Annotated in this window: 56 protein-coding genes and 2 tRNA genes (2 of these 58 running past the window's edge); 34 read left to right on the forward strand and 24 right to left on the reverse strand. The window is 57.0% G+C overall.

The features are described 5' to 3' along the window. Positions 1-199 carry the end of a 3-hydroxyacyl-CoA dehydrogenase gene (locus FIV46_RS14600; protein ID WP_139941669.1) on the forward strand. 569 nt of this gene lie to the left of the window's left edge, so the window shows 199 of its 768 coding nt (coding positions 570-768); its start codon lies beyond the left edge, outside the window; its stop codon occupies positions 197-199. 79 nt (positions 200-278) lie between these two features. On the opposite strand, the gene FIV46_RS14605 is transcribed toward FIV46_RS14600, so the two are convergent. The 3 genes from FIV46_RS14605 to FIV46_RS14615 form a co-directional block, all read right to left on the reverse strand. Continuing rightward, positions 279-1,115, reverse strand: a complete 837-nt coding sequence (locus tag FIV46_RS14605) for a universal stress protein (protein WP_139941670.1) — start codon at positions 1,113-1,115, stop codon at positions 279-281. A 121-nt stretch (positions 1,116-1,236) separates the two neighbouring features. Next, entirely contained in the window at positions 1,237-1,524 is a 288-nt protein-coding gene (locus FIV46_RS14610; protein WP_181163300.1) for a 4a-hydroxytetrahydrobiopterin dehydratase, read from the reverse strand. Beyond that, the gene (locus FIV46_RS14615) at positions 1,508-2,230 is read right to left on the reverse strand and encodes an NAD-dependent deacylase (protein WP_139941672.1); all 723 of its coding nucleotides are present in this window, start codon (positions 2,228-2,230) and stop codon (positions 1,508-1,510) included. The genes FIV46_RS14610 and FIV46_RS14615 overlap by 17 nt, the downstream gene beginning before the upstream one ends. A gap of 86 nt (positions 2,231-2,316) precedes the next feature. On the opposite strand from FIV46_RS14615, the gene FIV46_RS14620 reads away from it, so the two are divergent. The 6 genes from FIV46_RS14620 to FIV46_RS14645 all read left to right on the forward strand — a co-directional run bounded on the left by FIV46_RS14620 (position 2,317) and on the right by FIV46_RS14645 (position 7,074). Further along, the gene (locus FIV46_RS14620; protein ID WP_139941673.1) at positions 2,317-2,811 is read left to right on the forward strand and encodes a low molecular weight protein-tyrosine-phosphatase; all 495 of its coding nucleotides are present in this window, start codon (positions 2,317-2,319) and stop codon (positions 2,809-2,811) included. A 142-nt stretch (positions 2,812-2,953) separates the two neighbouring features. Continuing rightward, positions 2,954-3,709: a Bax inhibitor-1/YccA family protein gene (locus FIV46_RS14625; RefSeq protein ID WP_139941674.1), complete on the forward strand. Its 756-nt coding sequence runs from the start codon at positions 2,954-2,956 to the stop codon at positions 3,707-3,709. A 150-nt stretch (positions 3,710-3,859) separates the two neighbouring features. Then, positions 3,860-3,936 (forward strand) — tRNA-Arg (locus FIV46_RS14630). Positions 3,937-4,084: 148 nt separating this feature from the next. Further along, the gene (locus FIV46_RS18225) at positions 4,085-5,389 is read left to right on the forward strand and encodes a DJ-1/PfpI family protein (RefSeq protein WP_219846143.1); all 1,305 of its coding nucleotides are present in this window, start codon (positions 4,085-4,087) and stop codon (positions 5,387-5,389) included. Between the two features lie 302 nt (positions 5,390-5,691). Continuing rightward, positions 5,692-6,450 (forward strand): substrate-binding periplasmic protein, encoded by a 759-nt coding sequence (locus FIV46_RS14640; RefSeq protein ID WP_181163254.1) that lies wholly within the window; start codon positions 5,692-5,694, stop codon positions 6,448-6,450. Between the two features lie 180 nt (positions 6,451-6,630). Beyond that, entirely contained in the window at positions 6,631-7,074 is a 444-nt protein-coding gene (locus FIV46_RS14645; protein WP_139941676.1) for a group II truncated hemoglobin, read from the forward strand. A gap of 11 nt (positions 7,075-7,085) precedes the next feature. Here the strand turns inward: FIV46_RS14645 and FIV46_RS14650 are convergent, their stop codons facing one another. Then, positions 7,086-7,514, reverse strand: coding sequence for a ferritin-like domain-containing protein (locus FIV46_RS14650; RefSeq protein ID WP_139941677.1), 429 nt, complete (start codon positions 7,512-7,514; stop codon positions 7,086-7,088). 171 nt (positions 7,515-7,685) lie between these two features. Here FIV46_RS14650 and FIV46_RS14655 point away from each other — a divergent pair, with 171 nt between their 5' ends. Continuing rightward, positions 7,686-11,690 (forward strand): beta strand repeat-containing protein, encoded by a 4,005-nt coding sequence (locus tag FIV46_RS14655; protein WP_139941678.1) that lies wholly within the window; start codon positions 7,686-7,688, stop codon positions 11,688-11,690. A gap of 9 nt (positions 11,691-11,699) precedes the next feature. Here FIV46_RS14655 and FIV46_RS14660 read toward each other — a convergent pair whose 3' ends face one another. Together FIV46_RS14660 and FIV46_RS14665 are read right to left on the reverse strand one after the other, a co-directional pair. Beyond that, positions 11,700-12,071 (reverse strand): nuclear transport factor 2 family protein, encoded by a 372-nt coding sequence (locus tag FIV46_RS14660; RefSeq protein ID WP_181163255.1) that lies wholly within the window; start codon positions 12,069-12,071, stop codon positions 11,700-11,702. Positions 12,072-12,083: 12 nt separating this feature from the next. Beyond that, positions 12,084-12,674 carry a uracil-DNA glycosylase family protein gene (locus FIV46_RS14665; protein ID WP_139941680.1) on the reverse strand — a complete coding sequence of 197 codons (591 nt, stop codon included), beginning with the start codon at positions 12,672-12,674 and terminating at the stop codon, positions 12,084-12,086. 209 nt (positions 12,675-12,883) lie between these two features. On the opposite strand from FIV46_RS14665, the gene FIV46_RS14670 reads away from it, so the two are divergent. Beyond that, a complete protein-coding gene (locus FIV46_RS14670; RefSeq protein ID WP_139941681.1) occupies positions 12,884-13,288 on the forward strand; it encodes a hypothetical protein in 405 nt (134 codons plus the stop codon). Positions 13,289-13,306: 18 nt separating this feature from the next. Here FIV46_RS14670 and FIV46_RS14675 read toward each other — a convergent pair whose 3' ends face one another. Continuing rightward, complete coding sequence (locus FIV46_RS14675) at positions 13,307-14,107, reverse strand: helix-turn-helix domain-containing protein (RefSeq protein WP_139941682.1); 801 nt, start codon at positions 14,105-14,107, stop codon at positions 13,307-13,309. Between the two features lie 145 nt (positions 14,108-14,252). Between FIV46_RS14675 and FIV46_RS14680 the strand changes: the two genes are divergently transcribed. From FIV46_RS14680 to FIV46_RS14725, 10 genes are read left to right on the forward strand one after another with little or no spacing between them, the layout of a single operon-like run. Next, a complete protein-coding gene (locus FIV46_RS14680) occupies positions 14,253-15,473 on the forward strand; it encodes a Tm-1-like ATP-binding domain-containing protein (protein WP_139941683.1) in 1,221 nt (406 codons plus the stop codon). Continuing rightward, positions 15,470-15,928 (forward strand): acetyl-CoA carboxylase biotin carboxyl carrier protein, encoded by a 459-nt coding sequence (locus tag FIV46_RS14685; RefSeq protein WP_139941684.1) that lies wholly within the window; start codon positions 15,470-15,472, stop codon positions 15,926-15,928. The genes FIV46_RS14680 and FIV46_RS14685 overlap by 4 nt, the downstream gene beginning before the upstream one ends. Beyond that, positions 15,925-17,265 (forward strand): acetyl-CoA carboxylase biotin carboxylase subunit, encoded by a 1,341-nt coding sequence (locus tag FIV46_RS14690; protein ID WP_139941685.1) that lies wholly within the window; start codon positions 15,925-15,927, stop codon positions 17,263-17,265. The genes FIV46_RS14685 and FIV46_RS14690 overlap by 4 nt, the downstream gene beginning before the upstream one ends. After that, on the forward strand, positions 17,258-18,736 hold the full coding sequence (locus FIV46_RS14695; RefSeq protein WP_139941686.1) for a biotin carboxyl carrier protein: 1,479 nt from the start codon (positions 17,258-17,260) through the stop codon (positions 18,734-18,736). Before FIV46_RS14690 ends, FIV46_RS14695 begins: the two co-directional genes overlap by 8 nt. After that, a complete protein-coding gene (locus tag FIV46_RS14700) occupies positions 18,729-19,565 on the forward strand; it encodes an HAD-IIA family hydrolase (RefSeq protein WP_181163256.1) in 837 nt (278 codons plus the stop codon). The genes FIV46_RS14695 and FIV46_RS14700 overlap by 8 nt, the downstream gene beginning before the upstream one ends. A 55-nt stretch (positions 19,566-19,620) precedes the next feature. Beyond that, positions 19,621-20,139, forward strand: a complete 519-nt coding sequence (locus tag FIV46_RS14705; protein WP_139941688.1) for a 2,4'-dihydroxyacetophenone dioxygenase family protein — start codon at positions 19,621-19,623, stop codon at positions 20,137-20,139. 14 nt (positions 20,140-20,153) lie between these two features. Beyond that, positions 20,154-20,984, forward strand: a complete 831-nt coding sequence (locus FIV46_RS14710) for an SDR family NAD(P)-dependent oxidoreductase (protein ID WP_139941689.1) — start codon at positions 20,154-20,156, stop codon at positions 20,982-20,984. A gap of 16 nt (positions 20,985-21,000) precedes the next feature. After that, positions 21,001-22,008, forward strand: coding sequence for an alcohol dehydrogenase catalytic domain-containing protein (locus FIV46_RS14715; protein WP_139941690.1), 1,008 nt, complete (start codon positions 21,001-21,003; stop codon positions 22,006-22,008). Positions 22,009-22,059: 51 nt separating this feature from the next. Beyond that, positions 22,060-23,298 (forward strand): MFS transporter, encoded by a 1,239-nt coding sequence (locus FIV46_RS14720; protein ID WP_139941691.1) that lies wholly within the window; start codon positions 22,060-22,062, stop codon positions 23,296-23,298. Positions 23,299-23,319: 21 nt separating this feature from the next. Next, positions 23,320-23,775, forward strand: a complete 456-nt coding sequence (locus FIV46_RS14725) for a protein tyrosine phosphatase family protein (RefSeq protein ID WP_139941692.1) — start codon at positions 23,320-23,322, stop codon at positions 23,773-23,775. Positions 23,776-23,853: 78 nt separating this feature from the next. On the opposite strand, the gene FIV46_RS14730 is transcribed toward FIV46_RS14725, so the two are convergent. The 7 genes from FIV46_RS14730 to FIV46_RS14760 form a co-directional block, all read right to left on the reverse strand. Continuing rightward, positions 23,854-26,448, reverse strand: coding sequence for a TonB-dependent receptor (locus FIV46_RS14730; RefSeq protein ID WP_139941693.1), 2,595 nt, complete (start codon positions 26,446-26,448; stop codon positions 23,854-23,856). Positions 26,449-26,705: 257 nt separating this feature from the next. After that, positions 26,706-27,083, reverse strand: coding sequence for a VOC family protein (locus FIV46_RS14735; protein ID WP_139941694.1), 378 nt, complete (start codon positions 27,081-27,083; stop codon positions 26,706-26,708). A 184-nt stretch (positions 27,084-27,267) separates the two neighbouring features. Beyond that, the gene (locus tag FIV46_RS14740; protein ID WP_139941695.1) at positions 27,268-28,485 is read right to left on the reverse strand and encodes an NAD(P)/FAD-dependent oxidoreductase; all 1,218 of its coding nucleotides are present in this window, start codon (positions 28,483-28,485) and stop codon (positions 27,268-27,270) included. A 75-nt stretch (positions 28,486-28,560) separates the two neighbouring features. Further along, complete coding sequence (locus FIV46_RS14745; RefSeq protein WP_139941696.1) at positions 28,561-29,556, reverse strand: threonine ammonia-lyase; 996 nt, start codon at positions 29,554-29,556, stop codon at positions 28,561-28,563. A 12-nt stretch (positions 29,557-29,568) separates the two neighbouring features. After that, positions 29,569-31,986, reverse strand: a complete 2,418-nt coding sequence (locus tag FIV46_RS14750; protein ID WP_139941697.1) for a zinc-dependent metalloprotease — start codon at positions 31,984-31,986, stop codon at positions 29,569-29,571. 85 nt (positions 31,987-32,071) lie between these two features. Beyond that, a complete protein-coding gene (locus tag FIV46_RS14755) occupies positions 32,072-33,328 on the reverse strand; it encodes an amidohydrolase family protein (RefSeq protein ID WP_139941698.1) in 1,257 nt (418 codons plus the stop codon). Next, complete coding sequence (locus FIV46_RS14760; RefSeq protein WP_219846144.1) at positions 33,325-34,752, reverse strand: amidohydrolase; 1,428 nt, start codon at positions 34,750-34,752, stop codon at positions 33,325-33,327. The genes FIV46_RS14755 and FIV46_RS14760 overlap by 4 nt, the downstream gene beginning before the upstream one ends. Positions 34,753-34,986: 234 nt before the next feature. Between FIV46_RS14760 and FIV46_RS14765 the strand changes: the two genes are divergently transcribed. After that, positions 34,987-35,793 carry a sce7726 family protein gene (locus FIV46_RS14765; RefSeq protein ID WP_139941699.1) on the forward strand — a complete coding sequence of 269 codons (807 nt, stop codon included), beginning with the start codon at positions 34,987-34,989 and terminating at the stop codon, positions 35,791-35,793. A gap of 10 nt (positions 35,794-35,803) precedes the next feature. Here FIV46_RS14765 and FIV46_RS14770 read toward each other — a convergent pair whose 3' ends face one another. Genes FIV46_RS14770 through FIV46_RS14780 form a run of 3 tightly spaced genes read right to left on the reverse strand, consistent with a single transcriptional unit; the run spans position 35,804 to position 37,819 of the window. Next, positions 35,804-36,901 (reverse strand): beta family protein, encoded by a 1,098-nt coding sequence (locus FIV46_RS14770; RefSeq protein ID WP_139941700.1) that lies wholly within the window; start codon positions 36,899-36,901, stop codon positions 35,804-35,806. Between the two features lie 18 nt (positions 36,902-36,919). Continuing rightward, positions 36,920-37,399, reverse strand: a complete 480-nt coding sequence (locus tag FIV46_RS14775; RefSeq protein ID WP_139941701.1) for an ImmA/IrrE family metallo-endopeptidase — start codon at positions 37,397-37,399, stop codon at positions 36,920-36,922. A gap of 30 nt (positions 37,400-37,429) precedes the next feature. Further along, a complete protein-coding gene (locus tag FIV46_RS14780) occupies positions 37,430-37,819 on the reverse strand; it encodes a hypothetical protein (protein ID WP_139941702.1) in 390 nt (129 codons plus the stop codon). A gap of 337 nt (positions 37,820-38,156) precedes the next feature. Between FIV46_RS14780 and FIV46_RS14785 the strand changes: the two genes are divergently transcribed. Then, positions 38,157-38,387: a type II toxin-antitoxin system ParD family antitoxin gene (locus FIV46_RS14785; protein ID WP_139941703.1), complete on the forward strand. Its 231-nt coding sequence runs from the start codon at positions 38,157-38,159 to the stop codon at positions 38,385-38,387. Between the two features lie 5 nt (positions 38,388-38,392). Then, entirely contained in the window at positions 38,393-38,683 is a 291-nt protein-coding gene (locus tag FIV46_RS14790; RefSeq protein WP_219846145.1) for a type II toxin-antitoxin system RelE/ParE family toxin, read from the forward strand. A gap of 55 nt (positions 38,684-38,738) precedes the next feature. Here the strand turns inward: FIV46_RS14790 and FIV46_RS14795 are convergent, their stop codons facing one another. After that, the gene (locus FIV46_RS14795) at positions 38,739-39,188 is read right to left on the reverse strand and encodes a GcrA family cell cycle regulator (RefSeq protein WP_139941705.1); all 450 of its coding nucleotides are present in this window, start codon (positions 39,186-39,188) and stop codon (positions 38,739-38,741) included. Positions 39,189-39,344: 156 nt separating this feature from the next. Here FIV46_RS14795 and FIV46_RS14800 point away from each other — a divergent pair, with 156 nt between their 5' ends. The 4 genes from FIV46_RS14800 to hslO all read left to right on the forward strand — a co-directional run bounded on the left by FIV46_RS14800 (position 39,345) and on the right by hslO (position 43,452). Further along, entirely contained in the window at positions 39,345-40,154 is an 810-nt protein-coding gene (locus FIV46_RS14800) for an ABC transporter permease (protein ID WP_139941706.1), read from the forward strand. A 173-nt stretch (positions 40,155-40,327) separates the two neighbouring features. Beyond that, positions 40,328-41,578, forward strand: a complete 1,251-nt coding sequence (locus FIV46_RS14805; protein ID WP_139941707.1) for an aspartate aminotransferase family protein — start codon at positions 40,328-40,330, stop codon at positions 41,576-41,578. Position 41,579: 1 nt separating this feature from the next. Continuing rightward, positions 41,580-42,527 carry an ornithine carbamoyltransferase gene (argF, locus tag FIV46_RS14810; protein ID WP_139941708.1) on the forward strand — a complete coding sequence of 316 codons (948 nt, stop codon included), beginning with the start codon at positions 41,580-41,582 and terminating at the stop codon, positions 42,525-42,527. A 1-nt stretch (position 42,528) separates the two neighbouring features. Continuing rightward, entirely contained in the window at positions 42,529-43,452 is a 924-nt protein-coding gene (gene hslO / locus FIV46_RS14815) for an Hsp33 family molecular chaperone HslO (protein ID WP_139941709.1), read from the forward strand. Between the two features lie 3 nt (positions 43,453-43,455). On the opposite strand, the gene FIV46_RS14820 is transcribed toward hslO, so the two are convergent. Both FIV46_RS14820 and argE read right to left on the reverse strand, forming a co-directional pair. Continuing rightward, a complete protein-coding gene (locus FIV46_RS14820; protein WP_139941710.1) occupies positions 43,456-44,028 on the reverse strand; it encodes a nitroreductase family protein in 573 nt (190 codons plus the stop codon). Between the two features lie 17 nt (positions 44,029-44,045). Then, complete coding sequence (gene argE / locus FIV46_RS14825; protein ID WP_139941711.1) at positions 44,046-45,221, reverse strand: acetylornithine deacetylase; 1,176 nt, start codon at positions 45,219-45,221, stop codon at positions 44,046-44,048. A gap of 100 nt (positions 45,222-45,321) precedes the next feature. On the opposite strand from argE, the gene FIV46_RS14830 reads away from it, so the two are divergent. Next, on the forward strand, positions 45,322-45,825 hold the full coding sequence (locus tag FIV46_RS14830; protein ID WP_139941712.1) for a hypothetical protein: 504 nt from the start codon (positions 45,322-45,324) through the stop codon (positions 45,823-45,825). Here the strand turns inward: FIV46_RS14830 and FIV46_RS14835 are convergent, their stop codons facing one another. The 4 genes from FIV46_RS14835 to metZ form a co-directional block, all read right to left on the reverse strand. Continuing rightward, on the reverse strand, positions 45,826-47,211 hold the full coding sequence (locus FIV46_RS14835; protein ID WP_139941713.1) for a TrkH family potassium uptake protein: 1,386 nt from the start codon (positions 47,209-47,211) through the stop codon (positions 45,826-45,828). Positions 47,212-47,297: 86 nt separating this feature from the next. Further along, positions 47,298-47,909, reverse strand: a complete 612-nt coding sequence (folE, locus tag FIV46_RS14840) for a GTP cyclohydrolase I FolE (RefSeq protein ID WP_139941714.1) — start codon at positions 47,907-47,909, stop codon at positions 47,298-47,300. Between the two features lie 67 nt (positions 47,910-47,976). Beyond that, positions 47,977-48,387: a Co2+/Mg2+ efflux protein ApaG gene (gene apaG, locus FIV46_RS14845; RefSeq protein WP_139941715.1), complete on the reverse strand. Its 411-nt coding sequence runs from the start codon at positions 48,385-48,387 to the stop codon at positions 47,977-47,979. 3 nt (positions 48,388-48,390) lie between these two features. Continuing rightward, positions 48,391-49,611 (reverse strand): O-succinylhomoserine sulfhydrylase, encoded by a 1,221-nt coding sequence (metZ, locus tag FIV46_RS14850; protein WP_139941716.1) that lies wholly within the window; start codon positions 49,609-49,611, stop codon positions 48,391-48,393. 172 nt (positions 49,612-49,783) lie between these two features. On the opposite strand from metZ, the gene FIV46_RS14855 reads away from it, so the two are divergent. The 7 genes from FIV46_RS14855 to FIV46_RS14885 all read left to right on the forward strand — a co-directional run. After that, a complete protein-coding gene (locus tag FIV46_RS14855) occupies positions 49,784-50,236 on the forward strand; it encodes a hypothetical protein (protein ID WP_139941717.1) in 453 nt (150 codons plus the stop codon). A 92-nt stretch (positions 50,237-50,328) separates the two neighbouring features. Continuing rightward, positions 50,329-52,461, forward strand: coding sequence for a TonB-dependent copper receptor (locus FIV46_RS14860; protein WP_139941718.1), 2,133 nt, complete (start codon positions 50,329-50,331; stop codon positions 52,459-52,461). Positions 52,462-52,617: 156 nt separating this feature from the next. Next, positions 52,618-52,691: transfer RNA gene (locus FIV46_RS14865), tRNA-Gly, on the forward strand. 209 nt (positions 52,692-52,900) lie between these two features. Further along, positions 52,901-54,316, forward strand: a complete 1,416-nt coding sequence (locus FIV46_RS14870; RefSeq protein ID WP_139941719.1) for a nucleotide sugar dehydrogenase — start codon at positions 52,901-52,903, stop codon at positions 54,314-54,316. Beyond that, complete coding sequence (locus FIV46_RS14875; RefSeq protein ID WP_139941720.1) at positions 54,313-55,305, forward strand: NAD-dependent epimerase/dehydratase family protein; 993 nt, start codon at positions 54,313-54,315, stop codon at positions 55,303-55,305. The genes FIV46_RS14870 and FIV46_RS14875 overlap by 4 nt, the downstream gene beginning before the upstream one ends. Positions 55,306-55,354: 49 nt before the next feature. After that, positions 55,355-56,584: a DegT/DnrJ/EryC1/StrS family aminotransferase gene (locus tag FIV46_RS14880; RefSeq protein ID WP_139941721.1), complete on the forward strand. Its 1,230-nt coding sequence runs from the start codon at positions 55,355-55,357 to the stop codon at positions 56,582-56,584. Between the two features lie 3 nt (positions 56,585-56,587). After that, positions 56,588-56,702, forward strand: the beginning of a protein-coding gene (locus FIV46_RS14885) for a sugar transferase (RefSeq protein ID WP_139941722.1). The gene runs 542 nt beyond the window's last position; the window shows 115 of its 657 coding nt (coding positions 1-115); the start codon lies at positions 56,588-56,590; its stop codon lies off the right edge, out of view.

Consider the following 56,702-nt stretch of genomic DNA (forward strand, 5'->3'; position numbering starts at 1 on the left):
CCCGGGCATTTTCGGCACGCCGATGCTGCTCGGCCTGCCCCAGGAAGTTCAGGACAGCCTGGGCGCCAGCGTGCCCTACCCCAGCCGCCTCGGGAAACCGGAGGAATATGCCGCCCTGGCCAAACATATTGTGGAAAACCAGATGCTGAACGGCGAAACCATCCGCCTGGACGGCGCCCTGCGCATGGCCCCGAAATAAACGGCGCGTTAACTTCTAAGAAAAGTAACGTAAAGAAAAGGAGCCCCACGGGGCTCCTTATTGTTTTGGTGACTGTTTATCAGGTCTGCGGAGCTTCAGCCGCGCAGTTGATGACCATCACATCCCGGTTCAGGCGCTTGATAATTTTTTCGCTGGTATTGCCACGCATCGCCGCGCGCAGGCCTTTGCGGGACAGCGTCCCGATCACCACAATATCGGCGTCGATATCATCGGCCACCGTGGAGATGATTGTTGCCGGATCGCCCACCTGGATATGCATATTTTCCTGCTTGGTGTCGGTTTCACGCAACATCGCGCCCCGGTCAGGATAGTCCATGGTGTCCTCAAAGGCATTTACGGTATGTTTTTCCGCGCCATAGGCCTGGGCCATGACCTTGCTCACCTTGAGGATATTCTCGTTCAGCTCCACATATTTGGGGTTGTCCGTCTGCATATTGACGGCGCCCAGAATGGTTTTGCGACGCAGTTGGGAGGTCGGGTGAACGATCATTACCGGACAGGGCGCCACCCTGAGCAACGCCCAGCGGGCGGCCGACATATCGTTTTGATGTTCTTCCGTCGTATAATCGGACATGACAATCGCATCGATCCCATGGCGCTCCACCGCTCCCAGAACGGATTTCTGCCAATCTTCGGTCCAGTAGACTTCGGCGGTATAATTTATGCCATGTTTGTGCAGTGGCTTCACAAGGTTGGCAAACCAGTCGTTGTCGCAGTGGAATTCATGTTCGTGGCGGCCCAGCTTGTCCATTTCAACGGAAATAAACAGGTGGATATCGACACCGCCTTCGACAATGTCGTTCATGAGCTCGACACGGCGCAGGGCATATTGCACCTCCTCGGCCGGGTCAATAACAACAAGAACTTTGTGCAGTGCTTTTGTGGTTTCCGTCATAATTCCTCTTCCTTCTTTATTTCAGGCTTTGTTATTTTCATCATGCGGCATTCACCGTCGTCCGTAATTGATCCAGGCCAATTTACGCACTTTTTGGAAAAACTTATGTTACGCAGAAAACTCAGGCGGCCGCGTGGTTGATAAAGCGGGCCAGTTGTACGTCCTTCAGGGTCACGCCGCCGGCATCATGGGTCGTCAGAATAATTTCAACCCGGTTATACACATTGGCCCACTCCGGATGATGATCCATTTTTTCTGCATGGATCGCCACCCTGCTCATAAAACCGAAGGCTTCGGCGAAATCCTCGAATTTAAAGATCCGGTAGATGGCTTCCCGATCTTCAACTTTGTCCCAGCCGGGAAGTTCCCCCAGGGCTGCGCTTATTTCATTGTCATCCAGTTTCATGATGCGCCTCCGACAGTAGTTTTTCCACATACTGTGGCACAACTTCCGTCGCAGGGCCATAGTGGGTTTCGTCAAACAGGCTGAAGCCGTCGGAGGGCTCCCGGTTCAATTCGACCGTATGGGCGCCGGCATCCATCGCCGCCTGGACGAACCCGGCCGCGGGATAAACCGTCCCCGAGGTGCCGATCGAGATAAAAAGATCTGCTGTTTCAATGAATTGACCGATTTTGTTAAGATCAAACGGCATTTCACCAAACCAGACGATATGGGGACGCAAGCGGCCGCTCTTGCCACAGAGCGGACAGATCGCTTCTGTGGTCAGATCGTCCCACCAGTCCATCACTTCGCGACAAGAGGTACAGCGGACCTTGCCCAGTTCGCCATGCATGTGACAAAGGTGGCGTGACCCCGCCTTTTCATGCAGGTCGTCCACATTCTGGGTCACCAGCAACACCTCCCCGGGATAGTCCCGTTCGAGCCGGGCCAGGGCCAGATGAGCCGCATTGGGATTAACGCTTTTCACTGCGGAGCGCCGGAGATTATAAAACTCATGCACCATATCCGGATCCCGGGCAAAGGCTTCGGGCGTGGCAACCTGGGTCAGGTCATATTTTTCCCAGATCCCGCCTTTGTCACGAAAAGTATCCAGGCCGGACTCCGCTGAAACTCCGGCCCCTGTCAGAATGATAATCCGTTCAAAATGGGTCATATCGCCTCGATTTCTTGCGTTGTGTGACTACCCATCATATATAACAATGTGAAACTAATTGTATCATTTGAGGAAATTTCTGCGACATGCTGAGAGTATTGTTTGTGTGCATGGGAAATATCTGTCGCTCGCCCATGGCCGAAGGCGTCTTCCGCCACCAGGCCAACGCCGCCGGAATCCGGGACGGGCTTCTGCATCACCTGTTTATCGATTCCGCCGGCACCACCGGCTATCACACCGGGGAAAGCCCCGATCCCCGGGCGCAGCAGACCGCACTGAAATATGGCATCGACATCAGCGAGCTTCGCGCCCGGCAGGTGACCCGGCAGGATTTCGCCGATTTTGACTATCTGCTGGCCATGGACCGGGAGAACCTCAAGAACCTGCAGCGTATGGGCGACCCGGCCCACCACCACAAGGTGCGGCTGTTTATGGATTTTGCCGAAAATTGTCCCGGCATCACCGAGGTGGACGACCCTTATTACGGCGGCGCGGAAGGGTTCGAGCGGGTTTTTGACATCATCAACCGCGGCGCGGAAGGTTTTCTGAAATATCTGCAGGAAAATCACGACTTTAAGTAATGGATCCTGCCCCGGAACAGTGGACTGGAAATCGGACAATCCAGCGCCGGTTTCCCTTGAATTTTGCGCCCGCTGTGACAATATATGGCCCGTATCGAGTATGAATCAGGGATATGACTTTTAACAAAGGGACAAAATATCAATGGTAGATCGCAATACCCAATATTCTCCGACAGGCGTCCGGACAGCGGCAGAGATCGACGCCGGCCTGCGCAGCTATATGCTGACTGTCTACAATTACATGACCATTGCCCTGGCACTGACCGGGTTTGTGGCCCTCGGCGTGTTCCAGGTACCGGCACTGCAGGATCTTTTCTACCAGACCGCCATGGCACCGGACGGCAGCCGCATGCTTGTCGGCGTCACCGGCCTCGGCTATATCGCCATGTTCTCGCCGCTGGCCTTTGTCCTGGTGCTGAGCTTCGGCATCAACCGCATGCAGTCCTCTACGGCACAGCTGGTCTTCTGGGCCTTTGCCGCCGTCTTCGGGCTGTCGCTGTCCAATATTTTCCTGGTCTATTCCGGCACCAGCATCGCCCGCACCTTCTTTGTCACTGCCGCGGCCTTTGGCGGTCTGAGCCTCTATGGCTATACCACCAAAAAGAGCCTCAGTGCCTTCGGGTCCTTCCTGGTCATGGGCCTGTTCGGCCTGATCATCGCCATGCTGGTCAATATGTTCCTGCAGTCCACCATGATGCAGTTCGTGATCTCGGTAGCCGGGGTACTGATCTTTGCCGGCCTGACCGCCTATGACACCCAGAAGATCAAGCTGATGTATCTGGAAGACGATCATCCGGAACTGGCCCGCAAAAAGGCCATCATGGGCGCCCTGACCCTCTATCTGGATTTCATCAACCTGTTCATGTTCCTGCTGCGCTTCATGGGCAACCGGGAATAGGACAGGCAGAACAGGCATTCGAAACGGCCCCTTTGACGGGGCCGTTTTTACGTTGAGCGAGATTATGCGCATTTAGGCGTTGCGCTCGGGGAAATTTTCAACTAGTCTCCGGCCCATTCCGGCGCTCCCCTGCCGGTCCGATATGGCGAAGCACCCGTAGCTCAGCTGGATAGAGCGCTGCCCTCCGAAGGCAGAGGTCACAGGTTCGAATCCTGTCGGGTGCGCCAATCTTTTCAATAAGTTGAATATCTTTTGAAATTTCCCGAAAAATCGGCCATCCCCCCCCCCGCCGGGTCGGAGAGTGTCACCTTGTAGCCAGTTTCCTTTGACACCATCTTCGCTGCAGTTGTATACCGGCAACAAGGAGGCACAGACATGAACCGTCTTTTTCAGATCACCCCAAAACGCCGGTCCGGACCAGCTTTGTCCGCCTGCTTCGGCCTCCTCGCCATGGCGATTATACTTCCAGCGTCTGCCGGCAGCACGGGCGAATTCAAGGCCATTGATTTTGATCCCGCGCTAGAGGCCGCTGGAATGAACCTTGCAACCACGGACGGCAATCTGGACGCCGGTTTGCAGAAAAACGGCCTGCTGGATTCTGCCGAGATGGCTTTGATCGCGACGGTTCTCAACGACAAAGGCTACGACAGGTCGGCAACGGGTGGCGCCGATCACAAGACTGTCCTCGATGCCTACAGGCAGGCGCTGTCGTCCGCCAGCCGGGATGTGCAGCTCTTGACCGCCAAATACCCGGCCGCGGCAGAAATGGTGGCTGGTTATGTCATGATCGGCAATGACGGTTCCTTTGCCGCGATCAACGCCATGATGAGCAGATTTGGATCCCCGCTGGCCGGCGACTATACCCTTGCCCGAAGGCTTGGTCCCTGGTTCGGGCCCGAGGGAGATGCCGACGGGGACGGCGTGACCAACCGCATGGAATATAGCGCCTTTATCACCTCCGGACGAGAGGCGTATGTCAGGGCGGCGCTTGACCCGGAAACAAAACCCTCCGCCGCACAGGTTGCCGAGCTGGCGGGCAAAACCACCGTTCCGCAGGACGGGCGCAAAACCGTCGGCATCATCCTCTACCCCGGTTTCGAGGTTCTGGATGTCTATGGCCCCCTCGAGATGTGGAGCTATGTGAAGGAATTCAACGTGGTCCTGATCGCCGAGCAAGCCGGGCCGGTGAAATCCGGCCAGGGTACCACGACAATCGCGGACTATTCCTTCACTACTGCGCCCGACCTCGACATCATCATGGTGCCGGGCGGCTTCGGCACATTCAGCCAGCTTGAAAATGCGGCGCTTATGGACTTCCTGCGGACCCGGAATGAACAGACAGAAATCACGTCATCCGTCTGTACCGGCGCCGCGCTCCTCGCCCGGGCAGGTATCCTGAAAGGCCACAGGGCAACCACCAATAAACGTTTTTTCTCACTGGCAACGGATCAGGACGTAAGCGTGGACTGGGTGGTTGAAGCCCGCTGGGTTGAAAGCGGCAAGATGATCACCTCCTCAGGTGTTTCGGCGGGGACGGACATGGCGCTGGCCCTGATTGCCCGGCTTTATGGCGTGGACCGCGCACGAGGGATTGCCAGCGGAGTGGAATATCAATGGCAGGAAGATCCCTCCCTCGATCCCTTCGCCAAATTTGTCACAAAGCAGGGGACTGCCCCCTGAACCTGATGACGGTTTCTGGCCCGAAGACAAACATCTCGTGGATAAATGGGGGAAATGAACCAGCGCATTTATGGCGTAAACACCCGTCCGAAGGCAGAGGCCAGAGGTTCGTATCCTCTCGGTTGCGCCATCTTTTGAATAAGCCAGATATCCGGTCACCTCTCTCCATTCTTGCATTTTCATATCCGGTATGGCACCACTTATAGGGAGACGGCTGGCTGCCTGACGGCCCGCAAGTCTCCTGAAAGTTCCGTTTTGTAGTGCAGGGGAACAGGTGAATGCGGTTGAGGATGCGATTTTGGATGATCGCCTTTATGCTGATGCCAGTCGGCGCATTGGCGCAGGCTGACGACAAGACCGTTTCCAGTCAAAAGCCGGCTGTGGTTCGTACCATCGTGCTGGGCGCAGAGGACAGCTGGCCTCCCTTTTCCAATGCGGACGGCACTGGCCTGTCCAACAGCATTGTCCGGGAGGCCTTCGGCCTGCGCGGCATCAAGGTGCTTTTCCAGGTGGCGCCATACGCCCGCCTCCTGCGCATGACAGAGCAGGGGGAAATCGTCGGCCTGTTCAACGTCACAAAAGAGCCCTCGACTGAAAAAGTCTACCATTTCGGAAAGCAGCGCCTTTTTCGCGCCACCACCGGCTACTACTATCATGTGGGCCAGCCACTCAAGGCCGGGAACTTCCGCGAACTGGTCAACAACGAGCGCATAGGCCTGATGCTGGGCTATGAATATGGCCCCTTTATTCTCCAGAATGACAAGGTCCGCACCGTTCGGGTCAACAGCCAGGAAAATCTTGTACACATGCTGCAACGGGGCCGGCTGGATGCCGTCATTATGTTTGACGCCATTGCTGAAGTCGTGCTGGCAAAAACCCAGGCACAACAGGAAATCAGGCGCGCCTTTGACGGGGAGCATAGCGACATCTATGTGGCCTTCAGTCGCAAGCATCCGGAAGCCGGGATGCTGGCTGAGGAACTGGACGCCGGGCTCATCGCCCTGCGGGAATCCGGGCGGCTGGCGGAGATCCTGCGCGGGCAGGCCGAGATCGGAGACTAACCCGCCGCCCTGACGGCCCGGCCCGGTTCGTTGCCGCACAGCATATCGGGGGCCCGGGCGGACCCTGATCATTTCCTGCTCCTCCCCATCGTCTGCCCCCTGCCCTGATCCAGATCAATGCAATATAGCTGCATAATCAACTAGGTTGGGAGCCATAACAGAAAAAGGCAGACTTACAGGATGACGAACCCCGCAACCAAAGACAACAACAGCAACGCGCGAACCCCCGCCAAACCCCCCGCCAAAACCCCCTATGACATGCTTGGCGGCGATGAGGGTGTGCGCCGGCTGTGCAAGGCCTTCTACCGGATCATGGACACCTCCGACCAGACCCGGGAGCTGCGCGCCCTGCATGGCGAGGACCTGTCAGACATCGAGGAACTGCTGGGCGACTACCTCACCACCTGGCTTGGCGGCCCCCGCATCTGGATTGAGAAGAAAGGCGGCATGTGCCTGACCGGGGCCCACGCCCCCTTCAAGATCGGCCCCAAGGCCCGCGACCAGTGGCTGTATTGCATGGACGAGGCGCTCAGGGACATCGAGGCACCGAAGGAACTCCAGGTCATCCTCAAGGCTCCCTTGATCGGCATCGCCAACATGATCATGAACAGCGACGAAGATTAGGGAAGAGCTTTCTATCCCTCCTGTGACGACGACAGTCGTGTCAGACAGCGCCGGAAGGCGGACAGATGGTTGTTTTGCGAGGCCTCCTGCAGGCGCAGCAATACATTCCTGACCATCGGGTCATTGACGGCAGCCAGAAGGCGGTCATACATTTCCGCATTCTCGATCTCCGCCTCGATGCCGCCCTTGCAGGCCTCGACCAGGGTCTCCGGCGCCTCGACATTTCCGGCCCACTGGTCTTCCGGCGGGATGAGGCCGAGGCGCTCAAACTGCCTGAGCAGGGCCCCGGCATGCCTGTTTTCCGCCTCGACGATATTGATGAAGGGCCGGACCGGTCCGAACTTCTCGATTACCTTGGCATAGGTGGCCCTGGCCTTATATTCGTCATCCAGCGCCTCCTCGAGAATTTTCCGGGTTTCCTCGCGATAGTCTTCAGCCATGCCGTCCTCTCATAGATCATGAATGGAAATCTTCGCCATTGTGCCACAACCGGCCGCCGATTTCCATGCGCCTGCATCAGACCCACGCCGGCTCCATCGGGGCTTGAGTAACAGGGGGTATGATGCTAAAATTAACACTTTATTAATGATAATAATCTCTTGGGGGATAGTATGACGTACCGGCCTTCCGGCGCTGTTCCAGCGTCTAAAAACGATAAAATTGATATCGAAAATATTTCCACACCCAGAACAACCCCGGAAAAATCCTCCGGCCGCAAAGGACTTCGCTTTGGCCTGATGAGCCTCAGCCTGCTGCCGCTGGCGGGCTGCGGTGGCGGCGGCGGCAGCACGGCCTCACCCACCTCGCCGACGACCCCGACGACCCCGGACCCGGACTTCACCGAAAACCCGACCAATGTCTTTACCGCCATTGACGATAATGACCGGACCCTGGATGAAAGCGGCTCGACCGCCGACCTCACCGTCATTGGCCGCGGCGGCGACGACAGCATCACCACCGGCAGCGGCGATGATATGATCCGCGGCGGTGACGGTGCGGACACCATCGTTGCCGGTGCAGGCGACGACGTGATTGTGGTGATCGGCACCACCGCGGCAGGGGAATATACCTCCGCCGATATCACCAACCCGGCCGGCTCCGGCGTCGACCTGTCCGGACTGATTACCCTGGCCGACCTGAACGACCGGACCACCAGCGAGGCACAGGCCGGGGAAAGCCTCGACGGCGGCGCCGGCAACAATACCCTCTATATCTATGGCACCGTCGACCTGACCGGGGTGACGCTGACCAACCTCACCCAGCTGATCGTCAATTCCGATGTGACCCTGACCCAGGAACAGATCGCCCGGTTCACCAGCATCGACGGCGACGGCAATTCGATCATCAACATTGTGGTGCCGGACGGTCAGAGCGCCAGCCTTGATCTCAGTACGATCAGCGTAAGCGACATCGGTGCCATCAATATTGATGGCAACCTGACGCTGGTGATTGATGATCTGAACGATCTTGCCGGCATCGCCTCTATTGTCTCCCAGGCCGGGGACAATTTGACACTCAGCATCAGTGGTGATGTTCCATTGAATATCAACCTGTCAGACCTTTTGGCGATATTCCCCAAAATCGACACTTTGGACCTGGATGATGTCGTGACCCTGAGCATTGACGATCCGGCCGCTGTGACGGCGTTAGGACTAACGGATATTTCAGGCGATGGCGTGATTGACGCCGGCGGCTCTGTCGAGGTCCTTAACGCGCTTGAAAATATCAATCTCTCAATCGGTGAAGTATTTGCAAGTGTTGACAGTTTCGCTGTCCAGGAAGACACGCTTCTGGTTCTGAATATCCAGGACGACTTGCTGTCAAACGATTTCACCTTGAATGGCGACGCCGTAAGCTTCGTTGATTTTTCCTTGAGCGAGGATTCTGCTGGACAAGCCGTTTTTATAATCGATGAAGAACTTGGTGTTGTTATCATCAAACCGGCACAGGATTACTCCGGGCTGCTTTCCTTCAACTATACAGTAGAGGATGAGAATGGAAACAGTGACAGCGGCACTGTGAAAGTCAATGTCAATCCTGTCGACGACGTTCCCACCGCCTATGGAGCAACAGTAAACGTTTCCGTCAACGAAAGTGGCACGTTATCAATTGATGGCATTGTCATGTCCAACGACGTTGTTCTTTCAACTGACGGAGACCAGCTCCATATAGAAGACCCGGACAGTTCACTTTCTCCCATTGTTATTCGGGTTGACGAGATTTCGCATGGCGAAATCCTGGTCAATGGTTCACCTGCCACAGAATTCACCTATAGTCAGGTATCTTCCGGTGTAGTGGAGTTCTCGCATTCCGGCGGGACATCTTTACCGACACTCTCCATTTCCCTTTCTAACGACGGAATAAATTTTGGAGAAACATTTGATGTTACCGTCAGATTGAGCGACCTCGACAATGCCTATATCATCACTGAAGCCGGAACATTCCAGCCTGGCTTTACAATTGCCGCCAATGAGTCCTATTACAGTGATGCTGAAGATCTCTATTTCTACAGTAATTCACCAAGTAGTGACTTTACCAATTATGGTCAGATTACAGGACTCGGCGATACAGGTTATATTAACCCCCTTTACTTTGATGATGTCGGAACGGTCACTAACTATGGCATAATCGAAATCGAGGGTGGAACCGATGATGCCGCCGCGATACACACTTTTGGTGAAGGAACACTGATCAACCATGGACTGATTCAGACTTCCGTGCCATTTGATTTTTATTCCTCTGGAGGAGACACCGAGACATATGCTTTTGGCGCCGTAATCGGATCTGCCACCAATAGCGGGACCATCCTTGCCGAAGGAAAAGGCGCTATCGGCCTCTTTTATACTTCCGGTCTTACCCTCAACAATTCAGGATATATTATCGCAAGGGGCAATGAGCTGGCAGAAGGAGTCGCTGTATCCGGCGGAGTAGCAAATATTGTAAACTCTGGACTGATCAGCGCCAGCGCTGAGGACGAACAGGGTATTTCATTTGGCCTGGATCTTTTCAACACTGTTGCAACAGTGGAAAATAGTGGCACCATCACTGCCGATATCGCTGTTTATGCCACCAATCTGACGGCCCTCAATAATAGCGGGGCAATATCTGGTGAAATCTACCTGCTATCTTCCCTGGACAACACGCTGATCAATACCGGTTCCATCAATGGAAATATTTATTTCGGTAGCGGTGACGATAGCCTGACAAACACCGACGGCAGTATTTCGGGACTGGTCTATCTTGGCGCCGGGAATGATACGGCGATTGGCAGCAGCGCAAGTGATTACCTGATCGGCGAAGCCGGAGACGACACGATTTCCAGCGGCGGCGGAGACGACCTTATATCAGGGGGCGCCGGGGCCGATACCATTGATGGCGGAGAAGGGTCGGATACCGTCAGCTACCGGTCCTCTACGGCAGCAGTTATTGCCAGCCTGGATGGCAGCCTGGGATTGCAGGGGGATGCAGAGGGAGACAGCCTGACCTCCATTGAGAACCTGATTGGCAGCGCCTATGGAGACGTACTCAAAGGCAATGATGGCGACAATATCCTTCAGGGCCTGGAGGGCGACGATTATTTCGACAGCGGCCTTGGTGCAGATACTCTAGACGGTGGACTTGGTGTAGATAATGCCCGTTATCAGTTTTCCGATGCTGCCGTATTTATTGACCTGGGCGCGGGAACCGCAAGTGGCGGCCATGCTGAGGGCGATATCCTGATTTCCATTGAAAATCTTTGGGGGAGCGAATTCGATGACACCCTGACGGGAGATTTGAAAGACAACCGCCTCTTCGGACACGACGGGGATGACACGTTGCTGGGAGCCGAAGGCGATGACTATCTCGAGGGCATGGCCGGAGCAGACCACCTGGATGGCGGTGACGGAACTGATACGGCCCTCTATGTAAATTACAACACCGAAGGCGTAACAGTAAATCTGGGGACAGGCGTCGGTTCAGGAGGAAATGCGGAAGGTGACACCTACACGGGGATCGAAAACGTATCCGGTACTCAATTTGACGATGTCATCTTTGGCAGTGCAGATGATAACTATCTAATAGGCTCCGAAGGTAATGATGTTCTCTATGGGCAACAGGGAGATGACCATTTGGAAGGCTCTCTTGGTAACGATACCCTCTATGGCGGAGACGGCAACGACAGATTGACGGACAGTTTCGGCAATAATGTGCTTTTCGGAGGCGAAGGCGCGGATAGTTTCGAAACAGGGGATGGCGACGACAGCATCAATGTAACCAACCTGGATTTCACTCTAATTTCCGCCGGCGGAGGCAATGACTTCCTTGCCTTGGTTGGAACCGGCCTGAATCTGGACCTTAGTTCAGAAACCGGCGACCTGATTTCAGGAATCGAAAATATCTCCCTTGGTATAGACGGCGCCAACAGCCTGACCCTAACGGCTCAGGATCTGCTGGATCTTTCGTCGACCTCTGATCAGTTGATCGTTACCGGCGGCGCAGATGATGTTGTCAATGCCACTGGCGAAGGCTGGGTCCAGGAAGCTGACCAGATCATCGACGGGGTGACCTATAATGTTTACACGTCGGATCTGGCTACTTTGCTTGTGGAAGAAGATATCATTCAGAATGTTGGCTAAAGGCCTTTTTTACGTAATTCCGGCCGGCGTGCCCTGGTGGAAGATCATCTGCCAGCGGCCGTCAGTCAGTTGCCATAGGGAACTCCTCCGCGCCTGGCTGGCGATATGACCGTCACGCCCTGTCACCGTGGTGGTGTACAGCAGCAGGGCCAGGGTGTCTGTGACCGGCCTGAGCTCCGGGTCGCTCAAGCTAACCGCTGGTGCCGGCCCTGAGAGCGCCTCCGGGAAATCACTTTTGACGAACCGCCGTCCCGATTTGCCGATTTCGACAAAGTCGTCATGCAGCAGCTCCGCGAAGGTGGCCGCACAGGCCGTCGCGCCCGCCTCAAGCAAGCGGTGCTCCAGCGCCACCAGGGTTTCCGTCAAATTTTTGTCGGTCATTATCGTCATTCCTTACCCCATTGCCTCATGCACTTTATCCTTCACCGCCGGTAGCACCTCCTCTTCGAACCAGGGGTTCTGCTTGAGCCAGCGGATATTGCGCGGGCTCGGGTGCGGCAGGGGAATAATCCCCTCGCCCATAAATTCCCGCCAGTTGCGCACGGTCTCGGTCAGGGTCTTGCCCTGCCGGCCCCTGAGGTGCCAGGCATGGGCATACTGGCCGATCACCAGGGTCAGGCGGATGTCGGGGAGCTGCGCCAGCAACCTCTCCCGCCAGGTCGCGGCGCATTCCGGGCGCGGCGGCAGGTCACCGCCGGTCCCGGTGCCGGGATAGCAGAAGCCCATGGGCAGGATCGCCATCAGCTCCGGATCGTAAAACTGCTCCCGGCTCACCCCCATCCAGTCGCGCAGCCGGTCGCCGCTCGGGTCATTGAAGGGAATCCCGGTCTCATGCACCTTTTTGCCCGGCGCCTGCCCGGCCACCAGGATCCGCGATCCCGGCGCCATCTGGAACACCGGCCGCGGCCCCAGCGGCAGCTTGTCAGCGCACAGGGTGCAGGCCCGCACCTCGGCCAGAAGTTTGTCAAAATCCCTGTTCTTCATTGTCCAGAGCCTAGCTTGTCCAGTCCCTGAGGGCCAGTGATTTTGCCCCGACACCGGCTGTCCTGGTCGGAAAATCCTGCCGGATATATATGCCGGCGGCAAAAGCTGCAGGCGCCAAATCAAGGAAAATCGAGGCTTTCCGGCACGATTTCTCTGGCACAATTCTTGCTTGCAAAACAATCACATATAACACAATAGAGGGATGTATAATGATAGATGCCACGTCATCAGCCTTGGGCGCAAGTCCTGCCGAAAGCACGGGCCGTAACGGCAACAGTTTTGTTGTAGAGACCAAAGAAAAGAAAGCTTCCTTTGAGCCCATGGTCGAGCAATTCCTGAAATGGGCCAGGATGACACCGGCGGAAAGGCTCCGGGCCCAGTATCTTAAGGACAACGGCCTGACCGAAGAGTCCCTGGCGGCCCTGCCGCCCGAAAAGCAAAAAGCAATCGAGCAGGAAATCAAAGACCTGATCGAGGACAAGCTCCAGGTTGGCGATGACACCAAAGAGGAACTGGAACGCATGGAACAGGCCCGCTTCGGCAAGCAGGCGCTGGACAATCTGCTGGCGATGCAGTCAATGCAGCTTGCAAACCAGGCAGCTGACAGCGACTAACCTCCCGCTATAGCAGCTCTAGGCATGAAGCCGCTCCAGCGCCCGGCCAATGCCGGCGGCGGTGCGGCGCAGGAGGTCAAGATGGCACAGCACCGCCTCATCACCCTCGCCGTCACGGGTCGGGCAGGTGATGTTGAGCGAAGCCACCGGCTTGCCGTGCAGGCGCACCGCCACCGCCATGGAGCGGCGGCCGTCGCGCAGCACCGTCTGCTTGTTACGGTCGAACCAGCTGTGGGCCGGATCGCGCAGGGAATAGCCGCGCGAGCTTACCTCATCAAGAATGTGCCGCAGCGCCTGTTCCTCTTCCCCGCCGGCGTTGGCCGGACGCAGCCTCTCAATCAGGGTATCCCGCTCATCCCCGTCGCAATGGGCGAGATAGGCGCGGCCGGTGGCGGTATGGATATAGCTGAGTTTGGTCCCAACCGGGCCGAGCATGGCGGCCTGCAGCTGGACCAGCGGGCTGTTGGTTTCGACAATGGTCATATGATCAAAGCGGGGCACGGCGATGGCCGACGGCAGGTGCACCTGATGCCCCAGCTCTTCCATAAAGGGCGAGGCAATCTCGGCAATCTCACTGGTCAGGTCGGCTTTGGGCCGGGCCAGGCTGACGGCGCTGGCATGATAGGTGCCATCGGCAATGCGCTGCCACACCAGGCCGCTTTTCGACAGGGTCACCAGCATGCGCAGCAGGGTCGGCTTGGGCAGGCCCAGCTTCTGGTGCAGTTCATTGAGGCTGGTGCCGCTGCTGCTCTGCACTTCCATCAGTACATCGAGGCCGCGCTCCAGCGCCCGTACGGTTTTGACTTTCTGTTTCAGCATATCCCACCCGAAAAATAGACCAGGTTAAAGTTTCACCTGGTGAAATATAGCAGCCTGAATCGTGCCGGGCAAGCTTGCAGGCGCCGGGCAAAATCAGTTAGCCTTACAAACATAAATAGGGAGACAATTTAATCGGGAGACCAACATGAGCAAGCCTCGTGTATTACTTATTATTCCCCAGGACACCAAGCAGCAGGAAGCCCGGTTTGCCCGGGAGATCCTGGAAGAGGCCGGCTGCGAGGTAGTGCATCTTGACCCCAGCGTGCGGAAAACCCTCGGCGGGGCGGAAATCTCGCCGGAGCAGATTGCCGCAGCGGCGGGCACCACCATAGAACAGGTACGGGCCATCGGCCATGAGGGCAAGATCCAGGACGTGATGATCGAGGGATCGCTGAAAATGGCCCATGCGGCGGACGAACAGGCGCCCCTGTCCGGCATCTTGTCGATCGGCGGCTCCATGGGCACCAGCCTGTCCACCAAAATCATGCGCAGCTTCCCCTACGGCCTGCCGAAAGTGATGGTGTCGACCATTGCCTCCGGGTTTACCGCCCCCTATGTGGGGGTCAAAGACATTGTCATGATGTATTCGGTCACTGACATTTCCGGCCTCAACAGCATCAACAGCGAGGTTTACCGCAACGCCGCCCTCGGCATCTCCGCCATGGCCAAGGGCTACACGCCGACAACGGGCAGCGACAAGCCGCTGGTGCTGATCACCACCCTCGGCACCACCGAACCGGCCGCCAAGCGCATCCGCGACGCCCTGGTGGAAGACGGCTGTGAAGTGATGATTTTCCACTCCTCCGGCGCCGGCGGACCGACCCTGGATTCCATTGCCGCCGAACGGGATGTGGCGCTGGTGCTCGACATGTCCGTCACCGAAATGGTGGATTATCTGTTCGACGGCCTGGCTAATGCCGGGCCTGAGCGGGGCAAGGCCGGCCTGGCCCGGGGCATCCCGACCATCGTCGTACCGGGCAACGCCGACTTTATCATCGGCGGCCCCATTGATGAGGCCAAAGCAAAATATCCCGGCAAAAAGGCCTATCATATCCATAATGCGGCCATGACCGCAGTGCGGACCACCCTGGAGGATCTCAAGAAAATCGGTGACCATCTCGCCGCCATGATGGCGGAAGCCAAAGGACCGGTGCGCCTGTTCGTGCCGCTGCACGGCCTGTCCAGCCATGACAGTCCCGAAGGCCATCTTTATGACCCCAGCCTGCCCCCGCCCTTCGCCGACTATCTGAAAACGGTCATCACCGACAATGTAACCATGGAAGCGGTGGACGCCCATATCAATGACGTAGCCTTTAGCGATGAGATCATCGCCGCGGCCCGGGAAATGATGAGGAACAGCAAATGAGCAAGGACTTTCCCCTCAGTGATGAGGATGTTGAGGAAATCATCACCATCCTGGAAAAATCCCACTTCGAAGAGCTGGATATCGAAACCGGCCGCTTTCGACTGAGGGTGTCGCGGTCCGGCGAAGGCTGGACCCAGGAATGGAGCGGCAAGAATGATCCCGTGGTTGCCGAACAGGTGCTGGAAGCCACCGTCGAAGTGGAGGAAGAAGAAGGCATCGCCCTGATCAGGGCGCCGCTGCCCGGCACCTTCTATCGCGCCCCGCAGCCCGGCGCCGCCCCCTTTGTCGAGGTCGGCAGCAAAGTCGAGGCAGACACCGTGACCGCGATCCTGGAGACCATGAAACTGATGAATCCGGTTCATGCCGGGGTCAGCGGCGAGATCGTGGAAATCCTTGTGGAAAATGCTCAACCGGTCGACGCCGATACGGTGCTGATGAAGGTCAAAACCGCATGAGCATCCAAAAACTCTTCATTGCCAACCGGGGGGAAATCGCCCTTCGGGTGATCCGCACCGCACAGCGGTTGGGGCTCGAGACCGTGCTCGGCGTGTCCGAAGCCGATCTCACCTCCCTGCCGGCCCAGGAAGCGGACAATGTGGTGCTGCTTGGCCCCGCTCCCTCGCCCCAGTCCTATCTCAATGTGGACAAGGTGGTGGCCGCGGCGAAGGAGAGCGGCGCCGACGCGGTGCATCCGGGCTATGGCTTTTTATCCGAAAACTCAACCTTCGCCCGCAAGGTTATCGAAAACGGCATGAAATTTGTCGGCCCCCTGCCCGAACATCTCGACGCCATGGGTGACAAGCTCAAGGCCCGCCATGTGGCCATTGATGCCGGACTGCCGGTGGTGCCCGGCGGCGAAGCAGACACGGCGGAAGAGGCCGCCGTGGTGGCGGAAACCACCGGTTATCCGCTACTGATCAAGGCAGTGTCCGGCGGCGGCGGACGCGGCATGAAGCGGGTCGATGACCCGGCCCAGCTTTCCGGCCAGATCGATCTCGCCATGGCCGAGGCCGAAGCCGCCTTCGGCGACCGGCGCATCTATGTGGAGCGCTATATCGGCCGCGGCCGCCATGTGGAGGTGCAAATCCTCGGCGGCGGCGAAAAGGCGGTTCATCTCGGCACCCGCGACTGCTCGATCCAGCGCCGGTTCCAGAAACTGGTGGAGGAAGCCCCGGCCCCCAATATTCCTGACGACAAGCGGGCGGCCATCGAGAATGCCGCAGTGCGGATCAGTGAATATCTGGGCTATCTCGGCGCCGGCACGGTGGAATTCCTGGTCGATGCCGATACCTATGACTTCTATTTCCTGGAAATGAACGCCCGCATCCAGGTGGAGCATCCGGTAACCGAGGAAATCACCGGCCTCGACCTGATCGAGCAGCAGCTGCTGATCGCCGCCGGCGCGCCCTGGGTGTTGCTGCAGGAAAATGTGGAATTTGACGGCCATGCCATCGAGGTGCGGATCAATGCCGAAGACCCCGACGCCGACTTCCGGCCGTCCCCCGGCATCGTCACCAGGGCAGCCTGGCCCGCCGGTGCCGGAGTCCGGGTCGATAGCCACATCCGCTCCGGCGGCGTGGTCCCGCCCAACTATGACTCCCTAATCGGCAAACTGATCGTGCACGGTGCCGACCGCGACGAAGCCATCGCCCGCACCGCCAGGGCGCTGGCCGCCCTGAACATCGAGGGGGTCAACACCACAGCCCCGCTGCATGCCCGGATCATGGCCGACAAGCGCTTTGCGAACGCCAGGATCGATACACGTTTCTTCGAGGAGATGGACAATGGCTGAAATCAAACTTGTTGATGTCTCCATGCGCGACGGCAACCAGAGCATCTGGGGTGCCACCGGCCTGAATACGGCCCAGATGCTGGAAATCGCCGGCACCGTGGACCGGGTCGGCTTCCAGACCATCGATTTTATTTCCTCCACCTTCATGGCCATTGCGGTGCGCTATTACCAGAATAACCCCTGGGATCTGATCCGCCGGGCGCGGATTGCCATGCCCAATTCGCCGCTGCAGTTCATCACTACCGGCCTGCGCTTTATCGCCTGGCAGCAGGCGGACCCGGAATTCATGCGCCTGGTTTACCGCCGCCTGCAACTGGCCGGCATTCGCCGCTTCATCATCCTGGACCCGATGCATGACCCGGATGCGGTGCTCGATGCGGCCAGGATCTGCAAGCAGGAAGGTGACGCAGAAATCATGGGCGCCCTGACCTTCACCCTGTCGGACGTCCATACCGATGAATTCTATGCGGATTTCGCCCGCAAGCTGGCCCAGAGCCCGGACATCGACGTGTTTTACCTCAAGGATCCGGCCGGACTGATGTCGCCGGACCGGGTCAAAACCCTGGCCCCGGCGGTGAAAGCCGCCATCGGCGACAAGAAACTGGAAATCCACGCCCATTGCACCATTGGCTACGGCCCGATCACCAGCCTGGCTGCCGCCGACCTCGGCTTCATCTCGGCGGTGCATGTGGCCGCCGGCGTGCTCGGCAACGGCTCCTCCCTGCCGGAAGCGGAACGGATGGTGGCCAACCTGCGTGAAGCCGGTCATGAGGTCGATATCGATGACAAGGCGCTCCGCAAATACTGCGACTATTTTGCCCGCATGGCCAAGGCCGAGGGACGGCCGGTCGGCACCGCCCAGCCGTTTGACGCCAGCTTCCTCCGGCACCAGATCGCCGGCGGTGTCATGACCACCACCCTGCGCCAGCTGCAGGAACTGAAGCTTGAGCACAAGTTCCAGGAAGTCATCGAGGAAACCCAGCGGGTCCGCGATGAACTCGGCCAGCCGATCATGGTGACACCGTTCCCGCAGATGGTCATGAGCCAGGCGCTGTTTAATGTGATCGGCGAGAAACGCTATGGCCAGGTCTCCGACCAGGTGCTGCGCTATGTCATGGGCAAGTTCGGCCGTCCGACCCGGGCCGTGGATCCGGAAATTGAAGCCGCCATCATGGATCGGCCGCGGGCCAAGGAAATCGCCAACGAACCCACCTTCCCCGCCTATGAGGACCTGAGGAAGAAATTCGGCCATGACATGGATGACGAGGAATTCCTGCTCCGGGCGGTGATGCCGGATGAACAGATGGACGCCATGATGGCCAACAGCCGCAGCCGCGCCACCTATACCCCGGAAGCGGCGCCCATCATGAAACTGTTGAAAGAGCTGGCGGCCCGACCGGAAGCCAGTGACATTGTTGTCGAGCGGCCGGGCCTGCGCCTGGCGCTGCATAAAGGAGCACATGTTGCGTAATAAGTTGAAAAATGCCAAAGGGTTCGTCTTTGATATGGACGGCACCCTGGTTCTTGGCGACAAGGAAAGCGGAAACCACAAGGCCCTGCCCGGCGCGGCAGAAATGCTCGCCCATTTGCGATCACGTGGCATTCCCTACCAAGTTTTCACCAATGGCACCGCCCGCACCCCGCTGTGGTATGCCAATTCCCTGCGCCACGCCGGGCTTGACGTCCGGGACGACGAGATGATGACCCCGTCGACCAGCGCCGCCCACTATCTGAAAGAAAAAGGCGTTGACCGGGTGCTGGTACTGGGCAAGGAACCGGTCTGGAGCCCGCTGCAGGAAGCCGGTCTCAGCATTGTTGAATCACCCGGCAACGGCGGCAGCTATGATGCAATATTTGTCGGCTGGTTCAGGGAATTCACCTTCCCCGATCTGGAAGCGGCCGCCCAGGCGGTCTGGGACGGGGCGCTTCTGACCACTGCCTCCAACGTGCCCTTTTTCGCCGCCGCCGGCGGCAAGGCGATCGGCACCAGCTTTGCCATCAACGCCATGCTCAAGGCGCTGACCGACACCGACGCCCTGGTGCTGGGCAAGCCGTCCACCGAAGCCCTCAATGTGGCCATGGCCCGTATGGGGCTGGATAGCGCTCATCCGGAAGAAATCGTCGTGGTCGGCGATGACCCGGAGCTCGAGGTCAGGATGGCCAATGAACATGGCGCCCTGTCGGTCAGCGTGGCGACCGGGCTTTACAGCACCGAGGATTTTGCCGCACAGGAGAAAGTCCAGCTGCCCGATCTGATCCTCAACAATGTGAACGAATTAGTGGAGCTGATGGAGAGCTGAAGAACTGCCCCCCGCCGATCCACAATGTAAAACAAAAATATAGGGAAATTAAACCATGACACAGCCAATGAAATTCGACAGAAATCCGGTACCGGAACCCTACGCCAAGACCATTGAGCGTTTTGGCGTTGAAGGCGGCTTCATCAGCGCCTCCGAGAAGGATTCCCCCTGGGTGCCGTTCGGTGACAATGCTGCCATTCGCCATCTGACCTTTGATGTACGCACCAACTCCTATTGCAATATCCTGTGGGTCAAATCCCCGGGCATCATCGGCACCCACAAGCATCAGGGCGCCGTCTCCGCCATGTGCCTGGAAGGCAGCGTCTATTACCTGGAACATGACTGGGTCGCCCGTCCCGGCGACTTCTTTACCGAAGCTCCCGGCACCGCCCACACCCTGGTCAGCGACGATCCCAACGGCATGAAAGCCATTTTCTGGATGCAGGGGGCGAGCGAATTCTACAATGAGAAGGGCGAGCTCGATCAAACCCTCAATGTGTTCTGGTTCATCGAACACTATGTCACCTATTGCGAGGAAAACAACCTTCCCATCAACCAGAATTTGTTCATCTGAGAAAAGGGCAGATCATGAGCGAGAAATTTGATCTCAAACAGGCCTTCAATGTGGAAGGCCTCTCTACCCTGGTCACCGGCGCCGCCAGCGGCCTCGGCCTGGCCTATGCGGAAGTGATGGCGGACATGGGGGCAAAGGTCACCCTGACTGACATCAATCCCGACACCCTGCAGCAGCAGGTCGACCGGTTGGCCGCCCGCGGCTGCACCGTGCGCGGCGCGGTCCTCGACGTCACCAACCGGGAACAGATGGCACAGGTGTTCAAGGAAGCCAATGACGCCTATGGCTCCATTGATGTGGTGTTCGCCAATGCCGGGATCGACGTCGGTCCCGGTTTCCTGACCGTAGAGGACGAGCGCAACCCGGCCGGGGAAATTGAAAATGTCTCTGACGAAGCCTGGGACCGCTCAATCAACGCCAACCTGACCAGCGTGTTCAACACCATCAAGGCGGCGGTAAAATATATGAAGCCCAAAGGCAGCGGCCGGATCATCGTCACCTCTTCCAACGCCGCCATCATCTGCGAGCCAATCGTCGGCACCCCCTATATGCCGGCCAAGGCCGGTGTCGCCCACCTGGTGCGCCAAATGGCCCTGGAACTGGCCAAATACGGCATCCAGATCAACGCCATTGCCCCGGGCGCCTTCATGACCAACATCGCCGGCGGCCGGTTGAAAAATGCCGAGGACCGCAAAGCGTTTGAAGTACGAAACCCGCTTGGCCGCATCGCCACGCCTGATGAAATCAAGGGACTGGCCCTGTATCTCGCCTCGCCGGCCTCGTCCTATGTCAACGGCGCCCAGATTGTGATCGATGGCGGCACCATGCTGGGCCAGGTGGACTAACAGACGGAGATCCCCCATGAAAGCAGCCCTGTTCAAAGGCCTCCACAAGCCGCTCGAGGTGGAAAATATTCCCGAGCCCACCCCGGGCGAAGGCCAGGTTGTGGTCAAGGTGGGACGCTGCGGCATCTGCGGCAGCGACCTGCATATGACCGAGGACCCGGCGTTCGGCACCCCCTGCGACACGGTGCTCGGCCATGAGTTTTCCGGCGAAGTTGTAGCGACGGGGAAAAATGTCAGCCGCCTCAAGGTGGGCGATAATGTTTCCGTCATTCCCCTGAAAAGCTGCGGCAAATGCCCAAGCTGCCTGGCCGGTCAGCCCGCCTGGTGTTCTGAGATGGAACTGCAGGGCGGCGGCTACGGCGAATATGCCGTCACCAGCGAGCGACAATGCATCAAACTGCCCGATATGCTGAGCCTGGAAGACGGCGCCCTGGTGGAGCCGCTGGCCGTGGGCCTGCATGGCGTCGTCAAGTCGGGACTGACACCCGGGGACCGGGTGCTGGTGCTTGGCGCGGGACCCATCGGTCTTGCCGTAGCGTTCTGGGCCCGGCGCATGGGGGCCCTGCATGTGGCTGTGGCCGACCTCAATAACTTTCAGGAAAACCGCGCCTATGCCATGGGCGCCACCTCCTTCTTCAGCTCACGGGAAAATCTGGTAGAGGAGGTCAACAAAACCATCGGCGGTCCCGCCGATATCGTTTTTGAGTGCGTTGGACTGCCGGGCCTGATCGCCCAGTCGGTGGAGCATGTGCGGGTGCAGGGCAAGATTGTTGTCCTCGGACTGTGCACCCAGCCCGATACTTTCGTGCCCTTTGTCGCCCTGTCCAAGGAGGTCTGCATCCAGACCTCGGCCTTTTTCGAGGTCAGGGAATATCAGGTCGCCCTTGATGCGCTCGAGGCCGACAAGCCGGTGCCCCAATCCCTGATCACGGAAACGGTGAGCCTGGAGGAGATGCCGGAAGTCTTTGAGGGACTGCGCAAACGAACCACCCAATGCAAGGTCATGGTCAACCCAAGAGCTTGAAAAATATAACAATTTTAGAAATATAGGGCCGGTAGATCCGGGGAGTAAAAAATGAAGTATGAAACCAAAATGGCGACGATCCTGAGCATTACCTTCGGGATCGCCTTTTTCGACCGCAATGCCGTAAATTTCCTTGTCCCCTTTATCGCCCCTGACCTGGGGCTGAGCAACACCCAGATCGGATTTTTATCTTCGGCCCTGTCGCTGACCTGGGCCATTTCCGGCTATGCGCTGGGCGCCCTGTCCGACGCCACGGGGCGAAGGAAAATCTTCCTGCTGGCGGCCATTTTTATCTTCTCCTGCTGCTCCTTCCTGTCGGGTCTTGCCACCTCCTTCATGATGCTGCTGGTCGCCCGCCTGATCATGGGCATATCCGAAGGACCGATGATGCCGGTGTCCCACGCCATGATCGTGACCGAAGTCTCGCCCAAAAGACGCGGACTCTATATGGGCTTTGTGCAGAACTTCGGCAGCAACCTGTTGGGTTCCTTTGCCGCCCCGCTTGTCCTGGTGGCGCTGGCGGAAATGTTCAACTGGCGCATCGCCTTCTTTATTTCCGGGGTGCCGGGCCTGATTGCAGCCTTCTTCATCTGGAAATATATTCGCGAGCCCGGCGCCCAGAAAGCGCTTTTCCCCAAGAAAAACCAGGCCGAGGAGGCCACAGACAAGCCCAAAAAGATGAACACCTTCCAGCTGTTCCGCTACCGCAATATTGTTCTGTGCGGGCTGATCAGCATCCTCTCGGTGTCCTATCTGGTGATTGCCTGGGCCTTCATGCCGATCTTCTTTGTCCAGGCGCGGGGATTTGAGCCGACCACCATGAGCTGGCTGATGAGCACCCTCGGCATTTCCGCCACAGTCTGCGCCTTCCTGGTGCCGGGGCTGTCGGACCGGTTCGGCCGCAAGCCGATCCTGGTGCTCTTCTCACTCGTCGGCGTGGTCTGCCCCCTGGGCGCCCTCTATTTTCAGGGGCCGGTGATCATACTGGCAGCGTTTCTTTTCATCGGCTGGGCCCTGAACGGCACCTTCCCGGTCTTCATGGCCACGGTACCGGCGGAAACTCTTCCCCCGGGGTATGTCGCCACGGTCATGGGCCTGATCATGGCGATCGGGGAAATCATCGGTGGTTTTTCCGGCCCGGCCATCGCCGGCTGGGCGGCTGACCAGTTCGGACTTTCCGCCCCGCTTCTGATCCAGACGGGATGTGCCATCGGCAGCGGCCTTCTGGCCCTTGGCCTCAAGGAATCCGCGCCGATCAAGGTTGGCAGTCCCGCCCCCAATCCGGCCTAGGTTTCCTTTCAGGAGGGGGACATGGAACAGCTTTTCAATTTTCATCAAACTACTGACCTTGTCGGCACAGCCGGCCAGCCGACAAGGGACCAGTTTGCAACGATTGCCGCCGAAGACTATCGCGCCGTCATCAACCTGGCGATGCCGGACTCAGATAATGCCTTGGCCGATGAAGCCAGTCTGGTGACATCCTACGGCCTTTCCTATTTCCACATTCCCGTCCCCTTCGACGCGCCGACAGCGGAACATCTGCGTCTATTCTTCGGGCTGATGGATACCCTTGAAGGCCAGAAGATGCTGGTCCATTGTGTGGTCAATGCCCGGGTTTCCGTTTTCATGTACAAATATCTGACCCTGAAGAAGGGCTGGGCCGCTGATCAGGCCACCTCCCCGCTGCTTCACGGATGGTTGCCGGAAATGGATAATGTCTGGAAAGCCGTGATGAACATGTCCCTCGAGGATATTGAACCGGCCTAAAAAAAGAGGGCCGCGTTTCGCGGCCCTGCAGTTGCCTTTCTCCAGTTGGGAAAGCAGTTATTCTGACGTTCCTGTCCTTTACATTTTGAAGGAGAGTTTCAGGAACCATTCCGTCGGACGGTTATAGGTGCCGTAGACCTGGCCGGAGGCCAGGTTGGCGGACCCGGTGACCAGATAGCGTTCGTCCAGGATGTTATTGACGCCGGCAGCGACTTCCCAGGCTTCGCTTTCCGGACGATAGCTGACAAACCCGTTCAGCATGTTTACGTCGCCACGCTCCAGTTGGGGCGTGTTTTCCGTGTCATTGAACAGGGTCGAGGTGTAGGTATAGTCCAAGCTGAACAGGACGAACCCTTTGCCGTCGCCCAGGTCATGGTCATAGCGCGGATTGATGTTGAATTTCCATTCCGGTGTTTTCGGCAGATGACCGCCCGCGTTCACCCCGTCTTCAACCCGGGTGTATTTGGCATGGGTATAGCCCACATTGGCGTTCACGGAGAATTCAGCAGAAAGCACAAACTGGCTTTCGATCTCGAACCCGTAGATTTCCGCGTCCCCGGCGTTGCGCAGCGTCGGGGAGACGCCTTCCTGCTGGTTCAGCTGGATGTTTTTATATTTGGTATAAAAACCAGCCATGTTCAGCAGGATGGTGCGATCCGCCAATTCGGACTTGAGGCCAATCTCGTAGCTGTCGGCTTTTTCCGGCTTGAAGCCGGGGGCGGCCTGCTCGACGGTCACCGGGTTGGAATAGCGCGTGGTCCAGCTGCCGGTCTTGAACCCTTTGGAATATGAGGCGTAGAGCATCATGTCTTCGTTGGGCTTATATTCCACGCCGATACGCGGGGAAAAGTCGGTAAAATCCTGGGTGAATTCACCCGGCGGATGATAGCGCAGCACATTATCCTGGTCCGGGAACCCGACCAGGGCGGCAAAATCACACATGTCTGTTGGCGGCAACGGACCGGCGTCATCACAGGGAATGCCGATCAGGGCGTTGATCGGAATACCGCCGATTTTATAGTTGAAGCCGTTCAGGTCGCTCTGGAACCCCTGGAATTTCTTGCTTTCGTCGGTATAGCGACCGCCCAGAGTAATGCTGAACTGATCGTTGAAGCGATAATTCAAATGGGCGAAAGCCGCCATGGCTTCCGTTTCCAGCAGGTTGTTACCGTCCACCTGCAGCAGGCCGGCCGGGAACGCCACCAGGTCATGCAGGTCGCCCTTCTCCTTGAAGTAATAGACACCAACCACATAGTCCAGCTTGTCATCCATGGCGGTGCCATTGAGCTGGAATTCCTGGCTGAACTGCCACTGGTTCATTTCGAAGCTGAGTTCGAGGATTTCGATCGGCGCCCCGTCCAGGTCCATCCCGGCCTGCCAGTGCAGCTCGCGGTAGCTGGTAATGGATTTGAGCGCCATCTTGTCGGTAAGGTCATAATCCAGAGTCAGCGCGCCGCCCCAGGACTGCATCCAGGAGAAGCTGGGTCCGGAGGCATAACTCTTGTCGATATCGTCGGTGATGAACCGTTCGTCATATATCAGACGGTTGTTGTAGGGATCGTCATCCACATTCACGCTGGCAATGGGGCTTGTGACATTGGTCCGGCCCAGCGGGTTGATCGCTGACGCCGCTACACCGCGCTCGCCACACACCAGGCTCAGGTTGGTAAAGCCAGGATCAAACGGCGCCGGAATCGCCGCCGCCAGTTCGGCTGCCGTGGAACTGATACAGGTGTTATAGATTGTTGTGAAGTTGTTGGCGGTCGGTCCAAACGGCAGCTGGTCGCTGTTGGGCACCGCCAGCAGGGTATTGGCCAGTCCTTCCTGGTTTTCATAGTTGTAGTCGCCGGACAGGGTGATTTTCAGCCTGTCGGACGCCTCCGCGACGATTTTACCGCGCAGTGACCAGGTGTCCTCGCCGCCTTCGGTCTGACTCGTTTCCATCTTGTCGACCATACGGAACTGATTGCCGTCCGTGACGTAGGAGCCGAACTCCTCGTCCACATAAGGTATGCGCTCGACGAAACCGTCCCGGCTCTTGGTGGAGAAGGAAAAGCTGCTGCGGATCGTGTCGCTGATCGGCAGATCAACGGAAGCCTTGGCGTCGAGGCGGTTATAGCTGCCGGTGATCATCTCACCGGTCACGAAAAATTCGTCGCCGGGCTCGCGGGTGACAATGGAAATGGCGCCGCCAATGGTGTTCCGGCCGAACAGGGTGCCCTGCGGGCCTTTCAGGATCTCGATGCGCTCCACATCGCCCAGGTCCATGTTGGCGCCAACGGTACGGGCGTAGTAAACACCGTCCACATAAACGCCGACCCCCGGATCCAGGTTAAAGGCAAAGTCATTCTGGCCGATCCCGCGAACGTAGGCTGACAGAACATTGCTGGACCCGGCAAAAGGCGTCCCGGCGTCCAGTGTGACGTTGGGGGTCATATTGCTCAGTTTTGATACATCATTGATGCCGCGTTCCTTCAACATGTTTGCGGTCACGGCAGAAATGGCAATCGGCACATCCTGGATGTTCTGGCTGCGCTTCTGCGCAGTAACGACGATTTCCTCAAGGGTCACGGCAGAGCCTTCGTCTGCGGCGTATGCGGCGGTCGCCAGTGGAACAGATGACAAAACACCGGCCAGTACAATGCGACTGACGCTGTTCTTTACAATTGTCATTTTATTTGATCTCCCTAGTATGTTTTTGAAATGGGCGTTTTTACGTGTTTCACCCGCAACCCGAACATACTCTCTTCTCCGGGACAAAACCCAACCAAGGGAGAACTAAAATCTTACTGCCAGCGCAGGCAAAGCAACTGCAAATGGTTTCTACTGGAAAGCGGCAAGCGCGACAAAGACGCGCACAGGTTTTTCGGCCGCCGCGGGTTTGGCCATCTTTCCAATGTCTATGGCAAAAAGCTGTCCTGAAAAGGCGGCTAATCCATGAAATTGAGTTCAATGGTGATACCATTCGGATCATCGACAAAAATCTGACTGAGGCCGATCCCTTCCACCAGGTTGGTTGTATAGGCCGTGCCGGTCGCTTCCATATGGGCCACCATGGCCTCAAAATCCTCTGCTTCGAACGCCACATGGTCCAGTGCGCCGCCGCCATGCGGCACGTCGCGGCCGATTGCCCCCCCGTCATAAATATGCAAAACCGGTTCGCCTGAGGGATCATACATCCAGGCGCCGGGTGTTGGAATTTCCGGACGCGGCCCTTCCTCCAGGCCCAGTACCCGGGAATAGAACTCCAGGGTACCCTGCAGGTCCGCTGTCCAGATATTATAGTGATGAAGTTTTTTCAGAGGCATGATCCAACCCTTCGCTGTTAATTTACGGCCGCCGGTTTCGTTAAGAGAGCGTACGAACAACGTCCTAAAATATATATGATATAGCAATTTTTGGACAGAGCATTTTTCAGATCATTTTTGCGGGCCGCATCAGCCTCAGACGCCGAAGATAAAAAAGGCGGGATCTTCCCGCCTTTTCTTTGTCCTAGAGAAATTCTTTCATGTTGACGTCCGGATCGGCCAGCTTGTCCGGATCCGGTTTCGCCTTCATGGTGATCAGCTTCTTGCTGGCCATGAATTCCGCCGGCCGGTTGACCCCGTCCATGGCGATCAGCACCCCGTCCTTTAGATAAAAGGCAGCAATGGAGCGGCTGTTGAGGTCGCCGCGGATGACGATCTGGTCATAGCCCGCGCTGAGGCCGGCGATTTGCAGCTTCATGTCGAACTGGTCGGACCAGAACCAGGGAATTTCGTCATAGACCTCAAGGGTCCCCATGATGGCTTTGGCGGTAATCTTGGCCTGACCCATGGCGTTGGGCACGCTCTCCAGACGGATGCGGCGGCCGTACAGCGGGCTCGGGTGGGAGGTCACATCGCCGATGGCAAAAACGTCAGCGGCGCTGGTGCGGCAATGTTCATCCACCTTGATGCCGTTGTCGAGCTCGATCCCGGCCGCTTCCGCCAGTTCCTGCGCCGGCACGATGCCGATTCCGACCACCACCAGGTCCGCATCAAAGGCCTGGCCGTCGCCGGTCAGCACCCTGCTGACTTTGCCGCCGTCGCCTTCGAGCGCGGTCACCCCGGTATTGCAGAGGATTTTGACGCCTTCCTCTTCATGGACCCGCTGGTAGAAGGCGGACATTTCCGGCGCCACCACCCGGTTGAGGATCCGGTCGGCCATTTCCAGCACAGTGACATTCTTGCCTTTCTGGCGCGCCACAGCGGCAATCTCGAGCCCGATATAGCCGCCGCCGACCACTACCACATCCTTGGCGCCGTCGAAATCGGCCTGGATGCCGTGCACATCAGCCACGGTGCGCAGATAATGCACGCCGCCAAGATCATGGCCCGGGCAGGTCAGTTTGCGCACATGACTGCCGGTGGCAATGATCAGGTGATCCCAGGACACGCTCTCGCCGTTATCCAGGTCGGCAGTCTTGCCAGCAGGATCGATTTTGGTCACCCGCACGCCGGTTTTCATCTCTACGTCACGATCATCATAGAATTTCTGCGGCTTGATATAGAGCCGCTCCAGCGGCAGGTCGCCCTTGAGGAAATCCTTGGACAGGGGCGGACGCTGGTACGGGATATAGTCCTCGTCTCCCACGACGACTATTTTACCTTCGAATTTTTCCGACCGGAGGCTGGCGACGGCCTGGGCACAGCCGTGCCCGGCGCCGATGATCAACACGGTTTCAGACATTGAATTCCTCTATTGCTTTATGTGGCACTTTAGTATTTTTGTGACAGAGTTAGCACGGATGGTCCTTGATGAAAATCAGAAAGTGAACTTTGGCAGCTCTGACCCCAGGGCCCGGACATAGGTTTTCTCATCCACGTTGCCGCCGCTCAGCACGATCGCCACGGTTTTTCCCGTCACGTCAAGCTTGCCGAACAGCACCGCCGCCAGCGCCACGGCGCCGCCCGGCTCCACCACCAGTTTCAGCTTCTGCCAGGCATATTTCACCGCCGCAAGCGCCTCCTCGTCACTGACCGCCAGAGCGCCGGAGAGCTTATGCTTCAGGATCGAAAAGGTCAGGTCGCCGGTGGAGGGAGACAACAGGGCGTCACAGGCGGAACCGGAAAACCTCTCATTGGTCTCCCGCTGGCCACTTTGAAGAGACTTCCTCAGGTCGTCAAATCCCGCCGGCTCGACGCCATAGATTTCAGTCTCGGGCGAAAGCTCCTTTAATACGATGGAGCAGCCGGACGCAAGACCGCCGCCGCCGACCGGACAGAGGAAACCGTCAAGACTGGCACCCACCTCCCCGGCCTGCTCAACCAGCTCCAGCGCCACGGTACCCTGTCCGGCAATGATATGCGGGTCTTCATAAGCCGGTACCACTACGCTGCCCCTGTCCCCGGCGATACGTTCGGCGATTTCCTCCCGGCTTTCCGTCGCCCGGTCATAGAGCACCACGTTGGCGCCATAACCCCTGGTATTGGCGATCTTCATCTCCGGCGCATCGGACGGCATGACGATGGTCGCGTCGATACCCAGGATTTTCGCGGCCGAGGCGACCCCCTGGGCATGGTTCCCGGAAGAAAAAGCGACAACACCCCGCGCCCGCTCGTCTTCAGTGAGTTGCACCAGGCGGTTATAAGCGCCGCGGAATTTGAAGGCGCCGACCCGCTGCAGGCATTCGGGCTTGATCAGAATACGCGCGTCCAGGTCTTCGTTGAGCAACGGGTTTTCCAGCAACGGCGTTTTGGTCGCCACCCCGGCAATGCGTCCGGCGGCGGCGACAATATCCCTGAATTGAGGAGCTTCCATTTCTCCCGCTCCTTAAATCGGCGAGCCCGGCGGCATGGCGGCCGGGGCTTCTGAGACAGGATCAAAACTGCCATCCATGAAGGCGCGGATGCGGGCGGCTTCAAAGGCATAATGGGCCTTGAAACCCGGATGCCGCGACAGTTTGCGGGCAGAATTTTCCATCCAGTCCGCCAATTCCGTGAGCTTGAGCAAGGCCATGGCGCGCACAGACTCGGCGGCGTTCTTATCGGCCGCCAGCTTCATCATCTGCAGGATCAGCACATGACCGACCCGGCGCTGCATGGCCCCGGCCATTTTCTCCTGCCGCTCCGCCCGGACGGTGCTGTCGGCGATATAGTCGAAATAGCCGGCCAGGTTAAACAGGCCCTGGCCGCGCTGGTGGAACTGTTCCAGCCGCGCCAGCCGGGCCGGGTCCAGCAGGATCGTGAAGACATGACCGGCCGTGGCTTCGCCGACGGTCAGCGCATCCAGCTGGCCCAGGGTATGGCGCGGAAAGCTCTCCCGCGTCAGATCGTAGCCATAGGCCTTGGGCGGGATCAGCTTGAGGATATTTTCCGGCAGCACCAGCTCTTCCGGCGTCACCGCCGCGAGGATCTGGTCAAGCGCCTCGCGCTGCTGTTCCGGCGGCACGATCCGGTAGGGAACCTCTTCCTCGCCGCGCAGGCTGTAGTCATAGACCAGGCCGCCGACATATTTTCCGGCCGCTTCCAGCTGGTAGCGGGTCAGGTAATAAAGCGGCACCAGCACTTCCTCCAGCGAGCTGTAGGGTTCGCCGACCGGAATATTCTTTTCGGAGAAGTTCCCAAGGGCAATGCTACGCACGTCCCTGAGGTGCGCGAGTTCATCAATGGAATTGGCGCCATTGTCCCACAGGCTGGAGCCGGCGTTGAAATCGCGCAGGCTGCGCGCATCCTGGTCGGTGACGAACCGCAGCCCTTCCTGCGCCCGCTCAGCGAGGATCGCCCTGAGCCCGGCTTTCTCTTCCTCGGGGCTGGCAAACTGGCTGTAGCCGTATTTGACCACCAGCTTGTCCCATTCGCCGATGTCGGTGTCATAGGCGTCGCTGAGGTCGAGCTTGCCGTCAGCGGTGATCTTGATCAGCGGATGGGGATAATCCATCACAGAAGGCCGGCCCGACAGGCTGGCGGCAAAGTTATGGGCAATGCCGAGGGTATGGCCCACCTCATGGGCGGCGAGCTGGCGGATCCGGGCCAGCGCCATTTCCTTCTGCGCTTTGATGGTGCTGTCGGCGTCTGCATAAGGGGCGGTCAGCGCCGTGGCGATCAGGATATCCTGGCGCACCCGGAGCGAGCCGAGGGTGACATGGCCCTTGATAATCTCGCCGGTGCGGGGATCAATCACGCCCCAGCCATAGGACCAGCCACGGGTGGCGCGGTGGGTCCAGTTGATGATGTTGTAGCGCACGTCCATGGGATCGGCATCCTCGGGCAGGATTTCGACCCGGAAGGCATTGGAGAAACCGGCCGCCTCAAAGGCCTGGGCCCACCAGGAGGCGCCTTCGATCAGGGCGCTGCGGATCGGCTCCGGCGTGCCCGCATCCAGGTAATAGACGATCGGTTCGACCGGATCGCTGACCGCCTGCTCCGGATGTTTCTTGACCAGCCGGTGGCGCGGGATCAGCCGTTTGGTCATATCCTCGCCCAGCGGCGTCGCATAATCCACATAGGTCATGGGGAACATGCCGCTGTTGGGGTGGAACACCCGGGTCTGGTAGCCGTCATCCGGCAGTTTGACGAAGGAAATATGCTGGCGCACGGTAAACTGTTTACCGTCGGGCGCCACGTCGCGCACATACTGGCCGGGCTCACCGCCCTTGAAGGTCAGCGTACTTTCAAATTCAGTATTGAGCGGGAAACTCTTGGTGCGCGGCGCATAGAGCGCCGAGCGGCTCGCATCCAGGCTGAAGCCGCCCTGCTTGGCCCGGGCCACCGCCTCGGCAATGCCGTGCTGGTCAGAGAGCAGGAAATCAGTGAGGTCGATCAGGCCCGCGGTCTTGTCGGTCGCTTCGATCTTGAAGCCCCACAGCACCGAGCTCGCAAAGGCTTCCTCCACCGCGGTAACCTCGGCCGGATTGTCGGAAGTGGCGCGGAATTTGGTGTTGACCTCCATCAGCAGGATCTTGTCGCCGGCCCGCACGAATTTCACCAGCCGGGTGTAGCCGAGCTGGCGGCGGTCGAGGCCGATGTCATTGGAACCGAGGCCCTGCGGCAGGCCGGTCTGGAAGATGAATTCCTCGCCGAGCCGGTCGAGCTTGAGGTAGACCCGGCCCCTGGTCTCATCCAGGTAGAAATCATAAAAGCCCTTTTTCTCGGTCATACCCCTGGTGAAATCGCCAAGGCCCGCAGCCTGGAGCTGGAGCGGCAGGAAAAGAACGAAAAGGACGAACAGTGATCTGGTGAGGCTCTTCATGACAATATCCCGGAGTTTTATTTTTTATGGCCGAACGGCGGAATGGGGGACGGCCGGGCAGTATTCCACCCGGCCGTGACAAGGTTTATTGATAAGCGTGCGGCATGTCCGGATCCAGCTTCAGGTAACGGTCGCGAAGCATGGTTTTGCGGGAGACACGCGGATATTCCACGCCCTGGACAAAGATATGGTCCGGATTGGACGTGACCTCCAGCGGGTCACCGTCCCAGACCACCACGTCGGCGTCCATGCCTTTCTCCAGGCTGCCGTAGCTGTCATCAATGCCGTAGATTTTCGCCGGATTGACGGTGATGGCCCTGAGCGCGCCGTCATAGCTGAGGCCGTGCGCCACCGCGAGACCGGCCCACTGGCTGATCAGATAGGCCCGGTGCGCCTCGCCGAGGCTGGAAATGGCAAAGGTCACCCCGGCCTGTTCCAGCCGGGCCGCATTGTGCAGTGTCGAGCCGAGGCTGGTGAACTTGTAGGGCAGGTCGGCCTGGGCGTCGATCACCACCGGCATGTCGGCCGCAGCCAGTTCGTCCGCCACCTTCCAGGCCTCGGGCACGCCGATCAGGAACAGATCCAGGTCATATTCCTCCTTGAGCGCGATGGCCTGCAGGATGTCCGCCTTGCGCTGCAGTTCCAGGCCCAGCTTGCGGTCGCCGCGGATCACCGGGATCAGGGCGTCCATATCCTCATAGGACAGCAGGAACTGGTTGCGGCCCTTGCCGTTGAGGATGTCGGAACGGTCCTTGGCATAGGCCTTGACCTGGTCGAGGATGATGCGCAGCCGGGTCCAGGCCACCGAGGCATTGCCGCCGTCACTGAGCGAGGCGATGATCGGCCCCTTCTTCACATCGGGCGTGCCGGACAGCGACAGCACGGCGCTGCCGCCGGAGAAGAGATGGCCGGAACCGCTCGGCACCGCCACGGTGCGGGTCAGCCCCTCGTTGCGATGGTTGGCCACTTCCACGGTGTCGGGATTGATGCCGTAGCGCACGTCAAAGGCCGCCGAGAACGGCGCATCCTTGGCGCTGTGGTTGTTGGAGTCCTTGGTCAGCGAAATCTCGCTGAGGCCGATCAGAGTCGCGCTTTCCATGAAGCCCGGTGCGACCACTTTGCCGCTGGCGTCAATCACACGGGCGCCGTCGGGAACCTTCACCTCCGCGCCCACCTGTTTGATCTTGCCGTCCTCGATCAGCACGGTGCCATTTTCAATGGTCCCGCTTTTACCCATGGTCAGCAGCTTGCCGCCGGTGATGGCGACGGTTTCCGCCCCGGCCGCAAACGGCAGCAGGGAAAGCGAAAGGGCGACTGCAGTTGTTTTCAGAAGCTGTCTCATTGGTGGTCTCCCTTCCCATTCTGGCCGACTTCAAAGTCGCTCTGCGGAGAGAGCGCCTCGTTGCCGCGCTCATACATCAGCGCGCCGTCGATATAGACCTGTTCCGCCAGGCTATAGACCGAGAAGGGATTGCCCGACCACAGCACCACATCGGCCATTTTGCCCGTTTCCAGGGTGCCGGTCTGGTCGGCGATGCCGAGCGCTTCGGCCGCATTCCTGGTCAGCCAGGTAAAGGCTTCCGCTTCGGTGAAATCGATGCCCACCTTCCTGCCGTCCGCCCAGGCCTTGGCCGCTTCCTGGTTCAGGCGCTGGATTTCAACATCGGAGTCCGAATGGACGATGGCGCAGGCGCCGGCCCGGGCCACCATGGGAATATTCTCGTTAATGCGGTCATAGGCCTCGAGCTTGAAGCCGCCCCAATCCGCCCACATGGCGGAACAGACGCCCTCTTTGGCCAGGATATCGGCGATCTTGTAGCTTTCCACCGCATGATGGAAGGCGGTGATCTTGTAGCCGAATTCATGGGCCATATTGATCATGTCGACCATTTCGTCGGCCCGGTAGCAATGGTTATGGATCAGGATTTCCCCGTCCAGCACGCCCATCAGCGTATCCAGCTCCAGGTCCTGGGTCGGGGCCGCGGGATCCTCGCCGGCTTCATAGTCGGCATAATAGTTTTCCCATTTTTCCTTGTAGTCGCGGGCGCGGATCCAGGCCTTGCGGTAGCCGGCCATGTTGGCCATGCGGGTGGCAGGGCCGCCCTTCTTGCCGTAGACGCGCTTGGGGTTCTCGCCGCAGGCCATTTTCAGGCTGTAGGGCGCGCCGGGGAAGCGCATGCCCTCGCGGGTGCGGGCGGGCACATTCTTCAGGGTCACGCCGCGGCCGCCGATCAGATTGGCGGAACCGGGCAGGATCTGCAGCGTGGTGATGCCGCCGGCCAGCGCCCGGGCAAAACCGGTATCCTGCGGCCACACCGAATGCAGCGCCCACACGTCAGCGGTGACCGGCGCGGTCATTTCGTTGCCGTCGGCGGTGGACTGATGATCCGGCGCCGGATAGACGCCGAGGTGGCTGTGCACGTCGATGATGCCGGGCGTCACCCATTTACCGGTGCCGTCCACCACTTTGGCCCCCTCGGGGATGGCGATGTCGGTACCGACGGCGACGATCTTGCCCCCACTCATGATCACGGTACCGCCGTCAATCTGGTTGCCGTTGCCGTCCAGGATCGTCGCGCCGGTGATGGCGGTGAGCTGGGACGGGAACGGTGTGTAGGTGCTCGGGTACGGATCCTTGATCAGATGGACCAGCGGCGCCCGCTCTTTTTTCTCGCCGTTTTCCTTTTCCTGGGCATGAGCCATCGCGCCTGTCAAACTGAAACAGGCGACGCCCAGCCAGGCCACGGCCTTGCTCATTCTCTGCATTGAATATCCCCGTAGGTTTAGAGGTTATTGTTATTACGTCCTGAGGGCGGTCCACACCCGCCCGACAAGGAGCCTAACAAATTATACAATCCGGGGGAATAGGGATTTGGAACGATGTGATTGGAAAATCTCCCATAACATGTGTAAACTTGAATTTGGATAGTCGATCACAGATATTGAAGAAAAATAAAATAAGCTTTATATATCCGTCAAAATGGCTTTGTAGGGTCCAAAATGCAAAAAAACACAAAAAGCGAGAACGAACTTAAAGCTCTCATTTTAAATCATCTCGTGGATAAAAGGCATATCCCTAACCATACAATTCTTGCATCAGAAATGCCTATTAATAGGTTAAAAACACGCGCCGACCTTGCAATACTTTCAAATGATTTTATCGGGATAGAGATAAAAAGTGAAGGAGACAAGCTTAGTCGGCTCGAAAAACAGATTGAATCTTACAAAACAGTTTTTGACAAAATTATTGTTTTTGCTCACGAGAAACATTTACAGGGAATTAGAAAAATATTGAGCAAGAATATTGGCATATTAGTTACTGATGGATATTCTGTAAAACATATTCGAGCCCCCAAACAGATACGCCCACCGCTTAAAAGCTTGTATTTAAAAAACATGAAAAATCAAAATATTAAGCGGCTCATCAGAAATAATGGGTTGGCAAATAAAAAATCACGAGAATTTTCTCTAGCAGAGAAACTGAAACTCCAAGACATCATTGGCAGCAATAGAAAATATCTAAGAGAAGAGTACAAAGAGTTCTCAGACTGCTTTTGGAAATCTGTAAACAAAGCTATCACCCCTGAGGACATCCAGTATCTCAGTCCAAGATATTATCGTAGACAAAAAACAGAAAATCATCGTGAAAGCGAAGCTAGTTTCTGGGTGGAGTGGCGAAAGCAATTCAGCCTTAATATTGATGACTTGTTCTATAATCATTGCAATCAACAACTTAAAACAAACAAAACCAACCCGTTTGGACCTATACCTCAATCGGTACAGAAGCTGATTTCTGTTGCTGATTAAATATTTTTATTCAATCAATAAAGTCATCATCTGTGTCTAAGAGAACCCCACGTTCTCTTCCATAAGAATTTTGCCTATGTAAATGAAGGTTTATCCTTACTGCTGTGGCTTTCGCTGGGCTGTCAATACACCCCGGTTTTTGTTCCGTAGTCTTTTCAATCATTTGCGTCCCCCAAATACGAACTTCCGGATCCCAAAATGCTGTCGCTGTTAATGCTTGCGCGGCTTTTTTATAGGCAATATTCCGCATTGCCTTGTCGTAATCATAGTCACCTGTCGCTTCATATTCTTTGCGAAAGAACTTCCATGTCCTCTCCAATGGGTAATCCACTCTTGGTGCAGGTGTACCTCCCCCACCTCGAAGTGGTATCGCCCTTGCACTTCCTCTATCCCCATATATCAAATTCAGATCACCCAGCTCACCTGACACAAGCGAGAAAAATTCTCTTTCATAAATATCCTGTTCAGTGATTGCTGTGAAACTGTCCGGAAAACTAGATGCAGACACTACAAAATGAGCCGATGGAGCTATTTCTGCACAAGCGTTCACATATGATATTGCGACAGAAGCGCGGGCTAATAACTCCCTGCTAGCTTGCTCAAAATCAAATATGACAAGTAGAGTGTCAACAGCGGTTAATTCCGCAACCATATTAAGAATATCTGTTGCCCCGACCATATTTTCTTCGGTAAACCGCAATGCAAGTCCTCTGTCCAAAGAACTTAAACGAGTCACTTGCACACGCAGCTGAGCTAGATCTCGGATCTGCAAAATCGGTATCATATATTGATTGTTTTCGATGTAATTGCACCAATGTTCATAACCGTTTACTGAATTTTGGAGAGCCCGAATCTCTGCAAAAACTTCGCGGTCACCAGTCAATGGATAGCGATCATTTATATCGATAAGAACAGGTCTATTCTCATATGCTTGGGCAATTCGATCCGTTGCTTTATCGAGAGTCTGGGATGACGTCCATGGTTGCAGCAATATTAGAGGCAGAAGGTCGTCCTTAACATGCTCGGGCAACTCTTCCAACGCCCGCATTTCAGAGGGTCTAAGTGCCAAAGTTGGACAATACCCAACTTGTTTAAATGCTCTTATCAACGTTATTCCCCAATATATTCAAGTAGAAAACCCCAACCTAATTCTCATAGCTACTTGGGAAACGTTAAATATCTCGGACAGAACAGTCACTTTCTCTTCATCTGAAAGCGATTTTATCTTTTCGAGTTCAACTTTGATACTTTCCCACGGCATGACAATTGCTGCGGCCAGCCGATTAGCTTCTGCTTCTACTTTATTTGATTGACTTGATCTGTATAAGATATCATCACTAATTCCGTCTCCAATCAAATCCTCGTGTAGCAAATAATGTGCTATCTCATGAGCCACCGTGAACCGTTGCCGCGTCTTCGGTTCATGTCTATTTACCTTAATAATAAATGACCCTCTGTTAGACGGATCAGGACGAATCTCACCAGAGATGTTAGCGTGCAACGAAGACGACTTAACAGAAAGGCCGAGCTCTTTTGCCAATGCTCCCACGGCCACAGGCGTCATTGCAGTATATTTTTCTACGATTTTACTTTGTTCAGGAGTCATATCATTCTCTTAGACGCCCACACTTCTTGGTTATGGTTCACCGTATTCATCTTCTTCATTTACATCTGGTCCAAACCCATTTTCTCTCAGTGGGGCCATCGATTCATCAATTTTACTTTGAATCAACGACTGAATTAACCCATCACTATTCAATATTTCTTTTCGAACGTGGTCCACGGAAGCTTTTTCCGCACTTCTCATAATTTGATCTCTACCAACAAAGGCCAATAGGGCTACTCCAATCCCAAGTACAGTAACCATTAGCCCGGCAGCAGCCAACATTATCATTGCTATATCAGCAAGAGACACTTCTGTACTCCCAAGGCTTCCAGGCGTTACTTCTAGCTTTGCAAATACGGATATAATAATCATATTTCCTAGTAAAATTCCGCATAACAAAGAAGCAAACCACGTTTTCATTTTCCCAAACCGGATATGTTTAGCTCAACACTCTTTTAACTATACTATTAATTGATTAAAGTAATCAAATACACCTATATTGATTATATAGTTATAATTAGTTCATAGCTAATTTTTTGATATATTTTTCCAATAGATAGGCCACCCTCAACAAAAAAGGCGCCGTCAGGCGCCTTCTTCCTGTCTGCTGTGTATGCTCTTTTTACCGCACCGGGGTGGCGGAGATCCGGCCGCGGTTGGCGCGGCGGTCGCGGCGCGGCTGCTGCATCGATGCCCTTGACAAAATAATACCAATTTTTGGTATTTTATGGTATCCTGCCGACAGGAGATCAATTCTATGTCCAAAAATACCAGCATTACCCTGGGATCGCATTTTGACGCGTTTCTCAAGGAACAGATCGACAGCGGCCGCTATGGCTCGGTCAGCGAGGCCATTCGCGCCGCCCTGCGCCTCTTGGAGGAACGGGAAGCCGCCCTCACCCGGCTGCGTCAGGCCCTGGTCGAGGGCGAGGAAAGCGGCGAGGCCGACTATTCGCTGGACGGCCTGCTGGAAGAACTGGACGCCTGAGGATTATGGCGTTCCGGCTCACACGAAAAGCCCGGGACGACCTGCTGTCCATCGGCCGCCACACCGCCCGGAAATGGGGCCGCCAACAGCGCAACTTCTACCTCAAACAACTGGATGCCGCCTTTCACCGGCTGGCAGAAAACCCCGCCCTTGCCCCATGCTGCGACGACATCCGACCGGGATACCGGAAATACCTGGTCGGGCGGCATGTAATTTTCTTCCGCCCCCTTGACAGCAACGACATTGAGATCGTGCGCCTCCTGCATGTGCGCATGGACGTAGACCGGCACTTGTAACCAAACAAAAAAGGCGCCGAATGGCGCCTTCTGTATCTCTGCTCTGTAGTCTCTGTTACCGCACCGGGGTCGCGCTGATCCGGCCCCGGTTGGCGCGGCGGTCGCGGCGCGGCTGCTGCACCTGGTAGGCCTCGGCGCAATGCTCGGTGCAATAGGGGAAGCCGGGACGGCTCGGCTTGCCGCAGAAATGGAAATCGGGGTCGCCCGGATGGCCGATCGGCCATTTACACATGCGCTCGGTCAATTCCAGCAGGCTCACTTTGCCGCCGGCAGCTTTTTTCTTGGCGGGCGCAGGCGCCTTCTCCGCCGCGGCCTTCTTGGCCGGTTTCTTGGCCGCATCGGTTTTCACCGGCGACGGCCGGGACGCGAGGCCCATGCGGTGCGCCTTGCCGATCACGGCGTTGCGGGTCACGCCCTCGCCCAGTTCCTTGGCGATCTGGCTGGCGCTCAGGCCCTTGTCCCAGAGCTCTCTCAGTTTTTCTACCCGTTCGTCTGTCCAGGCCATTGTGTCTGTATCCTCCAGTCACGCATTTACAAACGCACACTATACTGCGCACAAGGGGAGAATGTCTAATGCCGCGTGAAAAAAAGTCAAGACAGGATTACTTGCGGGCCGCTTCTTTCTGCGCTAAAAGGTGCGTTCGGATGTAAGGGACGAAGGATGTCACAGGAACAACTGCCTGCTTTCAGGGAAAAGAAAATCAGCGCCGTCAACTGGATCGGGGTCAAGACCCTGTACAGCAAGGAAGTCTGGCGCTTTTACAAGGTACTGGGCCAGACCGTGCTGGCGCCGGTGGTCACCACCTTCCTGTTCATGACCATCTTCACCCTGGCGCTGGGCGGCGCGAGCCGGGTGTCGGGCGATATCCCCTACCAACTGTTCCTCGCCCCCGGCCTGATCATCATGGCGGCGCTGCAGAACGCCTATGCCAACCCGTCGTCCTCGATCATGTCGTCCAAGATGCAGGGCAATATCATCGATGTGCTGCTGGCCCCGCTGTCGGCCGGGGAAATGGCCTTTGCTTACGTGATGGGCGGGGTGACCCGCGGCCTCCTGGTGGCGGTGATGCTGACCCTGACCATGTTCATTTTCGTCAGCATTCCCTTCACCCATATCTGGGCGATCGCCTTTTTCGGTCTTGCCACCACCATGCTGCTGAGCCTGCTCGGCGTCATCGCCGGGATCTGGGCGCAGAAGTTCGAACAATCGACCGCCATCAACAATTTCATCATCGTGCCCCTGTCGTTCCTGTCCGGCACCTTTTATTCCATTGACCGGCTGCCGGGCATCTGGCACCAGCTGAGCCAGTTCAACCCCTTCTTCTATATGATTGACGGCTTCCGCTACGGCATGATCGGCCGGTCCGACGGCGATCCGGTGATCGGGGTCATTTACCTGACCGTGCTCAATGTGATCCTGTGGACCGCCTGCTATAAAATGATCAAGAGCGGCTACCGACTCCGACCCTGAGGGTCACATTAAGTCTGCATGGTATAATTCATTGAGTTGAGCGGGCGTTTTTATCCCCTTGTCATATTCTTTTTATTGACAGACCCTAAGGTTCCGGGGATATTTCGCCTCTTTTGAGGGGTTCCGGCGTTTGGGAACCCGAAGTATGTAAAGAAGAAATCAGAGAGCAAGTTATGAAAAACAGTCAGAGCGATAATACGGACCAGTCTTTTGTTCCTCCCGTGCTGCCCACCTATGCACGGGCCGATGTCGCTTTCGTCCGAGGCGAAGGCGTCTATGCCTATGATGCCCAGGACAACCGCTATCTCGATTTCGGCAGCGGCATCGGCGTCAACAACCTCGGCTTCTGCCATCCGGCGCTGGTCAAGGCGCTGACCGAGCAGGCCGGCAAGATCTGGCATACCTCCAACCTGTACCGGATCGAGGGACAGGAACGCCTCGCCGAGCGGCTGACCCGGGAATGTTTCGCCGACAGCATGTTCTTTACCAACAGCGGCGCCGAGGCCATGGAATGCGCCATCAAGATGGCCCGCAAGTTCCATGACGACAACGGCGATCCCGACCGCTTCCGGATCATCACTTTCGAAGGCTGTTTCCACGGCCGGACCCTGGCCACCATCGCCGCCGCCGGGTCCGAGAAACTGATCAAGGGCTTTGGCCCGATGCCCGACGGTTTCGACCATGTGCCTTTCTACAAGGACATGAGCAAGGTCGAGGAGCATATCACCGAGGAAACCGCAGCGATCCTGATCGAACCGGTCCAGGGCGAAGGCGGCATCCGCCCGGTCAGTCGCGAAAATCTGGAAATCCTGCGCAAGCTGTGTGACAAGCACGGCATCCTGCTGATGTTTGACGAGGTCCAGTGCGGCATGGGCCGGACCGGCAAGCTGTTCGCCTATCAGCACAGCGCCATCAAGCCCGATATCCTGGCTACCGCCAAGGGCATCGGCGGCGGCTTCCCGCTCGGCGCCTGCATGGCTACCGACCGGGTCGCCCAGTGCATGAAAGCCGGCACCCACGGCTCCACCTACGGCGGCAACCCGCTGGCCATGGCGGTCGGCAATGCGGTGCTGGATGTGGTGCTGGCCGACGGCTTCATGGAGCATGTCGACCAGATGTCCTACGAACTGCGCAAGGCGCTGGTCAAGCTCGGCTCCAGCTATCCGGACGTGATTGACGTGGTGCGCGGCAAGGGCCTGATGCTGGGCCTGAAACTGCACACGCCGGTGCCGGATTTCGTCGGCACCGCATTGAAAAACGGCCTGATGCTGGTCGGCGCCGCCGACAACACGGTACGTCTGCTGCCACCGCTGATCGTGACCGAAGAACAGGTCGAGGAAGCCATCGGGCTTCTGGACAAAACCTGCACCGACCTCAAGAAAGCCCTGGACGCCAAAAAAGCCGACAGTGATACAGGTGACTGACATGACTGCGTTTAAACTCGATGCGCCACAAAAACATTTCCTGGATCTCGCCTCCCTCAGCAAGGCCGAAGCCCGGGAAATCATCGAAAAAGCCAAGACCCTGAAGGAAGTGGCCCGCGGCCACGGCAAGGGCTTTGTCCATCCGGACCGGCCGCTGGACGACAAAAGCCTGGCGATGATCTTTGAAAAGCCGTCGACCCGGACCCGCGTCTCCTTTGAGATGGCGATCCACCAGCTCGGCGGCAGCGCCGTTGTGCTGCAGGGCGGCGATACCCAGCTTGGCCGCGGCGAAACCGTGTCCGACACCGCCCAGGTGCTCTCCGGCTTTGTTGATGCCATCATGCTGCGCGCCAACACCCACGAGGCTCTGCTGGAAATGGCGGAATATGCCCGGGTGCCGGTGATCAACGCGCTGACCAATTTCTCCCATCCCTGCCAGGTGATGGCCGACATCCTCACCTTCGAGGAAGCGCTCGGCAACATCAAGGGCAAGAAAATCGCCTGGTCCGGCGACGGCAATAATGTGGCCGTGTCCTGGATCCAGGCCGCGGTGCTGTTCGACTGCGAACTGGCGCTGGCCTGCCCGGCGGAATTCACCCCGCCAAGCCAGGTGATGGACTGGGCCAAAGCCAACGGCGGCAGGGTGACCCTGACCCAGGACCCGGCGGAAGCGACCGCGGGCGCCCATTGCGTGATTACCGATACCTGGGTGTCCATGGGCGACGGTGATGCCGAACGCCGGCTCCAGGTACTCGCCCCCTACCAGGTCAACAAGCAGCTGATGCGCCTCGCCGACGAGGATGCCGTCTTCATGCACTGCCTGCCGGCCCATCGCGGCGAGGAAGTGACCGACGAAGTGATCGACGGGCCGCAGTCGGTAATCTGGGAAGAAGCGGAAAACCGCCTGCATATCCAGAAAAGCATCCTGATGTGGTGTTTCGGGAAATAGCATGAGCACCCCCGCCCCCGTCTATAGCGATGCCTGCCTGCCCTTCAGCCTTGAGGGACGGGACATTCGCGGCCGCATTGTCCGCCTCGACGACACCATCAGCAAGGTGCTGGACACCCACAAGCTGCCCCGCGAAATCTCCCACGAGCTGGGCGAAGTCATGGTGCTGGCCGCCATGCTCGGCAGCATGCTCAAATATGAAGGCATCCTGACCGTGCAGATCCGCGGCGACCGGGGCGTCAACTTCCTGGTGGCCGATTTCGCCACCGCCGGCGAAGGCAGCGGCGTGATCCGCGCCTATGCCCAGTATGATCCGGACAAATGGACTGCGCCGGAGGAGGATACGCTGGCTGTGCTGATGGGCGACAAAGGGCATATGCTGATCACCATCGACCAGGGCAAGTTCATGGACCGCTACCAGGGCATTGTCGCGCTGGAAGGCGAGACCCTGAGCGAGGCGGCGGTCGAATATTTCCAGTCCTCGGAACAGCTGCCCTCGCGGGTGCGCATTGTCTGCGAACGCGGCGCCGACGGCAAATGGAGCGGCGCGGCGATCATGATCCAGCATCTGGCCCGCAATACCGACCTGGAACGGATCCGCACCCGGGAAGACGCCGAGGAAGCGGAACACTGGCAGAATGCCTGCGTGCTGATGGACAGCGTCACCGACAAGGAACTGCTTGATGGCAGCCTGTCGCTGCAGGACCTGCTGTTCCGGCTGTTTCACGAAGGCGGGGTCAGGGTGTTTGATCCGGTGCCGATGGCCAACGGCTGCCGCTGTTCAGAGGACAAGCTGCGTCAGGTGCTGGCCAATTTCAGCGCCGACGACCTCAAGCATATGGCTGATGACGACGGCCTCATCACCATGACCTGTGAATTCTGCAAGAGCGAGCACCGGTTCGAGCTGAAAAAGCTGTTCAACTGATCGCTAGTCGTCGAACCATTCGGTAAACTCGTAAGACGCGGGCCGTTCTACCGGCGCCGGCTGCCTGGCCGGATACCCCAGATACATGAACCCGGCAAGCCTGGCGCCGTCGGCAAAACCCAGCAGTTGCCGCATGCGGTCACCATAGGTGAAGCTGCCGGTACGCCAGATGCAGGCAAGGCCCAGTTCTTCCGCCGCCAGCAGGATATTCTGGCAGGACACGGTGGCGGAGGCGACATCCTCCTCCTCGATGGCGCGGGGGTCGGAGGATTTGGCGGCCGCCACCACGATGATCACCGGGGCACGCAGGGCTTTTTTCTCGATCACCGGGATTTTCGCCTGCACCGCCGGCGCGTCAGGGTCGGGCTGACCTTCCACAAAGCACTGGGCCATATATTTGCCGAGGCGGTTACGGGCCTCGCCGGTCAGCACCTGGAAGCGCCAGGGGTTGGTATTGTAATGCACCGGGGTGCAGACCGCCGCATCCAGGATCTGCTCAATCAGTTCGCGGGGCACGTCCCGGTCCTCGATCATGCCGTTGCTCTGTCGTTTTTTGATGGCGTCGATTACTGACATAAATTGCTCCGATAATTTTATGCTCCGGTGGCCGGTTTTGTGACCACCGCCCTGAGTTTTTGCAGGAATTCATCACAGGCGGCAAGTTCGCCGGGTTCGATATATTCGTCCGGCCGGTGCGCCTGCAGGATACTGCCGGGGCCGCAGATCACCGTCGGGATCCCGCCGGTGGCCTGGAAATGCCCGGCCTCGGTGCCATAGGACACTTTGGCCATCTCGTTGCTTTTGGCCAGCGCCAGCACCAGGGTTTCCGCCGAAGAGCCGCTTTCCGGCAACAAGGACGGCACCCGGGAGGTATAGGCTGTGTCAATGCGTGCCCGGCCGTCTTTGCCCGGCCCCATTTCCGGCAGGAGCTCGCTGTTGACAAACTCTTCCAGCCGCCGGGGGATTTCCTCCGGATCGGTGCCGGGGATGGTGCGGTATTCCCACTCAAACTGGCAATGGGCCGGGGTGATGTTGGGCGCGGCGCCGCCGGATATAGTGCCCACTTCCAGGGTGGTGTAGGGCGGGTCAAAGCCCTCCACCTCCGCGGAGCGCGCCTTAAGCTCCCGACGCAGGTTGTCGAGGAAGCCGATCATGCGGCTGGCGTAATAAATGGCGTTCACGCCGCGGTCGGTGCTGGCATGGGCCTCCTCGCCCCTGACCCGGGTGATCAGGGTGCTGAGCCCCTTGTGGCTGTTGACCACTTTCATGTTGGTCGGTTCGCCGACGATACAGGCCCGCGGTTTGACCGCCATGTCGCGCACATGCTCGATCATGCTCATGCAGCCGGTGCAGCCGATTTCCTCGTCATAGGAAAAGGCCAGGTGGATCGGTTCCTTCAGCTGTGAGCGGACAAATGCCGGCACCGCCGCTAGCACGCAGGCGATAAAGCCCTTCATGTCCGAGGTGCCTCGGCCATAGAACAGTCCGTCCCGGTCGGTCAGGATGAAAGGATCGCTCGACCATTCCTGGCCGTCCACCGGCACCACATCGGTATGACCGGACAGGATGATGCCCGGCACGTCCCTTGGCCCGATGGTGGCCCACAGGTTGGCCTTGTTGCGTTCCTCGTTGAAAAACAGCTCGCTCTCGATCCCCAGATCAGCCAGATAGCCCCGAACAAAGTCGATCAGGGCCATGTTGCTTTTCCAGCTGGTGGTATCGAAGGCGATGAGCTTTTCCAGCATCTGGGCGGAAGATAGGGAGGTCATGGGCTTTCTGTCTGTGAGGGCGCTACATTTATGTCGCCTGCATGAGTTTTGATGCTATATTATTCATAATCAATAACCTCACAAGAATAAAGAGTATATCGTGTCGTTTAATCCTTTGAAGCGCCGCAAATACGGCTCCACCAAAGCTGTTGTCAGCGAACTGTTCCGCCAGGCCGGGGGTATCCCCAGGGTGATGGAACATCTGGGCATCGGCCGCACCCGGGCCTATGATTTCACAGATCCCAACAAGGAAGTGGAAATTTCCTTTGCCAGGGTAGAACATTTAACCCGGGAGACCGAGGCCACCATTGCCGCCGAACATCTGGCCCATATGGCCGGCGGCGTGTTCCTGCCCATCGATACGCTGGAGGAAGAAGTGGACTGGCACGACATTGCCGGCCGGGCGAGCCAGAAAAATGCCGAAAATATCAGCGGCATCCTGGAAAGCCTGAGCCCGAACAGCAAGTCTCCCGGCCGGATCTGCGCCGATGAAGCCCGGGAACTGATCAAACGGGTCGACAACCATTTCTCCCTGCTGGCCCTGCAGCGCCAGGCGCTGATCGCCATCATCGAGGAAGAGGACGTGGATGAGAAGGAAAGCTGATCAGGCCCGCCAGAAGGTGGGAATGAACAGCACCAGCACGGCAAACAGCTCGAGCCGTCCCAGCAGCATCCCGAAGGTGAGAAACCATTTGGCCGTATCGGGCAGCGCCTGGAAGGTGCCGGACGGTCCGATCATCGGTCCCAGCGCCGGGCCTACGTTGGCCATGGCGGTCCCTGCCCCGGACACGGCCGTGACAAAATCCAACCCGGTCAGGGAAAGGCCCACCGCCAGCACCAGGAAGCTGGCAATGAACAGGAACAGGTAACTGATCACCGACCCGGCCACATCCTCGGTAATGGGCTGGCCGTTATAGCGCGGGATAAAGACCCCGCTGGGCCGGAGCACATGTTTCAACTGGGAGGCCAGCATGGAGCAGAGCACCTGGAAGCGGAAAATCTTGATCCCGCAGGAGGTCGACCCCGCGCAGCCGCCGATAAACATGATGAAAAAGAACAGCAGGATCGCCAGCGATCCCCAGGTCGTATAGTCGGTAGTGGCAAATCCCGTGCCGGTCACAATGGACACCACATTAAAGCTGGCAAAGCGCAGGGCGCCAGCCAGATCATACTGACCGCCAAGCCACAGCCACAGCGTGACAAAGCTGACCAGCAGGGCCAGCAGGGCCAGGAACCAGCGCACCTGGCTGTCCTGCCACAGGATCCAGGACTGGCCCCGCACCAGCTTGAGATAGAGGATGAAGGGCATGCTGCCGACAATCATGAACATCACAACAATATAATCGATCAGGCTGCTGTCAAAATGGCCGACCGAGCCGTCCGAGGTGGAAAAACCGCCGGTGGCAATGGTGGTAAAGGCGTGACAGGTCGCTTCAAACGGCGTCATGCCGGCCACCCACAGCGCCACGCCGCAGATCATGGTCAGGGCGACATAGAGGATGGAGATGGCAAAACCGAGCTGAGCCGCCCGCGGCAGCACCTTTTCCGAGGTATCGAACGCCGCCACCTTGAACAGCTGCATACCCCCGATCTGCAGCAGCGGCAGGATGATGACCGCCATGATAATAATGCCCACCCCGCCGAACCATTGCAGCAGGCCCCGCCACAGCAGGATCCCGGGCGGCGCGCCGTCGAGCCCGGTAATCACCGTCGATCCGGTGGTCGACAGGCCCGACATGGCCTCGAAAAAAGCGTCGGTGTAGCTGAGCGAAAGCTCGGAATAGACAAACGGCAGGGCGCCGAAAGTGGGGATGATCACCCAGATACTCACCGTCAGCAGGAAGGCCTGCTGAACGGTCAGTTCCTCATGCCGGGCGAAATTGGTAGCAAACAGGATGGAGCCGACAAAAATAACAATGCCGGAAGTGACCGCAAAGACCTGCCAGTCGGGATTGCCGACCCAGGCATCCACAAGGGCGGGAAACAGCATCCCGATCCCCAAAATCAACAGAAACAGCCCGTTTATCTGCAAAATGGGCCTGTAGTCGATCAAATCCCGTTCTCCCCTGCCCCGGATCAGGCGCGGTAGGGTTCGAAATTCCCCACTACCGACAGGAATTCTTTCCGGGTTTTTTCATCTTTGCGGAAAGATCCCACCATCCGGCTTGTTACCATGGACACCCCATGCTTGTGCACGCCGCGTGTGGTCATGCACTGATGGGTCGCCTGTATAATAACGCCAACACCATGGGGTTCCAAGACATCCTGAATGCAGTCGGCAATCTGGGCCGTCATTTTTTCCTGCACCTGCAGCCGTTTGGCATAGGTTTCCACCACCCGGGCCAGCTTGCTGATACCGACCACCTTGTTTTTCGGCAGGTAACCGACATGGGCCCGGCCGATGATGGCGGCCATGTGATGCTCGCAATGGGATTCAAAGGGAATGTCCCGGAGTACGACCATTTCGTCATAGCCGGCCACTTCCTCAAACGTGCGGGACAGGATTTCATGGGGGTCCTGGTCATAGCCCTGGAAAAATTCCTGATAGGCCTTCACCACCCGCTTGGGCGTATCCAGCAGGCCCTCCCGGGTCGGATCGTCGCCCGCCCAGCGCAGCAGCGTCCTGACGGCCTCCTCGGCGTCCTTGCGGCTTGGCTTGTCTGTTTCCTTGCTTTTGTCTGAGCTCACAATCTTCTCCCGTTATCTCTTTTGTTTTTCATACCCTGATTTTACGGTGGCATTCATCCGATGGATGTCAGTTTATCATTTGCACGTCAAATGGGCTATCCAGGGAAAAGGCCGGGATATCAACGTCAAAATAGCTGCCGTCGCTTTTCCTCATCTGGAACGACCCGACCATGAAACCGGACGGCGTCGACAGCGGCGCGCCGCTGGTATATTCAAAGGCGTCGCCGGGCTCAATGACCGGCTGTTCCCCGACCACGCCCTCGCCCCGCACTTCCTGGGTGCGGCCCATGGAATCGGTGATTTTCCAATAGCGTCGTTCCAGCTGCACCGTGTCGGCTCCGTGATTTTCGATCTGGATCTGGTAGCCCCACATATACTGCCCTTTTTCCGGTTCAGATTCATCATCCAGAAAGAAGGGAATAACCGACACAGAGATATTGTCGGTTACCGCAATGTAGGTATTTTCGGAGTCATCCATAACTTATCCTGTCACTCCGGCCTTGTCCGCTGCCTGCTGGAGGTCCTCGATCAGGTCATCGGGATGTTCCAGTCCGACGGACAGGCGCAGCATGCCTTCGGTGATGCCCAGCTCCAGGCGGGCTTCCTCCGCCACACTGGCATGGGTGGTGCTCGCCGGATGGGTCATCAGACTCTTCGCATCACCAATATTATTGGAAATATCGACAATTTCGAGGCTGTTGAGGAATTTAAAGGCCTGCTCACGGCCGCCCGGCAGCTGGACCGCCAGGATCGTGCCGCCCCGGCTCATCTGTTTCAGCGCCAGGTCACGCTGGGCAAAACTCGCGAGGCTGGGATGACGCACCCAGTCAAACCCGTTCATATCTTCCAGCGCCCGGGCCACCTTTTCCGCATTGTCACACATCTTGTTGACGCGCATATCAAGGGTTTCCAGCCCCTTGAGCATAACCCAGGCGTTGAACGGGCTGATGTTCGGGCCGGTATTGCGGATCAGCGGCAGTACATGTTCCTCTAGGATTTTTTCCGAGGTCAGGATACAGCCGCCGAGCACCCGGCCCTGGCCGTCGATATGCTTGGTGGCGCTGTAGGCGACGATATCGGCACCGAACTGCAAAGGTTTCTGCAACACCGGCGTGGCAAAGACATTGTCCACCACCACCAGGGCGCCGTTTTCATGGGCCAGGTCGCAGACAAACTGCAGGTCGACCACATCCAGGGTCGGATTGGCCGGGGTTTCCAGGAAGAATGCCGTAGTGTTGGGACGCACGGCCGCTTTCCAGGCCTCGTTATCGGTGCCGTCGACCAGCGTGCTTTCCACACCAAAGCGGGGCAGCAGGGTTTCCACCACCCAGCGGCAGGAGCCGAACAGGGCCCGGCTGGACACCACATGGTCGCCGGCCTTGACCACGCTCAGCATGGCGTGGGTGATGGCCGCCATGCCGGTGGCGGTCGAACGGGCCACTTCCGCGCCCTCGATCAGGGCCATACGGTCCTCGAACATGGCCGCGGTAGGATTGCGCAGGCGACTATAGGTATAACCTTCCTGGTCGCCGGCAAAACGGGCGGCCGCATCCTCGGCGCAATCATAAGCATAACCGGAGGTCATGAACATGGCCTCGCTGGTTTCCCCCAGCTCACTGCGCCATGTGCCGCCGCGGACCAGCTGGGTTTCCAGCCGCCAGCGGGACGTTTTGTCCTTGTCCTGTCCGGTATGTCGTTTCATTTACTGTTCCTAAAATAAGGTTGCTTATGATGAATTGAGACTTGGTATCGGCTAAAGGGCCTGTCGTCAAGCAAAGCGTGCCTCAAAGTGACGGATTCCCGGCCCTGTCTTTTTCCTCTGGATTTTATCCGGGGGATGAATTATAGGATCATCAACCAGATAAGGTCCAGTTATGTTGAAGCGTATCAAGGCACAGAAAAGACACTGTCTTCCTGTCCCCGGGTTCAGGGGGCTGGCCAGTGTCCTGATTCTCTTCTCCCTGTTCTTCAACATCGTCACCACGGTATCGGCAGCCCAGAGCTGGTCCTCTGTCCACAAAATCCTGGAACAGAATGCCGACACGGATGCCATCGTCTATGTGCTCTGTACCCCGAACGGGGTCAAGAAGATCGCCTTCGACGAAAACGGCAATCCCATAGAGAGCGATGACAGTTCCCAGGATAACCTGTGCCTGTTCTGTCTGCCGTTTCACAAGGTCGATGCCGCCCTTCTGACTACGGTTGAACCGCTGCAGACGGTCTTCGTTCCGGACGGACGTACACCGGTCGCCCTGAATGATGAGCTGCTGCTGCCGTTTTCTGTCAGTAAAAAGTCATCCCCGCGCGCCCCGCCCCTTTTCTCCTGATTTCACAATACACCCGGTAGACCAGTCTGTTGCGCCCCTTGGGCAGGCAACGGCATCTGCTGAATAAACATGTTAAATCACGAGAAAACAAAATGTATCCAGAGAAACTTATTCCGCAGCAGATTTCTGCACGCAAACTCACATCCGCCCTTGTAACCACACTGGCCTTCCTGCCGTCTGTAGCTCTGGCCCAGACCACGGTCGTGACCCCCAACACCGATATGGAGGAAATCCTGGTTGAGGGCCAGGTCAGCGTCAATCCGGCCCTGTCCAGTGCCATCCCCAAGAACTCCAGCACCCTGCCCGCCGCTGACGGCGGCGATTTCCTGCGCAACCTGCCCGGTGTGGACGGCAGCCGCATGGGCGGCCACGGCATCGACCCGATCATCCGCGGTCAGGCCCGCACGCAGCTCAACATCATCAACAACGGGGTCTTCACCTATAACGGCTGTCCCAACCGCATGGATCCGCCGAGCAGCTACAGCGACATCCAGACCACCGACCTGGTGATCGTGCAGCGCGGTTACCAGTCCGTGCAATACGGCCCGGGCGGCACCGGCGGCACCGTGATCTTCGAACACCAGGCCCCGACCTTTGAGGAAGGCCGGACCGTCAAGGCCGCCGCCAGCGCCGGCTATGAAAGCAACGGCGACATCTTCTCCCTGTCCGGCGACGGCTCCGCTAAAGTGGGCGCCGGCTATGTCCGCGCCACCGGTCATTTCAAGGATGCCAACAACTATGAAGACGGCAACGGCAAGGAAGTGCGCAGCGCCTTCAAACAATATGGCGGCGGCCTGGAAGCCGGCCTCAAGGACGACGACACCGAAGCCAGCCTTGGCGTCAGCTATGAAAAAATCGAGGACGCCCTGTTTGCCGGCGCCGGCATGGACAGCCCCAGCTCGGAAAACATCAGCCTGCGCGGCAATTTCGACCAGGAGCTCGACGGGACAGGCCCGGTCAAGGCCATCCATTTCAACGCCTTCTGGTCCGATGTTGACCATGTGATGGATAACTTCTCGCTCCGTGAGCGGATGATGATGTTCCGCGAAGCCGACACCTCCACCACCTCCTACGGCGGCAAGCTGATGGCCGACCTGGAAGCCGGCGACACCAAGTTCAATGTCGGCGTCGACCTGCAGAACCGCAATATGGACGGCCTGCGGATCGGCAACGACATGAACCCGGAGATGCTGAATTTCGTGCAGTCCGTACTGATCCCCGACGTCGACCTCAACCAGATTGGTCTGTTCATCGAAGGCACCACCCCGTTGTCGGAAAAAGCCACCCTGAAAGCGGGCCTGCGCTATGACCATGTCTCCGCCAGCCACAATGCGGCTGACGAAGTCACCACCATGGGCATGCTGCGGTCCCCTAACGCGCTGTACCAGAAATATTACGGCGTGACCGCCGAGGACAAGGACGAAGACAACATCAGCGGCCTGCTGCGCCTGGAATACAGCCTCAGCGCCTCCTCCACCGCCTATATCGGTATGAGCCGCAGCGTGCGCACCGCCGACATTACCGAGCGGTCCATCGCCAGCGACATGGGCAATGTGCCGATGATGAACATGAGCTGGGTCGGCAACCCGAACCTGGCGCCGGAGAAGCATTACCAGATCGACGCCGGCTACGGCCTGCGCCAGAACGGCTGGTCCATGCTGCTGTCCGCCTATTATGATGAGGTCGAGGACTATATCTTCCGCGACCATGCCCGCGGCCAAGACGGCATCCTGGTCAGTGACGGCGCGCTGATCTACCGCAATATCGATGCCCGCCTGTGGGGCATTGAAGCGGAAGGCAGCCTCAAGCTCATGGACAAGCTGGCCCTGGCCGCCGACGCCGCCTATACCAACGGCCAGAACGAGGACCTGGACATTCCCCTGCCCCAGATTCCGCCGTTCTCCGGCAAGGTCAGCCTGACCTGGGAAGAGCAGGACTGGGAGCTTGGCGGGCGTCTGCGCTGGGCCGTGACCCAGACCCGGGTTGATGACAACGCCATGACCGGCAGCGGCCGCGATGTGCAGGAAACACCGGGTTGGGCGGTCTTTGACCTCTATGGCCGCTATGACCTCAGCAAGGGCATCACGGTGCGGGCCGGGGTGTCCAACCTGTTCGACAAGGCCTATGCCAACCACCTGAACCGGGCAAACAGCAACGACGGCACCGAGATCCAGGTCAACGAGCCGGGCCGGTCCTTCTATGTCCGGCTGCAGGCTGCATTCTGATCCCGGGATAACCATAACTGACCACTTGACAAAAGCAGTCAGGCAGAGACGCGCCCCTTCCCCCACCCCTGGGAAGGGGCGCGTCATTTTATGAGGTCCTTAAAGGAGTTATTGAAAAGGTCGAGAAAAGAAGGTAGAAGATTCCGAACCGGCGATGCGGGTGTAGTTCAATGGTAGAACGAAAGCTTCCCAAGCTTTAGACGAGGGTTCGATTCCCTTCACCCGCTCCAGATATATCAATTTATCAATTTTCCCATTTTTTTTGATGCAAGCTTAAACATAACATTATAGATTCTTAGGAATTTAAATGCCGCACTTGTTAAAATAGAGTTTTTCTCGCCAGATTTTAACCTTATTCAAATGAAATTATGCTGTCCTTCTGAATTCATAATTTCAAGGTATTCGCAATAAATTTTATAATAAAATGTAGCAGGTTAGTATGAATGCACAATCAATCTTCTCGCACGAAAGACCCGTAGTTTGCATCCAGGGATTGGGCTTTGTCGGAATGGCGATGGCTATCGCTGTTGCAGACGCAAAGGATCAAAATAATAACCCCTATTACAATGTGATTGGGGTAGACCTTCCAAACGAAGTCGGACTAAAAAAAGTTACCTCCATCAATAGCGGAAAGTTACCTATCGTCAGCAATGACGTCGAATTGCAGGCTGCCTTTGACAGAGTCATAGATAGTGGAAACTTGGTAGCGACAACTGATCCGAAAACCTATAGCTTGGCCGACATCATAGTTGTTGATATTCACCTGGATGTGATTGAAAAAGAAGACGGAACCCATTCCGCTTCCTTTGACAGCTTTAAAAACGGACTTCGCGTAATCGGAGAAAATGCAAAACCTGGTACGCTTGTCTTGCTCGAAACAACCGTGCCTCCAGGAACGTGTGAGAAAGTCGTTATCCCAGAGCTACGATCTGCTATGAAAGCCCGGGGCTTTGATGAAAACAGCCTCTTGGTTGCCCATTCCTACGAACGGGTTATGCCAGGTAAAGATTATTTCAAATCCATCGTCAATTTCTGGCGGGTTTATTCCGGTGCCACTGAAGAAGCTGCCAATGCCGCTGAAGCGTTCCTTTCAAAAGTAATTGATGTCGACAACTTTCCCTTGACCCGCCTTCACTCCACTACCGCTTCGGAAACCGCCAAAGTTCTGGAAAACAGCTACAGAGCTGCAAATATTGCCCTCATTCAGGAATGGGGAGCTTTTGCAGAAGCCGCCGGTGTGGACCTTTTCCAGGTCCTGGATGCCATCAGAATAAGACCCACTCACAGCAATATAAGACAACCTGGTTTCGGGGTCGGGGGCTATTGTCTCACCAAGGATCCCCATTTCGTAGATATTGGAGCCCGGGAATTATTTGGCTTTACCGACCTGAAATTCCCTTTCTGCAAGCAAGCCGTTGCCGCGAACCAAAAGATGCCTATTACGGCCCTGGACAAAATCGAAAAGCAGCTTGGCGGGAACCTGGAAGGAAAAACAATTCTTTTATTGGGGGTCAGTTATCGCCAGGACGTAGGTGACACGAGATATTCTCCCTCTGAACCCTTTGTTGTGACTGCAGAAAAAAAAGGCGCAAAGCTGATTGTACAGGACCCCTTGGTCGAGCATTGGGAAGAATTGGACCGCCCTGTTCTAGAGGAACTCCCCTCACTTGAAGGGATTGACGCAGTTGTCTTTGCAGTACCGCACAAGGAATATAGGGACATTGATGTTGTCAGGTGGGTTGCTGAAAATAACGTCCAATTGCTGGATGCAAACAACGTACTGACCCCGGAACAGGTAAACGACATAGCAACAAACAATTTGAATATTAAATTTATTGGCAAAGGTATAAAATGAGCAAAATCCTAATAACCGGTGGTGCCGGATTTATCGGTCTTCATCTTGCAGAAAAGCTTTTGAAAAGCGGTAATGAAATTCACTTGCTGGACAATTTTGCTCGTGCGGCAAAGGATCCGGACCTGGAGGCTTTTCTTTCCCAAAAAAATGTAACCCTGATAGAAGCCGACCTTCTTGATCCCTCTTTTATTGACAAGTTGGATACGGACTACAATATCATATACCATTTTGCTGCCATCATTGGTGTACCTCATGTGCTGGGACGTCCCTACGAAGTACTGACAAAGAATGTCGAGCTGCTGTCTAACATCATTGAATTTGCCAAAAAACAGAAGAATTTAAATCGTCTGGTTTTTGCCTCTACGAGTGAAATTTATGCGGGGACCTTGAAATACTTTGATCTTCCGATCCCCACTCCCGAAGACACTCCTCTTGGATTAACAGACCTGGCAGAACCTCGAACGTCTTACATGCTTTCCAAAATTTATGGAGAAGCCATGTGTCACCATTCCAAACTGCCCTTTACAATTATCCGCCCCCACAATGTGTACGGCCCCAGAATGGGTATGTCGCATGTGGTTCCGATTTTGCTTGAGCGGGCGTACAAACTGGAGGGCGACGTGCCTCTGAAGGTTTATTCACCGACCCATAAACGTACATTTTGCTATGTCGATGATGCAGTAGACCTCCTGGAACGGGTGGCTCTTACTCCGGAGTGTGAGGGAGTTGCACTGAATCTGGGGTCCACGGATGACGAAATTACAATGGAAACCCTTGCCTTGGCCATCATTAAAACCACAGGAAAGGGCAAGGGACTAACTTATATGCCTGAAACCGAGGGTTCTGTTCCCAGACGGTGCCCGGATATGACAAAAGCGATGGAATTGACCGGATATCAGTCGAAGGTAAGTCTTGAAGAAGGGTTGGCCCGTACTTTTGAGTGGTACAAACAAAATATATTTGAAGGACACGGCATAACTGCTGATTGATCAAATTCCGATTAAACCAACCTCTTGATCACAAAATCATGGACTCATTATGTCTGATAACTTGCTTGCAATAAACGGGGGGCCCAAGGCCTGTCCTGCCCCCTTCTCACCGTGGCCCTTATACGAGGAAGATGAAATCGCCGCAGTAGTGGAGGTTCTCCGATCAGGAAAAGTAAATTACTGGGGCGGTACAAAATGCACGGCGCTGGAGGAAGCTTTCGCCTCCTTATGCAATTGCAAATTCGGCGTGGCCGTTGCAAACGGCACCCTGGCCCTGGAGTTAGCCCTTAAGGCTATTGATATCCAGTCTGGTGATGAGGTTATCGTCCCAAGCCGTTCATTTTTCGCCAGTGCCAGCGCCATCGTAGCAGCGGGCGGGGTTCCTGTATTTTGCGACGTAGATATCGACAGTGGCAACCTGACGGTAGAAACAATAGAAGCCAAGCTTACGGACAGGACCAAAGCAGTCATTGCAGTTCATCTCGCCGGCTGGCCTTGTGACATGGATCCTATTCTTGAGCTTGCAAACCAGAAAAATTTGCTCGTCATAGAAGATTGCGCCCAGGCCCATGGAGCCCTCTACAAAGACAGGCCAGTGGGGGGAATTGGTCATATCGGTTGTTTTTCCTTTTGCCAGGACAAGATTATTTCAACAGGTGGCGAAGGGGGGATGCTCGTCACCAATGACAAGAATGTCTGGAACAAAGCATGGTCTTACAAGGATCATGGCCGAGGTTATGACAAGGTATTCAATTATGATCACCCCCCGGGTTTCAGGTGGTTGTGTGAAGGATTTGGAACGAACTGGCGTCTGACTGAAATGCAGGCCGCCATTGGTTTGATTCAATTAAGGAAACTGGAAGAATGGGTAAACTTGCGGCGCCGTAACGCGGCAATGCTAAAGGAATGTTTCGATAAATTCCCTTCCCTGAAAACGCCAACGCCCTCTGCCGACTATTTCCATGCCAGTTACAAACTATATACCTATGTCGATGAGACGCATCTTGCGCGGAACTGGAACCGTTCAGAAGTTCGGGAAGCTTTAAGGGCTGAAGGCCTTCCTGTAACCGATGGAGCCTGTTCAGAAATTTATCTTGAAAACGCCTTTAACGGGCCGGAAAACTTCAGGCCTCCGGAAAGGCTTCCTGTGGCAAGGAGACTGGGAGAAACTGCATTAATGTTTAATGTACATCATACTTTGACGCATGATGAAATTGAAAATATGTGTAACGCCGTCCGTAAAGTGATGGAAATTGCGACCCTAAAGCCAGGTAACTGATCGATGAAACGTGTTTTTGATTTTTCCTTGGCACTTATACTGTTAATCATTTTGTCGCCTCTGCTTATCCCTGTCATGCTTATCCTTCGTTTTACAGGCGAAGGGGAGGTCTTCTACA

The organism is Emcibacter nanhaiensis, from assembly GCF_006385175.1.
Lineage (GTDB): Bacteria > Pseudomonadota > Alphaproteobacteria > Sphingomonadales > Emcibacteraceae > Emcibacter > Emcibacter nanhaiensis.

Excerpts from the sequence above, each read along its gene's own strand:
- FIV46_RS14605 (WP_139941670.1), bottom strand. The coding sequence starts at position 1,115 with ATGACGGAAACCACAAAAGCACTGCACAAAGTTCTTGTTGTTATTGAC.
- FIV46_RS14615 (WP_139941672.1), bottom strand. The coding sequence starts at position 2,230 with ATGACCCATTTTGAACGGATTATCATTCTGACAGGGGCCGGAGTTTCA.
- FIV46_RS14620 (WP_139941673.1), top strand. The coding sequence starts at position 2,317 with ATGCTGAGAGTATTGTTTGTGTGCATGGGAAATATCTGTCGCTCGCCC.
- FIV46_RS14625 (WP_139941674.1), top strand. The coding sequence starts at position 2,954 with ATGGTAGATCGCAATACCCAATATTCTCCGACAGGCGTCCGGACAGCG.
- FIV46_RS18225 (WP_219846143.1), top strand. The coding sequence starts at position 4,085 with ATGAACCGTCTTTTTCAGATCACCCCAAAACGCCGGTCCGGACCAGCT.
- FIV46_RS14640 (WP_181163254.1), top strand. The coding sequence starts at position 5,692 with ATGATCGCCTTTATGCTGATGCCAGTCGGCGCATTGGCGCAGGCTGAC.
- FIV46_RS14645 (WP_139941676.1), top strand. The coding sequence starts at position 6,631 with ATGACGAACCCCGCAACCAAAGACAACAACAGCAACGCGCGAACCCCC.
- FIV46_RS14650 (WP_139941677.1), bottom strand. The coding sequence starts at position 7,514 with ATGGCTGAAGACTATCGCGAGGAAACCCGGAAAATTCTCGAGGAGGCG.
- FIV46_RS14655 (WP_139941678.1), top strand. The coding sequence starts at position 7,686 with ATGACGTACCGGCCTTCCGGCGCTGTTCCAGCGTCTAAAAACGATAAA.
- FIV46_RS14660 (WP_181163255.1), bottom strand. The coding sequence starts at position 12,071 with ATGACCGACAAAAATTTGACGGAAACCCTGGTGGCGCTGGAGCACCGC.
- FIV46_RS14665 (WP_139941680.1), bottom strand. The coding sequence starts at position 12,674 with ATGAAGAACAGGGATTTTGACAAACTTCTGGCCGAGGTGCGGGCCTGC.
- FIV46_RS14670 (WP_139941681.1), top strand. The coding sequence starts at position 12,884 with ATGATAGATGCCACGTCATCAGCCTTGGGCGCAAGTCCTGCCGAAAGC.
- FIV46_RS14675 (WP_139941682.1), bottom strand. The coding sequence starts at position 14,107 with ATGCTGAAACAGAAAGTCAAAACCGTACGGGCGCTGGAGCGCGGCCTC.
- FIV46_RS14680 (WP_139941683.1), top strand. The coding sequence starts at position 14,253 with ATGAGCAAGCCTCGTGTATTACTTATTATTCCCCAGGACACCAAGCAG.
- FIV46_RS14685 (WP_139941684.1), top strand. The coding sequence starts at position 15,470 with ATGAGCAAGGACTTTCCCCTCAGTGATGAGGATGTTGAGGAAATCATC.
- FIV46_RS14690 (WP_139941685.1), top strand. The coding sequence starts at position 15,925 with ATGAGCATCCAAAAACTCTTCATTGCCAACCGGGGGGAAATCGCCCTT.
- FIV46_RS14695 (WP_139941686.1), top strand. The coding sequence starts at position 17,258 with ATGGCTGAAATCAAACTTGTTGATGTCTCCATGCGCGACGGCAACCAG.
- FIV46_RS14705 (WP_139941688.1), top strand. The coding sequence starts at position 19,621 with ATGACACAGCCAATGAAATTCGACAGAAATCCGGTACCGGAACCCTAC.
- FIV46_RS14710 (WP_139941689.1), top strand. The coding sequence starts at position 20,154 with ATGAGCGAGAAATTTGATCTCAAACAGGCCTTCAATGTGGAAGGCCTC.
- FIV46_RS14715 (WP_139941690.1), top strand. The coding sequence starts at position 21,001 with ATGAAAGCAGCCCTGTTCAAAGGCCTCCACAAGCCGCTCGAGGTGGAA.
- FIV46_RS14720 (WP_139941691.1), top strand. The coding sequence starts at position 22,060 with ATGAAGTATGAAACCAAAATGGCGACGATCCTGAGCATTACCTTCGGG.
- FIV46_RS14725 (WP_139941692.1), top strand. The coding sequence starts at position 23,320 with ATGGAACAGCTTTTCAATTTTCATCAAACTACTGACCTTGTCGGCACA.
- FIV46_RS14730 (WP_139941693.1), bottom strand. The coding sequence starts at position 26,448 with ATGACAATTGTAAAGAACAGCGTCAGTCGCATTGTACTGGCCGGTGTT.
- FIV46_RS14735 (WP_139941694.1), bottom strand. The coding sequence starts at position 27,083 with ATGCCTCTGAAAAAACTTCATCACTATAATATCTGGACAGCGGACCTG.
- FIV46_RS14740 (WP_139941695.1), bottom strand. The coding sequence starts at position 28,485 with ATGTCTGAAACCGTGTTGATCATCGGCGCCGGGCACGGCTGTGCCCAG.
- FIV46_RS14745 (WP_139941696.1), bottom strand. The coding sequence starts at position 29,556 with ATGGAAGCTCCTCAATTCAGGGATATTGTCGCCGCCGCCGGACGCATT.
- FIV46_RS14750 (WP_139941697.1), bottom strand. The coding sequence starts at position 31,986 with ATGAAGAGCCTCACCAGATCACTGTTCGTCCTTTTCGTTCTTTTCCTG.
- FIV46_RS14755 (WP_139941698.1), bottom strand. The coding sequence starts at position 33,328 with ATGAGACAGCTTCTGAAAACAACTGCAGTCGCCCTTTCGCTTTCCCTG.
- FIV46_RS14760 (WP_219846144.1), bottom strand. The coding sequence starts at position 34,752 with ATGCAGAGAATGAGCAAGGCCGTGGCCTGGCTGGGCGTCGCCTGTTTC.
- FIV46_RS14765 (WP_139941699.1), top strand. The coding sequence starts at position 34,987 with ATGCAAAAAAACACAAAAAGCGAGAACGAACTTAAAGCTCTCATTTTA.
- FIV46_RS14775 (WP_139941701.1), bottom strand. The coding sequence starts at position 37,399 with ATGACTCCTGAACAAAGTAAAATCGTAGAAAAATATACTGCAATGACG.
- FIV46_RS14780 (WP_139941702.1), bottom strand. The coding sequence starts at position 37,819 with ATGAAAACGTGGTTTGCTTCTTTGTTATGCGGAATTTTACTAGGAAAT.
- FIV46_RS14785 (WP_139941703.1), top strand. The coding sequence starts at position 38,157 with ATGTCCAAAAATACCAGCATTACCCTGGGATCGCATTTTGACGCGTTT.
- FIV46_RS14790 (WP_219846145.1), top strand. The coding sequence starts at position 38,393 with ATGGCGTTCCGGCTCACACGAAAAGCCCGGGACGACCTGCTGTCCATC.
- FIV46_RS14795 (WP_139941705.1), bottom strand. The coding sequence starts at position 39,188 with ATGGCCTGGACAGACGAACGGGTAGAAAAACTGAGAGAGCTCTGGGAC.
- FIV46_RS14800 (WP_139941706.1), top strand. The coding sequence starts at position 39,345 with ATGTCACAGGAACAACTGCCTGCTTTCAGGGAAAAGAAAATCAGCGCC.
- FIV46_RS14805 (WP_139941707.1), top strand. The coding sequence starts at position 40,328 with ATGAAAAACAGTCAGAGCGATAATACGGACCAGTCTTTTGTTCCTCCC.
- argF (WP_139941708.1), top strand. The coding sequence starts at position 41,580 with ATGACTGCGTTTAAACTCGATGCGCCACAAAAACATTTCCTGGATCTC.
- hslO (WP_139941709.1), top strand. The coding sequence starts at position 42,529 with ATGAGCACCCCCGCCCCCGTCTATAGCGATGCCTGCCTGCCCTTCAGC.
- FIV46_RS14820 (WP_139941710.1), bottom strand. The coding sequence starts at position 44,028 with ATGTCAGTAATCGACGCCATCAAAAAACGACAGAGCAACGGCATGATC.
- argE (WP_139941711.1), bottom strand. The coding sequence starts at position 45,221 with ATGACCTCCCTATCTTCCGCCCAGATGCTGGAAAAGCTCATCGCCTTC.
- FIV46_RS14835 (WP_139941713.1), bottom strand. The coding sequence starts at position 47,211 with ATGCTGTTTCCCGCCCTTGTGGATGCCTGGGTCGGCAATCCCGACTGG.
- apaG (WP_139941715.1), bottom strand. The coding sequence starts at position 48,387 with ATGGATGACTCCGAAAATACCTACATTGCGGTAACCGACAATATCTCT.
- metZ (WP_139941716.1), bottom strand. The coding sequence starts at position 49,611 with ATGAAACGACATACCGGACAGGACAAGGACAAAACGTCCCGCTGGCGG.
- FIV46_RS14855 (WP_139941717.1), top strand. The coding sequence starts at position 49,784 with ATGTTGAAGCGTATCAAGGCACAGAAAAGACACTGTCTTCCTGTCCCC.
- FIV46_RS14860 (WP_139941718.1), top strand. The coding sequence starts at position 50,329 with ATGTATCCAGAGAAACTTATTCCGCAGCAGATTTCTGCACGCAAACTC.
- FIV46_RS14870 (WP_139941719.1), top strand. The coding sequence starts at position 52,901 with ATGAATGCACAATCAATCTTCTCGCACGAAAGACCCGTAGTTTGCATC.
- FIV46_RS14875 (WP_139941720.1), top strand. The coding sequence starts at position 54,313 with ATGAGCAAAATCCTAATAACCGGTGGTGCCGGATTTATCGGTCTTCAT.
- FIV46_RS14880 (WP_139941721.1), top strand. The coding sequence starts at position 55,355 with ATGTCTGATAACTTGCTTGCAATAAACGGGGGGCCCAAGGCCTGTCCT.